Source organism: uncultured Maricaulis sp., assembly GCF_963975345.1.
Lineage (GTDB): Bacteria > Pseudomonadota > Alphaproteobacteria > Caulobacterales > Maricaulaceae > Maricaulis.
The window spans coordinates 1-54,722 of record NZ_CAXBGE010000012.1 but is presented as its reverse complement, the minus strand read 5'-3'; the positions used below and the strand labels follow the sequence as shown (position 1 = coordinate 54,722).

The window sequence follows — 54,722 nt, the reverse complement described above, 5'->3', positions numbered from 1 at the left end:
GGTCGTGGCGTGCGCGAGGATATAATCGGCTGGTGCCGCCAGATAGTATCCACCCGAGGCGGCAACCGAGGCCATCGAGATGATGACCGGCTTGCCGGCCTCGCGGGCCCGCCCGATTGCATTCCAGACCTGGTCTGAAGCAATCGCCGAGCCTCCGGGCGAATCGACCCGGATGAGGATCGCGCGGATCGAGGTGTCGTTGGCTGCGTCGAGAATGGCCTCGGACATGGCGTCGCTACCGATGCCGCCACCGCCGCCCAATGGACTGGCGCTGGCGGTGCCGGTGACGATCGCGCCCTGACCTTCGATCAGGGCGATGGCCGGTCCCCGGCTCGATGGGTTGAGCAGCGAGTGATAGGCTTCAATCGCAAGCAATTGCGATCCGCTGCCGGAGCGGGCCAGTGCCGCCTCGCGCGCATCGATGACATGGCCGAGATGGTCGATCAGGCCGCGTTCCAGGGCATCTTCGGCGGAATGTGGTGCTGTTTCGAACGTGCTGCGCAAGGCTTCCGGCGTGATGTCGCGATCATTGGCAATATCGGCAATTGCCGTATCGAAGATCGAATTCATGTAGGAGAGCGTCGCCTCGCGGTGGGCGTCGGTGAAGCCGGTCTGCGTGTAGACATTGGCGGCATTCTTGAATTCGAAGAATTGTTCGAATTGCGGTTCGGCGTTGAACTGTTCGAACATGCCACCGAGGAAGAGCACTTCCGACGCGAGGCCGGCGGGTGTGAAGCTGGCGGTGTCCTGCAGCCAGATCTCATCCGATCCCGCGACCGCCAAATAGGCAGTGACCGATGTGCCCTCGAATCCCTGAGCGTGGGTAATGACGAATTTTCCGGAGGCGCGGAAATCGGCGATCGCATCGCGAATCTCCTCGGCCATGCCGGGCGAGAGGCCAAATTCATTGGCCCGAATGAAAAGGCCGTGGACAGCTGGATCGAATTCCGCCTGTTCAAGGGTCTGCACAATCTCGACCACAGAGAGCGGTTCGCTGAAGGCGAAGGGGGAGCGGGACGGCGAATCGAGGCGCTCGGCGCGCAGGTCCAGTTCCAGCACCGTGCTGCTACCGGGCAGGGTGGTCGGGGATGTTGACCCTGAAACAGCCGAGGCCAGCATCCCGACGATCAGGAAGGCGGCGAGTATGACGGCCAGGACCGAGCCGACGACGACGCCGAATATCGAACCAAAAAATGTAATCCAGAACTGTTTCATCGAGGGTCCTTCCAAACCGGGTATGCGGTTGACCGGACAATCCGTGCAAGAAGCGGTCCTGTCCAGACCCTTGATAGAGTGCCGCGACGGGACAGGGGTGAGGGATTGGCAGCGCGCACGTCCCCGGGTCGTTGAATGCGATGCACAGCTGTCGCAGGAGGCATGTTGGCAGGGGCGGGGAAGATGGTCGGAGTAGCAAGATTTGAACTTGCGACCCCCGCCTCCCGAAGACGGTGCTCTACCAGGCTGAGCTATACTCCGAACCGAGGCGCGGCTTATATCCAACTCACGCAGGCCGTGCAACGCGGGAAATTCAGCCCAATCCAACCTCCCGCCCTACCTTCCAATCAGGGCATCAGCTCAACGTGGCGGTATGTCGCGGGCCTGTGAGCCCGACCTGCAAATTGGGAGAATGATGGCAATGGTGCGGGACGTGCTGCAAATGCGCCGCGCAGTCACCGCATTGCGCCGTTGCATCCGCTCGCCCGACTCGGTATCTAGCCGGCTCCGTCGCAGATGGCGGACCCGGTTGGGGCGTCGCCAAGTGGTAAGGCACCGGTTTTTGGTATCGGCATTCCCAGGTTCGAATCCTGGCGCCCCAGCCAACCTTTTCAAACTTTCAAAGCAAGCAGCGAATCACGCCCTCAGGGGACGCATGAGCATCGACCAGTGCGGCGATCCGGTCTTTGCGTGTGTGGCTCGCGGATTCCCGCAGGCATCTTGCCAGCTTATTGCCGTAAATTTTTCGTGACCACGCGTTTGCGCGAGGCGGGTCAATCTTCTGCTCCGACGATGCGTTACTGCCTTCAGCAGGCGAATGGCATAAATTATTTAAGCGTTTCACGCGAAAAATGCTGCATTAAGCACTGGATTGGCCGCATTCAAGCCACATTGATGTATTGATCGTAACGTGTGGCTAGTGTTAGCGTCGAACGGACTTCATGGCGCGCGGATGCGTCGAATAGACGGTGGGGCCACCACCGCAATATCTGGGTGGGCTGTAACAAACAGCTGCGGTAACCATCCGTGCAGAATTGAACGCTAAATCGGTTCGTCCGATTGCGGCCAGCGCGCCGTTAGAGTTTAGGGTAGGGGGCCAATCCGGCAGGCTTTTTGTCGGTTTAGCATCGAATTAATGTGGGCGGGGAGCCGTGTTGGCGACCTGCGATTACCATTGTGAGGCGAGAAATGGTGGACTTGAAGAAATTGGTTCGCGCGTCGCTCATGGCGGCGGTTGCGGCGAGCGCCGTCGGGGGGGTTGCCACTGCGCAACTCGCGCCCGTGCTGCAGACAGCACGTCAGGGGACGACCGAAGGTGCGCAAACACAATCGCGCATCGACCAACTGGACGATCAACGCACGGATATCGAACTCGAATATCGTGCCTTGCTCGACCAAATTGAATCTCAGCGGCTGTTCGTTGAACAGCAGCAGGTTTTCATCCGGTCGCAAGAGGCCGAGAAGGGATCTCTGCAAACGCAGATCGATCGCGTCGAAAACATCCAGCGCGACCTGTCGCCGATGATGCGTGAAATGGTCCAGAACCTGGAGCAATTCGTAAATCTTGACCTTCCATTCCGCCTCGACGGCGAAAATGGCCGGCTGCGTCGTATCGAGCGTCTTTATGAGCTGATCGACGATCCGGAAGTGTCTCCGGCTGAACGTTATCGCGTCATCCTGAACGCTTACGACATCGAGGCCTCTTACGGTCGCTCGTTGAACTCTTATGACGAAGAAGTTCTCGAGGATGGCATCCCGGTCAACGTCACCGTGCTCCAGATTGGCCGGATCGCCATGATCCGCAAATATCCTGATGGCCGCATGACGATGCGTCATATCCATTCGTCTGATTGGGTTGCGCTGCCGGGCAGCTATGAAACCAATGTGACCCGCGCAATCCGGATCGCCCAAGAAGTCACCACCCCGTCTGTCTTCCTCGCGCCTCTTCCGGGGCCGGCGGTCGCGCAGTAACGGATTGGAACGGAGAGTTAAGCGATGAAGACCACTTTCAAGATATTCGCCGCCGCCGTTTCGATGGGCGTGGCGCTCACTGCCGGGGGCTTTGCACAAACGCAACCGGCTGGATCAATCAGCGAACTTCTGACTCGTGTGCGTAACGACGCTCGCGAAGCCAGCCAGGAAAACCAGGCTCGCCTGCGTGAATTCCAAAGCAGCACCAATCAGCAGCAAGCGCTGTTGACCCAGGCTCGCGGCGAGATGGCCGCACTGGAACGGCAAGCGGCGACGCTTTCGGCCCAGTTCGAAACCAATCAGGGCTTGATCGACACGCTCGCCGAAACACTTCGCCAGCGCCAAGGTGCGTTTGGTGAGCTGTTCGGTGCTGCCCGTCAGTCGGCCGGCGAATTTGCTGCCATCATCAATGCATCTCTGGTGTCTGCCCAATTCCCGGGCCGCGCCGATGCGCTCGAAGCCCTGGCGACCAGCCGGACGCTTCCGACCCGTGCGGAGCTGGACTTCATCTGGCGCCGGGCGATCGACGAAATGATCGGTCAGCAAAATGTCGTGACGTTCAACTCGCTCGTCACCGGTATTGGCAATGGTCAGCCGGTCCCCGTGACTCGCGTTGGGCCGTTCATTGCCTTCACCAGCTTCAATAATAATCAGCGTTTCGCGCGTTGGAAGGAAAACGACACCACTGCCCAGTGGACCCTGTCGGATCTGCCAACCCAGCCGCCAAGCAATCTGATTGCTGCTGCCTCGACCCTGTTCAATGCCGATCCGGATCAGATTGTCATGGGCGTTGTTGATCCGTCCCGCGGCGCGCTGCTGGACATCTACAAGGACGTTCCGGATCTGAAAGAGCGTATCAATCAGTCCGGCATGGTCGGCTTGGTGATCATTGGCCTGTTGGCAATCTCGGCTTCCTTCGGTCTGTTCCGCATGTTCTCACTGTTGAGCACGCAGGCAGCCGTCAATGGCCAGAAGCGCAAGTCGAAAGCCTCCAAATCCAACCCGCTCGGTCGTGTCATGATGGCTTATGAAGCCGCCAAGGACAAAGACGTCGAGACAATGGAATTGAAGCTCGACGAAGCGATTCTCCAGGAATCGCCGAAGCTCGAATTCGGCCTCAACTTCCTGAAACTGGCGGCTGGTATTGCACCGCTGCTGGGTCTGCTGGGTACCGTGACCGGGATGATCAAGACCTTCACCCAAATCACGCTGTTCGGTACAGGCGATCCGAAAATCATGGCCGGCGGTATTTCCGAAGCGCTCATGACGACGGTGCTGGGCCTTATTGCCGCCATTCCGCTGTTGTTTATTCACAGCTTCGCACAGAGCTTCGCTCGCGGTGTGCAGCAAGTGCTTGAAGAACAGGCTGCTGGCATGGTTGCGCGGCACGCTGAAGAGCGCGCTCAGGGCTGATTGGAGGAAGCGTTATGGATTTCCAGGCCGTAAGCATCGGCCTTCAGGAGTTCCTCGAGCGCGGAGGCCCCGTTCTGGTTGTTATTATGATAACGACCTTTGTAATGTGGGCTTTCATCCTCGAGCGCTTCGCCTACTTCTACTTCGCCTTTGGCGGACAAGAAGGTGCGGCGATGCGGGAGTGGTCAGCACGGACAGACCGACAGTCTTGGTATGCCCATGCGATCCGCGACCAGCTCATCTCGGAGGTTAAGCAGCGTTGCGATCAAAATGTCGAGTTGGTGAAAACCCTCGTCGCGGTCGCCCCGCTCTTTGGATTGTTGGGTACAGTGACCGGCATGGTCTCAGTGTTCGACGTCATGGCGATTTCAGGGTCTTCGGACGCACAGGCCATGTCGGCCGGCGTGTCCCGGGCCACGATCCCGACCATGGCAGGGATGGTGGCATCCCTGTCCGGACTGATTTTCGCGACCCAGATCGAGATTCTGGCCAAGCGCCGCGTTGCGCGCCTGGCTGACAAGCTCGAAATTGGTGAAGGGGTTCAGTCATGAGACGTCGAGCCAAGCACACGGACGACCAGGCCGAGGTCAATATGACCCCGATGCTGGATATCGTCTTTATCCTGCTGATCTTCTTCATCGTGACTGCGACCTTCCTCTCGGAAGAGGGGATCGACATGCGGCCACCGGCGGATACACCGCCACAGGACAACCAGCCGGCATCCCCGCCGATCCTGGTCCAGGTGGACGGAGATAATAATATCTTCGTCAACCAGGTCCGGACCGATGTGGACCGGGTATTGGCGGCCGTGAACCGTTTCCGTTCGGAAGATCCGGGCAGCGCGGTATTGGTCGATGTTGAAGATCAAGCCGACCATGGCGTCATTGTTCAGATCTGGGATGAGATGGGTGCCAATGGCATTCCGGTCTCGCTCCAGCGCAACCACGATAACGGTTAGGTCCGGGGAGGTTCAATATGGCGCGCCGTGTTAGCCGCGTAAGTACCGGAGAAGAAGAAGTCGAACTGAACATGACGCCCATGTTGGATGTCGTTTTCATTCTGCTGATCTTTTTCATCGTGACCTCCGTCTTCATCAAGGAGCCGGGTATTACGGTGGTCCGTCCAGATGCCGTGACCGAGCAGGATGAGAATCCGTCCATGCTCGTCGCAGTGACCGCCAATAACGAGATCTGGGTTAATCGCCGGGTCTATGAGATGGCTGAATTGCGGGGCGTTATCGAGCAGCTTTTGCAAGAGAACCCCAAAGGCCGGGCGATGATCCAGGGTGATGAGGCCGCCGATATCGGTGTTATTCTCGACGTCCAGGATCTGCTCACGGAAATGGGTGTCGACGTCAAAATTTCGACGTTACAGAACTAGGGAGGACAGATTATGGGAAGCATAATTCGCCTCATCGGCGGAATTCCGATTGCCGCCATTGTGACGGTCGCGCTCTTCCTTCTGATGACACGCCTGATCTTTACTGAAGGCGAGCCGCCCAAGGCCGCCGAGGACGATCTGTCGTTCAGCATCAATGATGAAGTTCAGGACATCGCGGCGCGTCGCCGGGATACCACGATCGAAGATGTGCAGCAGGTTGAACCACCACCACCGCCGCCACAAATCGACCGTCAGCGGGCCGAACAGCCTACTGAAGGTTTGGCGACGGTTATGGGTGCCATTCCTGATTTTGCGGCACCGCAATTGAACAGTGACAGCGTCAGCTTCTCGGTCTCTGACCGTGATGCGCAGCCACTGGTCCGGATTGAGCCGCAATACCCAATGCGGGCGGCTGAACGGGGTATCGAAGGAACGTGCTATGCGCGCTTCGACGTCTCACCGGACGGAACGCCAACGAATATCCAGATCACCCGGTGCGACAGTTCTCTGTTCGAACGGGCGGCCCAACGCGCGGTTGAAAGATGGCGCTATAACCCGAAGGTCGAGAATGGTGTGCCGGTAGCACGCCGCGGCGTGGAGACACGCTTCGACTTCCGGCTGTCAGAATAGAAAACACCGCTGAATGCGCGTGGCCCACCACGTTCATTCAGCGGTGACTGCGGGGTCGGGTGCTCGCCATAAAGGCGCCACCCTTGAAGTTTGTGAAAGCCTGTCCAGGGGAGCGGGACGGGTATGAAGGAGCCATCGATGATCCGTTTTAGCGGTTTCGATCTGACTGGGGTAACCCGCAAGCTGGCCATGCTCGCGATTGCCGTGTCGCTGACCGGTGGTGCTTTCGCGACAGCGGATGCCCAAAGGCGCGAGCGCCGTTCTGACGAGCAATCCGAACAGAATGCGGCGGACCGGGTATTTTCTGCGGCGATCGGTGAGATCGTCCAAGAGGCCTTTGCGCAGCAGGAAAGCGAATTGTACAACGACTCGATCACCACGCTGAATCGGGCGCTGGCGACAACAAGTATCAATCCTTATGAGCGCGCCGTATCCCTGCAATTGCGCGGCCGGGCCTATTATGAGACCGATAGGGTGACTCAGGCGATCCAGGACTGGACAGCCGCAATTGATACCGGTGCGATGCTTCCCAGCGAAGTGGTCAGCTATCGCATTAATATCGGCCAGCTCTACATCACGATTGAAGATTACACCCGCGGGATCGCGTCGATGGAGCGTGCCGTTGCCGATGGCGGTACCGAGATCATCAATGCGCCGCTGGCGCGCATGCTGGCACAGGCCTATGGCCAAGCGGAGCGCTATCGTGAGGGGCTGACCTGGGCCAATCGCTTCTGGGCGCTGATCCCTGCGGCTGATCGCCAGCGCGGCGATTACAGCCTGATGCTGTTCTATTACCAGCAGCTGGAAATGGTTCCCCAGCAAATGAGCATCGTCGAAGAGATGGTGCAGCGTTGGCCGACCGAGAAAAGCAACTGGCAGTCCTACGCTTCGCTCTTGGCTCAGGTTGGTCGGGAAGAAGATGCGTTCGAAGCCAACAAGATCATGTATATCAACGGCATGCTCACATTAGGGCGTGAAATCGAAGCGCTGGCTCAGTATTACAGCTATTTCGAATACCCCTATCGCGGCGCTCTGATTCTTGAGCGGGAGATAAATTCGGGAACCGTCGAGCGCACGCAACGCAATCTCAACCTGCTTGCCAATATGTGGCGTCAGGCCCGCGAATGGGAGCGTGCCATTCCGGTTCTACGGCAGGTGGCCCAACTCTCTGGTGCAGGTGATGACTATCTCAAGCTTGCCGAAGCGCTCTATCAGGACCGTCAACTTTCTGAATCCGAAACGGCGTTCGAGGACGCGCTCAATCGGGGCGGAATCGATCGTCCTGGGACGGCTTGGGCATTACTTGGTACGGTGCGCCTCGAGCTTGATCGTCGGCAATCTGCCCTGGCAGCTTTCCGTGAGGCGGCCCGCTATCCGTATTCGCGTTCAACGGCGAATGGTTATACCACATATATCAATGGTTTGATCCGCTCTGAAGGCGACCGTACCCGCATCCGCGAGCGCGTTCGTCAGGACGAGTGCCGGTTTGGGGTCGAGGATCTGAAGGAAACGGCAGTGCTGCTCGGCACCGTCGATGAGACCGGACGGATCGTCGTCAATGTCCCGCAGCGGTGTAGCGACCTCTACAATCAGTATGGCGATCCGATCGCCCGCGTTGCTGCGGCCACGCCGACCGCAGCGCCCGCGGAAACGCCTGACGAGGCCGGTTAAACGGCTTTGCCCTTCCCGCTTTGCGGGTGTGGCTATCGTGAAATGACAAACGCCCCGGCTTCTGGCCGGGGCGTTTTTCTTGGGCAGGACGTGCCGGCACCACCGACCTCTTCCCGAAGCAATTCGAACAGGTCTGAGCGGGCCTGAACGGAGGGGGTGTCCGAAGAATTACCCCGCAATGGCCACAATCCCTCCTTGTTCCGCCGCGCTTTCGCCGCCTCTTCAGAGCAGATTATCGCTGTGGCGCGGGGCTGTGTTGTAGCTCTGCGTCACACTCGCCACCCCGGCGTGCGGCTAACGCCCCGGGGCAGCGGCGGGTCGAGAGACAGACGCTGGCGGGGCCGTGCAGACACTGTCCAAGGGGAGGTTTGTCGGATGACAGCCACTTTTCAGTCTCTAAGAATTTCGCTGATCCTGCCCGTCGCGGCCGTCATCACGGTTGCCCTGTTCCTGATGATGCGGCAACTGATCGATATCGGACCGGTACATCCGGCGGCCGAGGTCGATAGGCCCGATGTCGTCATCAAATTCGAACCGATCGATACCCCGCCAGACCGCACACCGGACATGATCCTCGTTGACCCCGTCGCGCCGCCACCGATCCGGCCGGTGATTGACACGGCAACCAGCTCGCTTGACCCGGGGACTTCAATCTCCACCCTTGTCTTGCCGGCTATCGGTCGTGCCGAAATCAGCGGTGCGGGTAGCATCGTGATCACCGAGCGTAACCCGGTGCCGGTCGTGCGGGTTCAGCCGAGCTATCCGATACGCGCAGCCGAGCGGATGCTGGAAGGCCAGTGCACCATGCTGTTCGACATCACGCCGCAGGGAACGACCACCAATGTGCGGTCGCTGAATTGCTCCAGCTCGCTGTTCGAGAGTGCGTCGGTGAATGCGGTGTCGCGCTGGCGCTATAGCCCGCAGGTCGAAGATGGTGAGCCCGTGATGTTTCGCGGTGCGACGACCCAGTTGGTCTTTCGCCTCGACGAATGACCGCTTTCCGGTCGCTGCGGATGGCCCCGTCCGGCCGGAACCGGCCCGCTGCGAGCTTGCTCGCAGCGGGCCTATTTTATTCCGCAGCGGCAGCTGGCTCGGCCGCGATTGCGTCGACCTCGGCATCGGCGAGGCCGACCGTCATCAGCGCGAAGGCCCAGTTCATGGCAGTCTCACGCAGGCTGTCAAACCGGCCTGAAGCGCCGCCATGGCCGGCGCCCATATTCATTCTGAGCAGTGTTAGACCGTCATCGGTGCGGCGGTCACGCAGGCGTGCGACCCATTTGGTCGGCTCCCAATAGGTGACGCGTGGATCGGTCAGGCCACCCGTGGCCAGCACGTGCGGATAGGCATGTTCGCCGACCTGATCGTAGGGGCTGTAGGCGATCATCGTTTGATAGTCTTCAGCGCTCTCGATCGGATTGCCCCATTCGGGCCATTCCGGTGGGGTGAGCGGCAATTCGGCGTCTGACATGGTGTTGACGACGTCGACAAAGGGCACAGCCGCGATAGCACCGGCAAACAGGTCAGGCTGGAGATTAATCGCAGCGCCGACCAGCAGGCCGCCAGCCGAGCCGCCATAGGCGACGATATGACCGCGGGAGGTATAGCCTTCGCGGGCGAGGGCCTCACCGGCGGCGACGAAATCGGAGAAAGTGTTCTCCTTATTCTCCAGCTTTCCGTCGAGATACCATTGATAGCCCCCGGCCATGCCGCCGCGAATATGGGCGATGGCGTAGACCATGCCGCGATCCACCAGCGAGAGCGGTGTGACTCGGAAGGCGGCCGGGATGGTGATGCCGTAGGAACCATAGCCATACAGCATCAGCGGGGCTGAACCGTCCAATGGTGTGCCAGCACGATAAAGTATGGTGACCGGGATCTGGGCCCCGTCAGCGGCCGGTGCCATAATCCGGCGCACGACATAATCGGCTGGATCATGCCCGGATGGCACTTCCTGGCGCTTACGCAGCACGCGTTCACGGGTGCGCATGTCGTAGTCGTATGTCTCCTCAGGCGTTGAGGGGCTCTCATAGGAGAAGCGGATCATGTTTACGGCGTATTCGTAACCGGCTGAAACGCCGAGCGAATAGGCGTCTTCGGCGAAGTCGATCTGATGTTCGGCACCGGTGGCGTATTCGCGTACGACGATGCGTGGCAGGGCATTTTCACGCTCCATCCGCACTTGCCAATCGCGGAAACCGACCAGGTCGAGCACGAGCACGCCGGGACGGCTCGGGATGACATCGACCCAGTTTTCGCGGCCGGGATTATCGAGCGGAGCCGACATGATCTTGAAGTCGACGGCACCGTCGAGATTGGTGCGGAAATAGAAGCGGTCCGGGGCTTCTGTCAGATAATATTCGACATTGTCTTCGCGCGGCGCGATCAGCACCGGCTCGGCCGTTGGATCATTGGCGTCGATCAGGCGCATCTCGTTGGAGGTGTGGCCGCCGGCATTGATGACGACATAATTCTCGCCATCCGACAGGCCGATCGACAGGAAGAAGCCGGCATCGGGCTCTTCATAGACCAGTTCGCTGGTGCCACCGTCGCGGGGCTGGCGATAGACGCGGACCGAGCGGCCATTATCGTCGCGCCAGATCCAGTAGAGGGTTTCGCTGTCATTGGTCCAGACGAAATCGCCGGTGGATTCGTCAGTCAGGGTTGAGATAATTGCGCCTGTGGCGATGTCCTTGATGCGGACTTCGTAATATTCCGAGCCTCGGATATCGACGGCATAGGCGAGATAGCGATGGTCGGGGCTGTGCTCGACTTCACCGAAATCGAGATAGTCGAAATCGGCCGCTTCGGCATCACCATCGATCAAAATCTCTTCTTCGCCAATGGCTTCACCCGTGGTCGGGTCAACCGGGCGGCGGGCATAGATCGGGTATTGGCCGCCTTCGCGATAGCGGCTGAAATATTCGAAATCGCCATCGCGCTCGGGCACCGAGCTGTCGTCTTCCTTGATGCGGCCGCGGATCTCCTGGAAAATCCGTTCCTGCAAGCCGGCAGTTGGTTCCATCACGTTGTCTAGATAGGCGTTTTCGGCATCGAGCAGGGCGCGGACATCGGGGTCGAGCACTTCCGGCTCACGCATGACCTGCTGCCAGTTCTCATCCTTGATCCACTGGTATTCATCGATCCGGGTGAAGCCGAGTTGTTCAATCTCTACGGGGCGTTGCTCGGCCATCGGCGCTTCGATCGTGCGCGCGCGATCGATCAGGGCAGAGTGGGTTGCGGCAGATGTGGTCTCAGTCGTCATATTGCTCTCCGGGCTGCAGGCGGCGGCGAACAGGGCGGCAAGCCCGGCACCCATTTTAATCACCCGTTGGTTGGCTGTTAGTCGCTTCATAATTGCCCCCTGGCTAGCCATTAGACTGCTGTTAAGTGTCAGTCCTGCCCGGCATCGGCGTGAAAGTCGAGCACGCCGCCATTGGTGCAATAGCGCTGACCGGTCGGCGGCGGTCCGTCAGTGAAGACATGACCCATGTGGGCGCCGCAATTGGCGCAGTGAATCTCAACGCGCGGATAGCGCAGTTTGTAATCCGTGCTGGTCGAGATCGCGTCCGGTTCGGCGGGCTGCCAGAAGGAGGGCCAGCCCGACCCGGACTCGTATTTATGCGCCGAGGCAAAAGCGCGCTCGCCGCAGACGGCGCAGTGAAAGCTTCCGGCGCGTTTCTCGTTATTGAGCGGGTGAGAGAAGGGCGGCTCGGTGCCTTCGGCGAATGCAATCGCCTCGGTAGCGGGGTCGAGGGCGGCGCGCAGGCGCGCAATTTCGCTATCGGTCAGCCTTGGCATGAGCGCTCTCCTCGGATGCGGTGATGGGGGCGACCGGTTGGCCGCGCTTGATGGACCATATAGGCGTTGTGAGGCAGATCAACACCAGCACAACTGCAAGCCCGGCCATCGGGATCAGGGCGGCGATGTGTGGGCCGGTGGCGCCGATCAGGAAACCCATGATGACGGCGCCGGCCGGCATGCCGCCAAACAGGCCGAGCTGATAGACCGACATCACCCGCGCCAGCTTGGCGGGCGGCGCCTGTTCCTGCACGACAGACCGGCTCAGCGAGATCGCGACACCGGCTCCGAGGCCCCAGAAAAACACCAGCACATAGAGCGCCCAGAGCGGCATCGGCAGTGCGAATGCGCCCAAGGCCGCAACGGTGACGCATTGCGCCAGGATGACGGCGCGGCCCGGCCGCTCGATCTGGCGCAGATTCGCCAAAGCGAGATTGGCCGCCAGCGCGCCGAGCCAGAAACACACCATCAAGCTGGCGATCTCCTGGAAGCCGCCGCCATAGGTCTCGCGGATCAACAGGGGAATGAGCACCAGAAAGCCGCCGCCGACGACGAGAAAGCCGATCGCGACCATGATCGCCGTCATCGGCATCAGGACCGGTGAATGGATCACGGCGCGCCAGCCATCGACCAGATCGGCCATCGGGTGGGCGGTGGAGCGGCCACGATTTGAGGCCAGGCGCGGGATGAAGGCCGCCGCCAGCCCGCCCAGGATCAAGCCGGCCCCTTGTAGCGCGAACAGGGCTGCCGGTCCCGTCCAGGCCGCGAAATAGCCGACCCCCATGCCGGCGATCTGGGAGGCGAATTGCACCGTCGAGGTCAATACGATAGCGCGTTGCAGATCGATCCCGCCATGACGCGTCCTGGCGGCGATGCGGACGATCGGGTTGATGGCGCTGTCGCGGGCCGGCATCACGAAGCCACCGGCGACGCCGATCAGCAGCGCAAAGCCGACCATCGTCCAATAGGAGAGCCGGTCCGTGAACAGCAGGCCGGCGAGGGCCAGCGCGCTCAGGCCAGCGAAAATGTAGAAATAGAACAGGATGCCGCGCCGGTCGCGGCGCTCGGCCAACACACCGGCCAGCGGCAGCAGCAACATCATCGGCGCGGTCAGCGCCGCTTGGGCGATGCCGAGCCGCTCGGGGCTTTCGCCAAGGGTGAAGGTGATGACGCCGGGAAACAGGGTCGTCTGCAGCCCGAAACTGAAGAACCAGCAGGCCACCAGCGCCAGATAGGCACCGAAGGGCGGAAGCCGGAACTTCCGGTTGCGGGCGAGGGTATCGAACAGGGGCAAGGGCTCAACATTGATCGAGTTTCGAAGTTCATCACGAATATATCACTGTGATCGTGAGTGAATGTGACTGGCGTCATGGACTGTCTAGCAACATGTTGGCGCCAAGCAAGTTTTCTCGATCCGCAATGGAAAACTCTTCCTCAACGCCTGGAGCGATTGCCATGAAATATTTCCGTATCGGCCTTGGTATTCTTGTCGCCGCCTTCCTGGTCTTTATGGGCGCGCAAAAATTCGGCGCCGCCAATCCGGTCTTTGCCTATATCGCCGCGACCTCGGGGATCGAATTGTTCGAGCCGGTGATCCGTCTGATGGTCGGTGTCGGCGAACTCACCGCCGCAGCGCTGATCCTGCTCGCCACATTCACCGGACGCCTGCGCGGCGTGGGAGCGCTGCTTGCCGCTGGTGTAACGGGCGGCGCGCTCGGCTTCCATCTCTCCCCCTGGCTCGGCATCAACGCCCCGGTCGCCTTCGCACCGGGCGGTGGCTATGAGTTCAGCCCGATGCTGTTCATGATGGCGGTGCCGTTCTTTGTGCTATCGCTGGTGCTGGTCTGGCTGGACCGGGATGCGTTGCGCAAGCTGCTCGGGCGGTGAGATATTAAAGGACACAGCAAAATCTCCACGCCGCGAGCGGCTGGAGGTTTAAGTGGTTCCCCTCGCAAGGGGGGGAGATAGTTAAGTCTGGAAGTAAATGTGTGTGAGAGATATCGATCCCGCACTCGTGGAGCAGGTCGTCGACGTTTCGCAGCGAGAGCGGAAAGCGGATGTACATCATCACCGCTACGCGGATGATTTCGAGCGACGCTTGAAATATTTGAATGGATTGCGCTTCGAGCGAAGCTAGGGAGCGCTGACCGCGCACTCAAGCGGTTTCAAGCTGACAAGCCCCGCTCTTGAACTTCCTTGGCATTGGCCTCGAGCCGCGCTGATTTATCGCCAAGCTTCGATTTTCGCGCCATCTGAACACTCGTCCTTCATGCCATCGGAATGTGCCGAAATATCACCGCATCGCACCATTCTGGAACGTCGCAATAACGTTATTGAGGGATTTATGGCGAATGACATTTCCACACGGGTTTCACGACGCGAATTGACTGAATATCGTCGACTGTCGTGAAGCCGACACCTGAATGGCGCGAAAGGGCTGGGCCGTGTCTGGACCAAAATACTACAACGTCATGACACGAAACCTCTAGATCGACAGCACCGAATGTCGTTTTCTTCGATTAAGGGGAACCAAATGAACGATCACGCCGATATGAAAAAAACAGACTCATTGGAAGTACGATTATCAAAGCGCGAAAAAGACAATTTCTTGGATGCGGCTACACGGCGTAACACGACCGCCAGCTCGGTGATGAGAGCGGCAATCTCTCGATACTCCAGCGGCAGGTTTTATGTTCACTGGGTTTGGTTGCCGCTGGTAGCAGCGACTAGCATTCTGATCGCATTATTTGCGATAACCGTTTTGGGTTTGGGAAACGTGTTCGCATCTCCCGTCGTTGCGGTTGGAGTAGAAAGCACGGCGTGGCGAATTGAGATGATGGTTGTTCCTGCAGCCGATGTTTCGACAACCACCGGATTAGGTAACTCGTTTCAACTTGCCACAATATTGAACGAGGAGACCATTCTCGGACAGCTTTCAACTGACACCGTTGATGCGCTGATGGGTGATGAACAGTCAGTCGACAAGGCAATCTCAATATCTATGCAGGTCGCTGCGACAAGCGAGGTCGGCGTATTTCGGTACCAATTTGATTTTAATGTCATCGATGTCGATGGACGCGTTTTGGAGACCCGATGGACTTATGCAGTAAATGCTAGTGCTGGTGGAGTTTCTCGGATCATCCAAACCCTTGATGGTCGCGGAATTTTCTCCGTTATCATTGTGTCCTAACCGCGAGCGATCGTAATAATCTAAGCCTGTCTCAAGGTGTCGCTAGGTGGTGAGAGCGACATAAAAAACGGGGACACTCACCAATAAATTTGATGATACGCCCGTTAATTCAGGCGCTTAGAAACTTAAATATGGTGAGTGTCCCCGTTTTTGGCAGGGGCGAACCCGCACGGTGGCGCGTTAATTATTCCTGTCCCCTTTTACCGTGCCCTCAAGTTTGCAATTCACCGGCAGCCGGGGCTTTGGCGGCGTCGCCGGGTTGGGTGACGCTTTTGACGGTCAGGCGGTGGACACGGCCGTCGCGCGAGGTCCAGTCGATCGTCTGGCCGGCGGAGAGCCCGATCAGGGCGGCACCGATCGGGGTGAGGATCGAGATCCTGTTGGCTTCGATATCGGCTTCGCCCGGGAAGACCAGGGTGACATGCTTGTCATCGCCCAGATCGCTGGTGAAGCAGAGGCTGGACCCCATGCGGATGATTTTCGACGCGATCTTGCCATCGGCAACGATGCGGGCCCGGTCGAGTTCGACGAGCAGGGGTTCGGCGACATTGGCGGCGCTGTCGGGCAGGGAGTCGGCGAGGCTCCACAATCGTTCATGATCGGAGCGGGTCATCGTGATGGCGGGCTTGAGTTTGCGTTTGGTTGCGGCAGCCATGGGCTGACCTCCTCATAAGAACTGGAGCCGCACGCGTGCCTGGGGCATCGCGACGGTCAAACTGTGAAATCTGGAAACTGTGCCGCGTATCGGGCCGGCTTGTCAGCGATGCGTGAACCGCATTGTGAAACGCCAGCCTATGCGCCCCCGACCGGGGCGCGACGCGACCGGGCCGAGGGTCAGATGCCCGCGATCGGACACACCCGTGAAGAAGTCGAAAGCCGTCGTTGGGTCGCGTTCATGGCTTCAAGCTGTAGCCTGCGCAAGGCCAATGTCAAGCGGATCAGCCTACCCCGTTTTGCTCTCGCAGCAGTGCGCCTGCACGCCGCGCGTACCATTCATTAACAAGACCCGGCCATTCTGTTGGCGCAGATGAAACGGAGCAGACGGGTCGCAATGGCGAATGCCGAGTCATATGAGCTGAATCAGCCGGCGCCCCAGCGTGCGCGCGATGTGTTGGCACGGCGGCTGGCCGATATTGTCGGTCTGCCATCGAGCCGGCTGACGCCCGGTGAGCGCTGGATCGTGGCCGATCTTCTGTATGATATCCTGCGCGCCAGCGATGCCTCAATCCGGCAGCGTTGCGCCCGCCGCTTGGCCGGTCTGATGGAGGCGCCGCCGCGACTATTGCGCGTCCTCGCCTGCGACGAGTTTGAGATCGCCCAGCCCATCCTCGAAGATTGCCGGGCATTGACCGATTTTGACCTGCTCGAAATTGTCCAAACGGGCAGCCTGCAGCACCGGATGGCCGTTGCGCGCCGTGAGGCGATCAGCGAGATCATCTCCGCCGCGCTGGTGGCCAGCAGCGAACCGCCGGTGATCGAATGCGTTTTGAAGAACATGACCACCGCGCTGGCGGCCCCCACGGTCGACCGCTTGGTCGGCGCGGCCCAGGATGAGCTGCGCTATGCGACGCTTCTGATCCGGCGCCCGGAATTGCGCCCGGCCCAGGCTTTCCGCCTGTTCTGGGGCTGCGAACACCGCGAGCGCTTCCAGATCCTCGAACGCTTTGCCGTCGATCGCACGATCCTGATCGATTCGACCGAAGATATTTTCCCGATGGTGTCGGTCGAAGGCTGGGACGATCCGCTGGTCTCACGGGTGCTGCGCTATATTGATCGCCGCCAGCGCAATCGTGAGGCCTCCGACCTGAGCCCTTACGGGTCGCTCGAGGGCGTCATCGATACGTTTTGTCTTGAGGGTGCGCAGCCGGAACTGGTTTCGGAGATCGCGATTCTGGCCGGGATCCACAAACGATTGCTGACCCGGATGCTCGACGACATGGCCGGTGAAGCCCTGGCGATCCTGTGCAAGGCGACGGGGCTGAAATGGCCGGCTTTCGCGGGCTTCTGGACCGGTTTGGGGCGTTCGGCGCAGCATGAAACCGTCGAGCAGGCGCGCAAGGTCTATGACAGCCTGTCGGTCGAAAAAGCACAGACCGTTCTGCGTTATTGGAACCTGTCCGTTGAGGATGGCGACAAGCGCTGAACTGGCCAGCCGCGCTGTGGCTCGCATCGATGACGCTCGCTCGCCCCTGACGCGAAACGCCCCGCTGATCCTCGCCCAACAGGCTATCTGCGATTATCGCTGCGCTTGTCTGGTCAAGCCCTAAATCTCGGGTTAAAAGCCCAAGCAAGCGAGGATGTGTGCGGGGAGTTTCCATGGCTTACGGCGCCGGTTTGACGGTTATTCTGACCCTGCTTTGGCTTACCCTGTCGGGCCAATACACACTGTCGGGCGAGTATCCGCTGGTGATCGGCTTCGGCGTGCTGAGTGTCATCGGCACGGTCGCTCTGGCCTTCCGGATGCGCATTGTTGACCGTGAGACCGTGCCGATCCTGCCGAGCCTGCCGCTGATGATCTATTGGCTGTGGCTGGGCCGCGAAATCCTCAACGCCAATCTGGCTGTCTTGAAACTGGTGATGCGTCCAGAGATCGATGTCGAGCCGCGTCTGGTTCGGGTGCCGGCCGAGCAGCGCTCCGGACTGGGACACGCCGTGTTCGCCAATTCGATCACACTGACGCCCGGTACAGTGACGGTTGATGTCGAGGAGGACGGCTTCCTGGTCCATGCTCTCGACACCAGCTTTACCGATCCGCTCGGTTTCGCAGAAATGGGCGCCCGCTCGGATGTCGCATCCGACGGCAAGCGGAAGGTCTCGTGATGGGCGTGTTCAATTTTGTGATCGCGCTCGGCATGGCCGGTGCGATGGCGATCATGCTGGCGCGCCTGTTTGCCGGGCCGACCCTGTATGACCAGATATTGGCGGCCAATTCCTTCGGCACCAAAACGATTCTTTTCCTGCTGGTTTTCAGTGCGCTGTCCGGGCGGCAGGACGCGATCGATATCGCCATGCTGTATGCCCTGATCAATTTCGTCGCGACAATCGCGATCCTGAAATTCTTCCGCTACCGCTCACTCGATGTGTCCCTGGCCCAGATGTCGATGCGACGTGCCGCTGACGGGGAGGATGCGTGATGACCCTGGCAGAGCTTGTACATCATCTGATGTTTGCCCTGAGTGTCGCCTCGATGTCGGTGGGCCTGATCTTTGTGCTGGCCGGCGCGATCGGCGTTATCCGTCTGCCCGATTTCTACACCCGGATGCATGCGGCCGGTCTGACCGATACGTTGGGCGCCGAATTGGTGATTCTCGGCCTCGTCCTGCAGGCGGGCGACTGGCAGACCATGGCCAAGCTGGGCCTTGTGGCGCTGCTGCTCTTTCTGACCAGCCCGACGGCGACCCATGCCGTGGCCAATGCCGCTCACCGCGCCGGCCTCAAGCCGGACCTGGCGCGTTTCAAGCCGGCGCACCCGCGCGAGCTTGAGCAAGAGGACGGCAAGGCATGAGCGATCTGACGCAATATCTCGACTATGCCCTGATCGCGATGCTGCTTGCGGTCGGTCTCGCCATTGTGAGGCTGCGCAATCTGTTTGCCGTCGTGATGTTGATGGGCGTCTACAGCCTGCTTTCGGCGGCCTGGTTCGTCTCGCTCGACGCGGTCGATGTCGCCTTTACCGAAGCCGCTGTTGGCGCCGGGATCTCAACCGTCCTGCTGCTCGCCGCGATGCTGCTGACCGCTCGTGAGAGCGAGCCGACCAAGCCATCGCGCCATTGGGCCGCGCTCGCTGTCGTGGTCGCAGCAGGGGCAGCCTTGCTCTATGCCGTGCCCGATATGCCCATCTATGGTGATCCTAATTCGCCGGCCAATGCCTATGTCGGGCTCCAATATCTGGAGCGGACACCTGAAGATATCGCCGTGCCGAATGTCGTCACCGCCGTGCTGTCCAGCTATCGCGGCTATGACACGCTCGGCGAGACCAGCGTGATCTTCACCGCTGGCCTGGGTGTGATCCTGCTGCTCGGTTTTGGGACCAAGCGGCGTGACCCGAAAACAAAAACAAAACCAAAAAAGGGGAAGGCGGCGCGATGAATCCTCACCTGATCCTGCGAGTCGTCTCCAAGCTGCTGATCCCGATGATCGTGCTGTTTGGTCTCTACGTGCAATTCCATGGCGATTTCGGTCCGGGCGGCGGGTTTCAGGCCGGTGTCATCGTCGCCGTCGCCGTCATCCTTTACGCATTGATCTTCGGGATCGAAGAGGCGCGCCGCGCCGTGCCACCGGTCGCACTGCGCTTTGGCGCCGCTTTCGGCCTGCTGCTCTATGCCGGTGTCGGCATCGCGGCGATGTTGATGATGGGGGCTGGCGAGCACCTGAACTATCTCGATTACGACGCGCTTCATCCCGACCAGGCTCACCATACCGGTCAGCATTACGGCATCATGCTGATCGAGATTGGCGTGCTGTGCACGGTCGCTTCGGTGATGTTGTCGGTGTTCTACGCCTTTGCCGGGCGGATCCCCGATATTCCGGACGAGGACTGGTAAGATGCTCGATATCCTGCTCGAACGGTTCAATTACATCCCGATCCTTATCCTGATGATGACGGGTCTGTATGTGGTGTTCGCGACCGGCAACCTGGTCAAGCGCATGGTCGGGCTGTCGCTGTTCCAAACCTCGGTCGGCCTGTTTTATATCAATATGGCCAAGGTGTTTGGCGGTCAGCCGCCGATCCTGCCGGAGGGTCATGCTGCCCCTGCCGGTGACCATGCGGCCGCTGCCGCAGGCCATGTCGCCGAGGCGGCGCTGTATTCCAACCCCTTGCCCCATGTGTTGATCCTGACGGCCATCGTCGTCGGTGTCGCGACACTGGCGGTCGGACTGGCTCTGGTGGTGCGCATCCGGGAAGCCTATGGCGTGCTTGAAGACGACGCGTTGAAAGCGGCCGATTATTCGGATGAGACGGGAGCTGCCGGGTAATGGATATTCTGGCCCATCTTCTGCCGGCGGCGATCGCCGCGCATGCGCCTGTGCTGCTGGTTGTGATCCCGCTGATCCTCGCACCGATTGCCGCCCTGATGCCCAATGGCCGGCTGGCTTGGGGCGTTGCCTTGCTCGCCGCGATTGTCGCCGCAGTGCTCGCCCTCGTCCTGCTGGGCGAAGTCTCGTCGGCCGGGGTGGTCAGTTATCATCTCGGTGGCTGGGCGCCGCCGCTGGGTATCGAATATCGCGTCGATGCACTGAATGTCCCGATCCTGGTTCTGGTGGGCCTGATCGGCCTGTTGTGCGCGATCTACGCCTTGCCTTCCGTGGCTGACGAGATCGAACCGTCCAAGCAGCCGATGTTCTATTCGGCTTTCCTGATCTGTTTTACCGGCCTGCTCGGCGTGACCATCACGGGCGATGCCTTCAACGTCTTCGTCTTCATGGAAGTGTCCTCGCTTTCGACCTATGCCCTGGTCGGCATGGGCGGCGGCAAGGATCGGCGGGCGCTGACGGCGTCGTATAACTACCTGATCCTCGGCACGATCGGCGCGACTTTCTTCGTGATCGGCGTTGGCTTCCTCTACATGGCGACCGGCACGCTCAACATGGCTGATATCGCGCGTGTGCTGGCGGAGAATGGCCACACCCGGGTGACCGAGGCGGCCTTTGCCTTCATCGTGGTCGGACTGGGCTTGAAGGCGGCGATGTTCCCGCTGCATGTCTGGCTGCCCAACGCCTATACCTTTGCGCCGAGCTTCTTTTCCGCCTTCCTCGCCTCGACGGCGACGAAAGTGGCCTTCTACGTCCTGATCCGCTTTTTGTTCTCGGTCTTCCATCCGGAAGTCAGCTTCGTGGCGATTGCCTTTACCTGGATATTTGCCGTGCTCGGCACGGTCGGCATGATCGTCGCCTCGGCACAGGCGATCTTCCAGATGGATCCGCGCCGCGTGCTCGCCTACTCCTCGATCGCCCAAGTGGGCTATATGATGCTCGGCCTCGGCATGGGCACGAAAGCGGGCCTGTCGGCTGGCCTGTTGCACCTGATGAACCACGCGATGATGAAGGGTGTCCTGTTCATGGCACTCGGCGCCTTCGCGCTGAAATTCGGTGTTCGCAGTGTTGCCGGCCTGGCCGGTCTGGGACGCACCATGCCGGTCACGGCCAGTGCCTTCACGGTTGGCGGAATGTCGCTGGTTGGCGTGCCGCTGACGGTCGGTTTCACCTCGAAATGGTATCTCATCATCGCGGCGCTCGAAAAGGGCTGGTGGTGGGCCGTCGCGGCGTTGATTTTCTCGTCCCTGCTGGCGCTGGTCTATGTTGGCCGGATGCTGATGGCGATCTGGATGGAAGAGCCGCCGACCCATCACGGCAAGGTCGTGGCGGAGACGATGGCGCCTTGGACGATGACCGTGCCACTGCTGATCCTGGCCTTTGCCAATGTGTATTTCTTCTTCGACTCCGCCCCGCTGGTGAATCTGGCGCAGGCGGCGGCCGAAGCCATGATGGGAGGGCGCTAGCCGATGTGGACTCCCGAACTGGCTCTGGCCCTGGCGCTGGCCATTCCGTCGCTTGGCGGCGTCATGGTCGCTCTGCTTGGCAATCGTCCGAATTTCCGGGAGGGCGCGACCCTCGTCGCCGGCGTGCTGCTGGCGCTCAATGTCGCCTATCTGGTCGAGATCGCGCCGAGCAATCCGACCCTGGTTCTCGCCTCGATCGCACCCGGGCTGGAGCTGACGTTCACGCTCGAGCCGCTGGGGGCGCTGTTCGCCGCCGTGGCGAGCGGGCTTTGGTTAGTCAACTCATTGTATTCCATCGGCTATATGCGCGGAAATAATGAGAAGCATCAGACCCGTTTCTATGTCTATTTCTGCATCGCGATCGCGGCAGCGATGGGCGTGGCCCTGTCGGGCAATTTGCTGACGATGTTCGTCTTCTATGAAGTGCTGACGCTCTCGACCTATCCGCTGGTCACCCATAAGGGCGATGCGGCGGCGCGGCGTGGTGGCCGGATCTATCTGACCCTGCTGCTAGGCACTTCGATCGGTCTGCTTTTGCCGGCGGTGATCGCGACACAATTCCTCGCCGGTTCGACCGATTTCGTCGCCGGTGGCCTGCTGGCGATCAATAATGCGACGCCGCTGATTTCCGGTATTTTGCTGGTGATGTTCGCGTTTGGTATCGGCAAGGCGGCGCTGATGCCGGTGCATGCCTGGCTGCCCAATGCGATGGTTGCACCGACGCCGGTGTCCGCTTTCCTGCACGCGGTCGCCGTCGTCAAGGCGGGTGTGTTCGCCATGCTCAAGATCGGCACTTATATCTTCGGACCGGCCCTGATCGCGATGACACCGACGGCGCTGCCGCTGGCCTGGATCGCCGCAGGCACAATCGTTCTGGCCTCGCTGATCGCGCTGACCAAGGATAATCTCAAGGCGCGGCTGGCCTATTCGACGATCAGCCAGCTGTCCTATGTCACACTGGCCGTGATGCTCGGCTCGCCGCTGGCCATGCTGGGCGGGGCGCTTCAGATCGTGATGCACGCTTGGGGCAAGATCACGCTCTTCATGAGCGCGGGTGCGATCTATACCGCGACCAAGAAGACCAATGTCTCGCAGCTCAACGGGCTTGGCCGTCACATGCCGTGGCTGTTTGGCGCCTATACGATCGGGGCGCTGTCGATCATCGGCCTGCCACCACTGGCCGGGATGTGGCCGAAGCTGTTCCTGCTGCAAGGCACGTTCGAGTCCGGACATATAATCCTGGCGGTGGCGCTGGTTGCATCCTCCATCCTCAATATCGCCTATCTGCTACCGCCTTCGGTCCGCGGCTTTTTCGAACCGCCGGAAGAGGCCAAGCTGAAGAAGCCGGCACCGATGCTGGTGATCCTGCCGCCGGTGATTACAGCCGCTGGCGTCATCGTCCTGTTCTTCCTGATCGGACCCTTGCGGGATTATCTCCTGCCCGTGTTCGAGCCGGTCGCGATTGTCGAGTCAGCGCTATGAGTCTGAAACCCAGCAAAAAAGACGATCCGGTCCATCCGATCGCGCGGCCGTTTTTGTGGCTCGAGTCGAAATGGTTCACCGCCAGCCTGGTTTGGGTGCTCGGCGCCTTGGCCATCGGGCTCGGCGCCATCGATTTCGTCCATCATCGCCATGATTATCTGGAATTCGCGCAAATGCCGGGCTTCTACGCCCTGGCGGGGTTTGGCGCTTTCGTGCTGGCTGTGATGGGGGGCTGGTTCGTGATCCGCCGTTTCCTCGGCCGCGAGGAGAATTATTGGGATGGGGAGGCCGGCGATGAGTGAGCTCTTCACCCATATCTCTCCGGCTTGGCCGATTATTTTTGGCGGCTTGATTGCCGCTATCGTCCCCAACAATAATGTCCGCAAGGTCTTGGCCCTGCTGGCGCCGATCCTGGCCGGCTGGTGCTGGTACTCGCTGGAGTTGGGGACCTATGGCGTCGTGGAGTTTGGCGGTTTCACCCTCGAAACCCTGCGTTATGACGCGATCAGCCGTATTTGGAGCCTGATCTTCATCATCGCCGCCTTCCTCAACGGGCTCTATGGCCTGCACGAGAAAGACCGCGTCACCGATGCGGCCGGGCTGATTTATGCCGGCGGTGCACTGGGTGCGGTCTTTGCCGGCGATCTGATCACGTTGTTCATGTTCTGGGAGCTGACGGCGATCTCTTCAGTTTTCCTGATCTGGAGCGCGCGCAACAAGGCAGCGACCAAGGCCGGCCTACGCTATCTGGCGATTCATGTCCTGTCGGGTGTCTTGTTGCTGGTGGGCGCCATTATCCATGCCGGTGAAACGGGTAGCTGGGCCTTCGATCATATTGGTCTGGATTCGCCGGGCGGCTTCCTGATCTTCATCGCCTTCGGCATCAAATGCGCCTTCCCCTTCCTGCACAACTGGCTGCAGGACGCCTATCCCAAGGCGACGGTGGTTGGCACCGTCATCCTCTCTGCCTTCACCACCAAGATGGCGATTTACGCCTTGTTGCGTGGTTTTTCCGGCGAAGAGAGCCTGATCTATATCGGCGCGATCATGACCGTCTTCCCGGTCTTCTTCGCGGTGGTCGAGAATGATCTGCGCAAGGTGTTGTCCTATTCGGTCAATAACCAGCTGGGCTTCATGGTCGTCGGCATTGGTATTGGTTCGAATCTGGCGCTCAACGGTACCGCCGCGCACGCCTTCGCCGACATCATCTTCAAGGGCCTGTTGTTCATGAGCATGGGGGCCGTGCTGCACCGCGTCGGCACCACCAAGGCATCCGAGCTGGGTGGATTGTTCAAATCCATGCCGCTGACGGCCTTCTTCTGCATCATCGGCGCGATGACGATTTCGGCCTTCCCGCTGTTTTCGGCCTTCGTCACCAAATCCATGATCCTCGCCGCTGTGGCCGAGGACGGGCATTGGGTGGTGTGGATCATGCTGCTGTTTGCGTCCGCCGGTGTGCTCGAGCACTCGGGCATCAAGATCCCGTATTTCGCCTTCTTCGGCCATGATAGTGGCCGGCGTGTCCGCGAAGCGCCGGTCAACATGCTGATGGCGATGGGGCTGGCGGCGCTGATGTGCGTCTATCTCGGCATCAATTACGGCAAGCTCTACGATCTTCTGCCGTTCCAGGATGCGATCTACGCGCCTTATACCTTCGACCATATCGTCGGACAGATGCAGCTCTTGCTGGGCGCGATCTTCGCTTTTGCGCTGCTGATGCGGATCGGGGCCTATCCGTCAGAGAAGCGCTCGGTCAATCTCGACTTCGACTGGGTCTATCGCCGCTTTGGCGACAGTCTCGCCCGTTGGGTGTGGCTGATGCTCGACCGGATGTCGGCGGCGGCAGGCAATGCCTGGGATCGGGCGATGCGCGGAATTGGCGGTCGGCTGTATCAGGTATTCAGTCCTATGGGCACGCTGAGCCGGGATATCCCCAGTGGGATGTTGGCGATTTGGACCAGCGCATTGCTCGCCATCGTGTTGATTATCGCCTATTTTTCTCCCTGATATTTCAGTGGGGTATTGAGAGTTCTGGCCGCGTGACACGTAGGGGTTGCGCGGCCTTTCTTTACCTATCAAATAGGAATATTATCCCCGCCTGGGTGTAGCCCTCCTAAAATGGGTCTGCCGGGACCGCCGCAAGGGCATTCCGGTCTGCCAAGTCCGGGAGTGCAAAATGACACAATCATTATTCCTGGCGCGCGACGATGTTGCCCGCGCCCGATTGGCCCAAAGTGCCGTCGCCTACGCCTTTGGTGTATCGCAGGACGACCTGGAGGCCCCAACCCGCCGCTCGCGCGAGGCGGCCTTCGCTCGCCAGGTGGCAATGTATCTCGCCCATATCGCCTTCGAGCTGTCCTTGACGCGGGTCGCCCAAGCCTTCGGGCGTGATCGCTCGACGGCGGCCCATGCCTGTCACCGCATCGAGGATCAGCGTGATGATCGCGGCTTTGATGCCTCGATGGACGCGCTGGAGGCCTGCCTGCGCGCCGCACCGCAGCCTGGGGATCCCGCCTGATGCCCGCGCCCCTGCCACGCTGGCTGCGCCATCTGTCACGCGCGGGCGCCGTGCTCAAGCCGTGCAGTGATGGCAGCGGCCGGTTCGCGGTCTATCCCGCCGGTGATCGCCGGCGCCGGCCCTTGGCCCGGCTCGACACGGCCCAATTGCGCGAGGCGCTGGCCCGGGGTCTGCTTAGCGAAACCGACGACGGCATCGAGCTTGGTGCCGACGGGCAGGCGGCATTGCAACGCGAGGCGGGCGGTCAGAGTGGAGAGGGCGCCGACTTCGCCGCCCAGCACCGCGAGATGGTCGACACGCAGATTCTCTCCAGAGGCGGGCAAATGCACCGCGTCAAAACCAATCGGCGTGAAGGCACGCTCGGGCCCTGGGCCGCGCAGCTCGATCCGCTTGAACGCGCGGCCGGCGAGCGATTTTGTGTCGATCACGCGCAATCAAGCCTGCACCAGCATACGACGCGCAACTGGTCCCTGACGGCGAGTGGCCGGGCGCAGGGCTGGCGCGGCGGACCGGAGGCGGCGACGCTGGCGGCCATTGCGGCCAAGGACCGGGTGATGAACGCGCTGGCCGCGGTTGGGGCGGGGATGGATCAGCTTTTGATGGCGGTGTGTATTCGCGGTGAGGGTATCGGCGCTGTCGAACGCCGCTTTGGCTGGGCCCAGCGCTCCGGCAAGACGGTGCTGAAACTGGCGCTGCAGCAATTGGCCCGGCACTATGGAATGCGGATTTAGACGCCTGCCGCGCCGCGGATCCGACCGATCATCGAGGTCAGCCCGTTGGAGCGCTGTGGTGAAAGATGCTCTGACAGGCCAATCCGGCCAAGCACATCACGCGCATCGACCGAGAGAATATCCTCGCGGCTACGGTCGGAATAGAGCCGCAACAACAGGGCAGCGAGGCCGCGCACGATGTGGGCATCACTATCGGCGTGAAAAATCAGGCGGTCATCCTCGCCCGGTTCGACCACCAGCCAGACCTGGCTGACGCAGCCCTGGACACGGGTCGCCTCGTTGCGGTCGGCCTCGGGCAAAGGCGGCAAGGCCTTGCCCATATCGATCAGATAGCGATAGCGCTGTTCCCAATCGTCCAGCAGGTCGAACTCTTCGACCAGATCTTCGATTTCAGCTTGAATGGGGGTCTGGGTCATCACAGGCACGAGTTAAGGCGCGCTGCGGAATCGATCAAGGTGTAGATGCGGTCGTCTGACCGTCAGGCTCAGGAGTTCTCGGCTTGGTGTTGCTCGATGGCCGAGCCGATCTTCACCATCGCGAATTCAGCAATCAGCCCACCGAAATGCACTGCTTCGGCTCCGGTTTCACACAGAGCTGTACGCTCGACGCACCAGTCATCGACGGCCAGGTTGGCGTCAATCTGCCGCGCATTATTGGTATCGAAGTGCATATTCAGGGCGTCGCCCGCAAAATCTTGCGGGACGAAGACCGACACAATCGCCAGCCAGAACGCAGCTCGTAAAAAGAACATCATCAACACACCTCACACCTGACTTCCGTCGGGGCGTACCGACATCAGTTGCAGGATTGAGGCTAGGTCAGGTTTTCAGCTATTGCACGCGATTCCGGACATTAGCGGAAACGGCGTGCAAAACTGGAGCAGGGTTTTTGTTTAAAATTTGAACTTGTCCCTGATCGATACACTTTTCATTAAGGTTTGAAGCCCGCTAACCGCCATCGCCCGAATCCGTTCCTGTTGCTGCCGTGACGCCAAGGCAACGGCTGACATCGAGCAGAGCATGTTCAGCGATACAGAAGCTGTCCTCATATTTGAAATGACCGGCCGCGACGCATTGCTGCAGATCGAGACGGGCCCAGGTCAGGCAACGCTCCACGACGGGATCGGAGAGCAGGGCGTCAATCAGCTCGGTCGATTGGCTCGGATCATTGGAGATGGCCTGCAGGGCGGCGACCGAAAGAATGCGCCCGATGCGGTCGCGGTCGGGATCGATCGCGGCTTGGCCAATCGTGAGGGATAATTGCGGCGTGGTGTAAGCACCGATGCGTGCGATCTCGGGGTGATCATAAAGTGCTGAGGCGGGCACGACGCCCTGCAGCCGGGAATCGAGTGAGAGCAGGAAGTCGTCGCTCAGGGGCACGCTCGGGCCGGAACCGGCATGTTGTAGCGCCGAGAGCCGGTCGGTGCGATCCCCGGACCGCGCCAGGGCCCAGCGGGTCGATTGCAGATCATAGGCGGCGGCGCGGTAGCGATCGCTGACTTCACGGATTTCAGCGCTGTCGCGCTCGAGCGCATCGACCACTGAAGCCTCGGCGGTGTCGGCGTGGGTAAAACTGATCGCATAGGTCGGGTCGTAGAGCAGGCCGGACATTGCCGCCTGCGCCCCGTAATAATCGGCCAGTTCACGGACATCGTCGAGATATTCGGGATGCTGGGCGGCAATCAGTGACGTATAGGCGATCCAGGCCCTCACCAGCCGGTCGTGGACATAGAAGGCCGTCAAGCGGTCCATCGCGGAATCAAGGTCTTCGCCGGACCCGATCGGAGCCGAGCGCAGGTCGGCGACTACACCATGATAGGCGGCGTAGTCGCCGGCGGTGCTGCGGAGCGGGTCAGCAGGCGCTACATCAATGGCCTCGAGCTGCAAGACCGGGGGCTGGTCTGCCGCCACATCCTGATCGTCACTGCCGAGCGTCGTCGTTAATGCCAGCGCAGCAAGAATGGATATCAACATCGGGTTTTGCCTCCGTAACCCTGTGAACGGGTAGTGTGCCCCGGACGTGACCCGTCTCCAAGCGGAGAAATACATCGATTGGCGGCAGACTTTCCAAGCCGAAAGCGTAAATGACAAAAGTTTAAGATTCAGTATTTGTTAACATCCGAGGCAAAGATTGCGAGATGAGGTTTGCGCTGAGTCGCAACGGGAAAATATGCAAACGCCAAAACGAGATATTGCTGCTTGGATCGCCCATCGGGCCAGCCCTGTCGCCAATCTGATCTGGATTGGCACGGTCGCTGCCGCCGTCCCTGTGCTGTGGCCCATCCTGGACGGTCCACTCTGGCTCAAAAGCGCGGGCCTGCTGGCCGTCGCCTTTCCGGCGATTGCCGGTCTGGTGCTCAAGCCGAGGCTCGATCGCGCGTTCGAACGCTTCGTGTTGGCGATGCTGTGGACTTCGCTCGCAGCGGCAGTTGCGGTTTCTGGTGGCGGTGTGACCGGTATGGGCGTGCTGGCCTTCCTGCTCGCGCCGGCGATGGCTGCGGCCAACGGTGATCGCGAGGCCATCGTGAAGGCTGGTGCGATGTCCGGGCTTGCCGCTCTGACCATTGCGGGCCTGCAGCTCACCGATTTTATCCAGCCACAGCCAGCGGCGGTGGATTATCATCTTCCCTTCGTGCTCGGTACAGTGCTCGTGATCGCCTACGGATTTGCCTGCGCCGCGATCCGTTCGATCCGCGCCAATGATCTGGCGAGCCGCGAGGCCGAACATGGCCGTGTCCGCAGCCGTGCTTTCGATGCGGCCCCGGCGGCGCTGCTGGCGTGCGATGGCGAGGGCAATATTCTGGCCGTCTCGCAAGGCGTTCGCGAGCTCTCGCCCGGCCTGCCGCGTGACCTGGGTAATCTGCCATTGGCCGATCTGGGCTTTGAAGACGAGGATCGCGCCGAGCTGTTGCATGCCGCCAAACGTGCCGCCGCCCGGCCGCTGAGCGAATTATTGAGCGTGCGTGGTGAGCGCGGCATTGCCGAACGGGTCCGTCTGGATGCGCGTCCGATCACGGGCGGCTCAGTGTCAGTGATCGCCCGGGATCGCACCGTCGAGACCGAGGACGCGCTGCGTGAGGCCGAAGAAGCGCGCGCTGGCGCACTCGAGGAAGCGCGGGCCAAATCGCAATTCCTCGCTTCGGTCAGTCATGAATTGCGCACCCCGCTCAATGCGATCATCGGTTTTTCCGATGTCATGAAGGCGCGCCTGTTTGGTCCGATGCCGGCGCGTTATGCCGAATATGCCGATCTGATCCATGAGAGCGGCCAGCATTTGATGGAATTGATCGGCGACGTGCTCGACATGTCGAAGATCGAGGCCGACAGCTATGATCTGTCGCGCGAGAGTTTTGATATTTCCGAAGTGGTCGGGCTCAGCGTCAAGATGATGCGGCTGCAGGCCGAGGAAGCCGGCCTGAGCCTGACGGTCGAACCAGGTGACCAACCGATCCTGGTCAATGCGGACCGCAAGGCCTTGCGCCAGATCATGCTCAACCTGCTCTCGAATGCCGTCAAATTCACGCCAGAGGGCGGCGCCGTCGTTGTGATGGTGCGGGTCTCCGGTCCGGATCTGGTCCTCGCCGTCGGCGATAGCGGTATCGGCATCGATCCGCAGGAAGCCGCACGGTTGGGCCAACCCTATCGCCAGGCTGCCAGCGCGCGCGAAGTTGATAATCGCGGCACCGGGCTCGGTCTGTCGCTGGTGAGGGCCTTGGCGGGGCTGCATGGGGGCACAATGTCGATTGCCAGTGCCAAGGGCGTCGGCACCACGATCACCGTGACGTTGCCCGTGCTGGAACAGGCCCGGGGCCAGGTCGACACGCTGCGACGGCTCGATGTGCACCAGCAAATCGAACGCGCTCAGGAAGCCTCCCAGTCGCTGGCTGCCGGCGCGGCCTGAGGCGCGACGCCTCAGCTCTCCGGCAGATCAATCTCGGAATCGTCCGGGATTGCCGCGCGCAGGAATGCGATCGCCGCGGCAAAATCACCAATCTCGAAATATTCGGAAGCAATGCGCTCGCCATTGCGGTCCATCAAATCGATATGCGCCGTTTCGCGCGGGTCGAGCGCAGCCAGCTGCTGCACGACAGAAACCGGAAAACGGAACACATGGCCTTGTGCCACGCCGGCGAGGGCGTCTGCCGCTGGTCCGTTCATCTGATCGCTGGCCCAGACAAGCTTGCGCGCATAGTCAGGTGGCGTCCAGCGGGCCCATGATGCGTTGGCGGGACCGGCAAACATGCCGCCCATGGTCGGATCGTACAGCCTTGGTGCGCGCGCGATGTCACGCATCACCAGGATTGCGGAGATATAGTTGCCGCCGCGCGGCAGGGCGACGGTGAAGCGGAGTTCGCCATCGACCGAGCTGATCCCGGTGCGGATACGGCCCGTATCTTCGAGCAGAGCCCAGACTGGCTCGTCGGTGATGATCTGTCGGTCGGCGGTCCAGGAGTAGGTCTCGCCCGGAAAGGCCATGTTGGGAACGCGCAAATAGCCTTCAAAGGCGGTCAGGACGCGGGCGCGCATTGCCAGTGTCTCTTCGGCATCGCAGGCGCGGGCGCCGGCATCATTGGCAAACTCATCGCCATAGGCTTGCAGTTGGGCCGGGCTGATACCGCTGCGCAGTAGCGCCCCGCGCGCTTGCAGTCTTGCGGCTTCGAGGGCGGCGCGCTGGCGGTCGGTGAACAGGGCGCAATGCTGGTCCATCGCCAGCGCTGCCGTGCGTTCACCGAAGATCAGATCGGCATTCTGGGCTTGGGCATTTCCGGCAAGGGCAAACAGGCCCATGGCCATGGCCTGGATGGCACGACGCATCTCAATTCCCCGATCTTCAGAGGATATGAGGCTAGCACGGCAAGTTTTACGACGCGTGAACGCGACGGCGGCGCCAGATGCCACGGATCAACATGATGAAAGCGATGCCGAACAGCATGAAGGCGGCATCGCGGGTGTGGTCGAGGGCGAATTCCTGACCGCGCTCGCGCAGGCTGGGGGCAGAGACGCTGTAGTCCAGTGCCGTGACGCCGCGAACACTCCAGACCGCCGCGCGGCCTTCCAGCGCACGCCAGAGGTCAGAGCGGGCCAAGCTGCGGCTGGCCAATTCGAACGAGGCCATGTTCGGCGAGGTCAGGGCGCCAATCCAGCGGCCTGGCTGGTCGGGGTCGCGGAATAGCGAGGCAACGCCGATACCGGCACCGTCTTCTGCACTCGGAGCAGCGGGCTGGTTGCCGTCCTCGGCATAGGCAGCGGCGGCCAGACGCATCAGTCCGCGTTGGCCGCGATTGCGTTCGGCGGCGCGCATGGCGGCGCTAAATTCGGCCGGCGCATTGCGGTTGAGCGCAGCAATACTGGTGCTGCCCGGTCCGATGATAAGCAGATTATGATTGGCCGGGGCCTGATCATGGGCTTCGCCATACCAAGCATAAAGCCAGGCATCGCCGCTGACGAGCGCGCCGCGCGCGAGCACGGAGAGGGCGCCATAGCGGTCGGCCTGGGTGCGGGTGGTGAATTGTACGGCAGTGCGCGAGCCCTGGTCGGCGCTAAAGGGGAGGCCGGAAGCGGCAAAGGTTCGCAAATCGGCATTGCCGCTGAGCAGGCGCGCATCGCGGACCTGGGCCCGGCCCAGACGCTGGGCGGTAATCGCGTCGGCGGCGACGAAGCTGTGGCCATAACCTTCAAACGAGCGCGCGGCGAACAGGCGGGCGGCGGCGGCGGTCTCATCGATATTGCGGCCGGTGATGATCAAGCGTGGGATATCGCCAGTGACATAGGCGATTTCCGGCCCTTGGCTGCGATCTCCGGAACGCAATATGGCGCGGTCGCTGGCGCTGAGGCGGTCATTATCGGCCATCCGGATCACCAGATCGGCATTGGCTTCATCGCCACCGAACAGCGGTACGCTGCCGGCTCTCAGGGCGACGCCCTGCGCCACCAGGCTTTCCAGCGTTGCCCGCTCGCGGCTGATATCGGTGATCAGGGCGATGCGGCGCGGCGCAGCAAAATCGGCGGCGAGCGCGAGTTCCAGCTCGTCGAGCGTGGCGATCGGGCTGTCCTGCTCCAGCGTCAGGCGCAATTGCGACCGGCGGGCATCGACGATCCAGCCTGTCGTGGCGCTATCGGCACTATAGGAGACTTCCAACACATTTTCGCCGGGATGGATATCGGCGGAGAAAAGAGCAAAGCGGGCTTCCAGCGAACGCGGCTGCGGCCGGATGATGATGGCCTCGCCGCCATTGATCGAGACCTGGATGCGACCGCTGGAGCTACCGCTGGCGGGCCGGGCGGCCAGTTTGAGCCAGGCTTCCGGGCTGTAGGTGTTGGGCGGAAGGTAAAAACGGATGCGGGTTCGAGCCTGGCTGGGCGAGAGGACGAAGGCGTCCATCCCGGTTTCGAGATCGGCGAGCGTGCGCTCCTCGATCCGGCTGGCTTCTGCAGCATTCTGGTCCACAATGGCGTCAGACGGATCGCCCTGATTCCCCTGACCCCACACCTGACCCGTCGCCGACGCACAAAGTGCCATCGCAACTAACGCAACTCTTACTAACATGGAACGCTCCCTCACCCGGTTAACAGGTTATTAAGCAATTCAGCGGCCAGCAATGAAAATGATTCAATTGAAGACGAAATTGTGGGTCGATGCCTTGTTGCGCAGGGCTGAAATAGGCTTGGCGTCCGCCTATGTGATTCGCCATGGAGACGAAGATGCGGGCGCCGTACTGCTTAAGGTCGCAAACCTGACGGGGCAGGCGGCTCTATTTGTCCCGGCACGGGACGAAAATGGGGACCGGATCTGGACCCGCTTTCGCGATGATTGGGTCGCCGAGGCGGAGGTCGATACCTATTGCCGACGCCGCGCCGATGGCGATCCTGACATCTGGGTTGTCGAGATCGAAGACCGGAAAGGGCGCAACTTTTTAACTGAACCGGTGGCGGATTCTTAACGACCCTCGTCCAGGATGGGGTATTGGGTTTATGGAGACTTGCGGGGACCTTCGATGTTGTTCTTGTTCAACGAAGCCGTTTTCGACCTGGGAGACATTGTCTCTGTCCTCAAGGACGGCACGATTCCGCTGCCTGCTGCCCAATTCGAGACCCTGACCACCGGCCATCTGACCTTGCTGCTGCGCGAAGCCCTGTATGTTGATCCCATGATGGCGACCAACAAGCCCGACCGGACCAAACACCTCGCCGCCCTGATCGCCTACCGCGCGCCGGGTGCCAACGCCCTGCTTGGGGTGCGTCCCGACGGGGCTGACGGCCCGGACGATGTCGGGTTGAGATTCGCCAATGTGCCGCTGCTCATTCTGACCTATCTATGGAAACACCAGAATGCGGGAGTTCTGGAACCGGGCACGATCAATGAGGAAGTCTGGAACCGGGTGACGGAAAACTTGCACAGCGCCTACTGATCGCGCTAATTCGGGGCTTGCATCCTCAGCGGGCCAGTTCATGACTTCTCCGACGACTGATGCGCCGGAATGGGCGCGTCGCCGCAGCTTCGCCATTATCTCACATCCCGATGCCGGCAAGACCACGCTGACCGAGACCATGCTGTTGGCCGCTGGCGCGATCCGCATGGCCGGGCAGGTGCGGGCGCGCGGTGAGAACCGTCGCACACGTTCGGACTGGATGAAGATCGAACAGGAGCGCGGTATTTCCGTCTCCGCTTCGGTGATGACGTTTGAACATCGCGGCCTGTTGTTCAATCTGCTCGATACGCCTGGCCACGAAGATTTCTCCGAGGATACCTATCGCACGCTAACCGCTGCCGACAGCGCCATCATGGTGCTCGATGCTGCCAAGGGTGTTGAGCCGCGCACGCTGAAACTGGTCGAGGTATGCCGCCTGCGCGACATTCCGATCGTCACCCTGATCAACAAGATGGACCGCGAAGCGCTCGATCCGATCGATCTGCTGCAGGACATCCAGGACAAGCTGGCGCTCGATGCGGTGCCAATGCAATGGCCCGTCGGTTCGGGCCAGCGTTTCAAGGGCGTGGTCGATCTGAGCACGGATGAATTGGTGCTGTATCAGCGCCCCGGCGTCGAGCATGACCGCGAAGCGGCGTCCGAACGTCTGGCGCTGGATGGTCCCGAGATCCGGGAACTCCTGTCCGAGGCGGAAATCGAGGAGGCCCGAGATGGCGCTGAAGTGGCGCGCGAACTTTGCCCGGCCTTCAATCCGCAGAGTTTTCTGGAAGGGCATATGACACCGGTTTTCTTCGGCTCGGCGCTGCGCGGCTTCGGCGTGCGCGAATTGCTCGACGGGCTGGCCGACAAGATCCCCGGACCCGCTCCGATGAAGGTGCAGATCAATGGCGAGCAGACCTTCGTCCAGCCCGGCGACAAGGAAGTTGCCGGCTTTGTGTTCAAGGTGCAGGCGAATATGGACGCCAATCACCGCGACCGCGTCGCCTTCGTACGCCTGTGTTCGGGCAAGTTCCGCCGCGGCATGAAGTTGAAGACGGAAGCCGGCAAACAGCTGACCGTCTCCTCGCCGATCCTGTTCTTCGCCCAGGACCGCGAGATCGCCGATGAAGCCTTCGCCGGCGATGTGATGGGCGTTCCCAATCACGGCACATTGCGCGTCGGCGACAGCCTGTCCGAGAGTGGCCGGATGCGGTTTTCCGGCATCCCGAATTTCGCGCCGGAAATCCTGCGCCGGGCCCGTTTGGCCGATCCGCTCAAGGCGAAACATCTCAAGAAAGCGCTCGAGAGCTTGGCTGAGGAGGGCGTCACCCAACTGTTCCGCCCTGTACTCGGCGGCGATTTTATCGTCGGCGCGGTCGGGTCGCTGCAGATCGACGTGATGCGTGAACGTGTCGCGGCGGAATATGGGCTCGAGGTCGCTTTCGAGGCGGCTCCCTATGAGACCGCGCGCTGGCTGGGCGGCACTGAAGAAGCACTGGAAGCCTTCGCTGACCGGCACAAATCCGCCATGGCGGTCGATATCGACGGCAATCCGGTCTTTTTGGCGAAGAGCAATTGGGAAGTCTCTTACTCGGAGGAGAAGTTTCCCGAGCTGAAATTCCATCGCGTCAGGGAGCGGGCTTCGTGATGATCATCCAGGCCGATAACGGATTTCTCGCCCAGTCCGGCGAATTATGGGCGCAGGCTGTCACGGTCTGGCAGACCTCCTTCCTTGGCGTCAGCGTTGGGCATGGTGTGAGCGCCACGATCATCATCCTGCTCGGGATTACACTGCGCTCTGTGCTCGCGAGGACACTCCTTGCCGTGCTCAAGCGCATGGCGCTCAAGACGAAAAACGGCATCGATGATGCCGTTATTGAAGCGCTCGCCGGGCCGATGAAGCTTTTGCCAATCATCGTCTCGCTTTTCTTTGCAATTCAAATCCTTGAGGCCGGAACCGGCGGCACCGCCCTGTCCGAGGCCGACCGGATCATCCCCTCTCTGGTCGCGATCGGGATTTTCTGGACTCTGCATAATGCCGTCGATCCCGTCATTCATTTGATGCGAGCGCTGGAAAATGCGTTGACCCCGGTGATGCTCGACTGGCTGTCGAAGGCGATGCGGATCCTGTTCATCATCATCGGCGCAGCGGCTGTGCTGCAGATCTGGGATATCCCGGTTGGTGGCATTATTGCCGGACTTGGCCTGTTCGGCGTCGCGGTCGGATTGGGGGCGCAGGACCTGTTCAAAAATCTGATCGCCGGCCTCCTGATCCTGGCGGAGAAGCGCTTTCTGCCCGGCGACTGGATCAAGGTCGATGGTGTCGTCGAAGGGACGGTCGAGGAGATCAATTTCCGCTCAACCGTGGTGCGCCGCTTCGACAAGGGGCCGGTCTATGTGCCCAATTCAAAATTGTCCGACCAAGCGGTGACGAATTTTTCCCGCATGTCCCATCGCCGCACCTATTGGATTATCGGCGTGCGCTACGACACCACGGTCGAGCAGCTCAAGACCATACGCGACCGCGTGCTGGATTATGTCACCACCCATCCCGATTATGCCCAGGCGCCCGAGGTCTCGACCTTCATGCGCGTCGACAGCTTCGGCCCGTCCTCGATTGATTTCATGCTGTATTGCTTCACCAAGACCACCAATTGGGGCGAATGGCTGGCGCTGAAGGAAGATCTCGCCTTCACGATCAAGCAGATCGTTGAGGAGGCCGGAAGCGGCTTCGCCTTCCCGTCCAGCTCAATCTATCTCGAGCAGGGCGCCGAGCTGTTTTCGCCGCCGACAGCCACTGATCAGAGCTGACGGCGGACCCCGCCTAACTGCTGACCGCCGAGGTGGTTGCGACCGTACTGGCCGCGATCGCGGCCATCATGGCGGCTTGGGCGGCGATCACTGCGGCGAGCGCGCTGGCGCTGCGGGCAGGGTCCTGGCCATAATCGTCGAAAGCGATCAGGCTTGCCAGCCGGGTGCGGCAAAAGCCCATCGATGTCAGATGGTTCGGCATCGTCTTCTCGATCTGGCCAATCTCGGCCAGATCGGCAGGAGACCGGCCGGAGGCGGCCCATTCCATCGTCAGTGAGCGATCACTGCGCCTGCGCAAATAGCGGTCGGCGCGGCGAGCGTCCTCAAGTGCGTTGAAGCGGGCCAAGACCATTTCCGGTGCCTGTTCGAGCAGGACGCACTGCCGGGCGCCCTCGCGGCGATGGTCACGGGCGCGGCGGTCGGACGCGAAAATGGCTTCGGCGTGCTCACGTGCGGCCCTGACCGCGTCAGGACGGGTGCCGGCAAGGACCTGAGCGGCGGCGAAAGTGTCCGTGATCGCATCGTCTGAACGCCACCAAGGTGGCCGCAAGGCCCGTTTCATCTCGAAGAAAGCCCGCACTGTTTGTGGGCCAGCCTCGCCGAGGCTGAGGAGAAGGGCGGCGCGCGATCCGCCGGCATGCAAAGCGCCGGTCTTCGATGCCGCACGCTCGTCGCGCAAGGCTGCGCGGGCGCCCATAAAATGGCTGACCTCGACAGTGTGGGCCGCCAGCATCGCGGCATAGACCCAGCGCATCGCTCCGCTGGGTGCCTGAAAGCCGCCCAGTGCCGATTTCAAAGCCTCATGGCGCGCCTTCGTCGCGGCGACGAGCGAGCCGACATCACCGGACCCATGGGCGTGCACGACGGCCGCGAAGGCGGCAGCCTGACGGTCGGGGCGCGGTGTGCTGGTGCGCAAGGCGTCATTGAGAGCGAAAAACCGGTCGAGGGATTGTGTCATGCGGGCAAGTCCTTTCACTGTAAGGCATCAGCCTAGCACGTGACGGGAATTGCTCCTGCAGGGACAGGCTGCGCCGGCGTCCCGCTCTCAGGCGGCGACATCACGGCGCATGCGCCAAAAGCGCATCGCGCGGGCGGCGTCTTCGACCGTGATGCGGTCATAGAGCAGACCCAGATCCTTGGCGTCGCGGAACGCGTCCTCGGTGGCAGTGCTGCGGAGAACGGCGAGGGTGACGAACAGGGCCTTGTCGAACCCGGCCGAGCGGCAGATCAGGGCCAGCGGGTCGATGCAGTCCTGTTCGATGGCGCGGCGTGCTGCCACCAGGTCAACATTGGTCAGTTCGGCGAAGGCGACTTGGAACTTGGTCATCGCGCGTTCGCGCAGCAAGCGGGCCAGCAGAGCGCCGTCGAGTAACTTGCGGACGGCCATGGCGCGGACGTATTTTCGCGCCTCCTCAAGGTCCTTGTCCTGACTTATACGCTCGCCCAGGCGCGCGTGTGAGGCCGCCAGGGCCTGCTCCACCAGGGCGGGCTCCATGCCTTCGAACCGTTCCAGAATATGGTCGCGCAAATGGTTCTCGACCGTCAACATCAGATCGCCGAGCAGATCGGCTGGCGTGTCCTTGCGTTTGACGATCGGGGCTCGCAGGACTTTGGATTGTTCGGCGCGTTCTGTGACGGTCTCGAAAGTTTTGCGCGATAGCTGGGCACCATCATTGCGGATCAGCACCGCGATTGTCTCGTCATCGCCGCGACGCACGATCGTATCGGACAGGCGTTCGGAAACCAGTTCGCGCCGCGAGATCGCCTTGAGTTGAGGTTGGGCACCCAGTTCGGCAATCGATAGCAGGTCGGCCTCACTCAGCGCGGTCGAGCGCGCGAGGATCGGCGCGGCGACCTCAATCGCATCGCGTGCCAGCTGGAGCAGCATGCCGGCGGGTGCGTGCGGGGCATCGGCGAAACGTTCGGCGAGTTCGGCGCGGGCGCCCTGCGCCGTTTGCTCGGCAAGGGTGCTGAGAACGCAATCGAATTCCTGCGACAACGCGCTTTCGCGCTCCGGAGCTTCGTCGAAAAACATGTCCGTGACTTCGCGCAACAGGGTCCGCCGGCGATCGCTCGACCGCTCCTTGGCCAGGTCGAGGAGGCTGCTCAGCTTGCTGATTACGGCCATGAAGGCATTCCCCAAGGTCTCGTTGGCGGGTGGTCAGAGGCGATCATGCCAGCGGCAGGTAAAAATTTCCTGTCCGAGACTGATCAAATTGCGCCGGGTCGGCGGTGAAACTCAGTGAGGTCCGGGCAATGTCGCTCGCAGCGCGGTAATTTCGCGCGGGCTTGGAGGGCGTTCGGCCGCGGCCTCGATCCGGGTTGCGATATCGCTCGCCAGGCCAGTTACGCGTTGTGGGGCGGGTCTGGGCGTCGGTGTCGAGGCCAGCAGGGCGCAGCGGCTATCGACATCGTCCAGCCCGGCCGGCGTGAAGGCCCAGGACCGGCATTGGCCGTCTTCATCGCAGAGCGCGGCACACATGGCCGGCGTTCCCTGGATCAGGCTGATGCGTTGATATACCGAGCCGGTGCGCGTCCAGCCGGTCAAGACGTCACCGCTCTGCGCCGGTGCTGTGGCGGGGATGCAAAGGGCGAGAAATCCAGCGAAGGCGAGACGGGTCAGCATGACTGGAGTGTGCGGCCGACGGGCTAACAAATGCTTGCTGTCCAGCGGGCCGCGACCCGTGCCGATGTTCGGCTCAGCGACGGCGGGCCGGAAATTTTGCTATCGTCGAGCTTGCTGGCCGGACCGGGTCGAATTTTTCCACGCCGCGCGCTTCGGCGTCCAGATAAGGCGCCACAAGATCGGCCTCCATCGGCTTGCCGAAAATATAACCCTGAATATACCGTGCCTGCATGTCCTTGAGTAGATTGAGTTCGGCTTGGGTTTCGACGCCCTCAACAACACAATCCAGATCGAGAGAGTGACCGAGATTGATGATTGTCCTGACGATCTTGCTCGCCGAGGCGTCCTTCAGCAGGGGAGTGACAAAGGATCGGTCGATTTTGATTTTGCTGACCGGCAGCTGGTGCAGATAGCTGAAACTGGAATGGCCGGAGCCGAAATCATCGAGCGCCAGCTTGCAGCCGAGCGCCGAAATGCGCTCGATCGAGCGGCGCGCTTGGTCGATATCGGTCATCATGACCGTCTCTGTGATCTCGAATTCGATCCGCGCCGGCTCGATCCCGCTCCGCTTTACCAAATCCAGAATTTCGTCGACCGCGACCGGCGACATTAAATCATGACCGGACAGGTTAAACGATACACTCAGTTCGCCGGGCCAAGCCTTGAAGGCGTCCAGTGTTTTGCGAAGCAGAATTTGGGTGATTTTCCGGATCAGTCCGGACGCTTCGGCGGCTTTGATGAAAGAGTCTGGACTGACCGGGCCAAGAACCGAGCTGTTCCAGCGGCCGAGCGCCTCAAACCCGTAGGTGCGGCCCAGCTCCAGATCGTATTGCGGCTGGAAAACGACCCGCAGTTCGGACTCGAGCGGGCAGGCGCGCAGGGCTTGGTCGATCCGCCCGGCGCTGAGCATGTCGGTCTCATGGTGTGAGCCGAATACGACAGCCTCGCCGCGCGTTGTCTGCTTGGCCGAGGTCAGGGCGAAATCGCCGCGTTCCATCAATTGCCGGATCGAGAGGTCGGGGCGGTCGCAGACGACCAGCCCGATCGAGGCGGTAATATTGGCCCGGATGGCATTGATGGCGTAGGGCTCGCTGAGATTTTTACACAGGCTCTGGCCGAAGGACTCGACGCTGGTTGTGAGGCGGTTGCGGCGAACCAGGATGGCAAATTCATCGCCGCCGAGGCGGGCGAGTATGCTCTGACGCGGGGCAATGGCGGTGAGCCGCCGACCGACTTCGCCCAGCAACTGATCGCCAACGGAATGACCATAGGCATCATTGACCGGCTTGAACCCGTCCAGATCGATCAAGGCGAGCACACTTTCCGAATCGGTCGACCGCCGCCTGGCAAGTGCGGTTCCGAAACTGTTGAAAAAGCTAAATCTGTTGGCCAGCCCTGTCAGGTGATCGCGTTCGGCAAGTTCGCGAGTCTGGCGCGTCAGCTCTTCGGCCTTGGCCGCCAAGCTCTCGGCCTTCGCCCGGTGTTGGTCTGACTCCATACGGGCCTGGACGGCGCGAAACACGGTTCCGCGCATCAGGTTTGCCATGCCGGTCGCGGCGATGCCGGCCGCAACGGCGAGGAACAGATACTGGACCAGCATGTCAGGAGCATAGGTGGCGATGAAGCCCATCATCGTTGCGAGCGTGATCGCGACGATGGGAATCATGGTCCGCATGCTGATGCAGGAGGCGGCGAAAGTCGGCATCGCCAGGATGAAGTAGATCAGGTTTTCCGGCTGGAAACGGAAAGACATATGCACGGCAATATTGGTCAGCACGATCGCGCTGGCGGCGATGGTGTACAACTCGATCGACAGCTTGCGGCAGGTGTGACGGCTGGCCCGGTACATTATCCAGCCGGACACCGCTGAGGACCCGATCAGGCCCAGCATGGTGGAATGTTCCCAAAACGGATAGTGGTGCGGTGGAAAGACAATATAGGACAAGCTGAGCAACGTATAATACAATGACATCGCCAGCAGGAATCCCCGCACGACGGGCCGGAAGGCGATCGCCAATTCACGGTCGATATCCCCGGTCACCGTCAAAAGTTTGGCGGACCGACGGTCTGGGTAATGCAACCGTTCAATGGGCATAAAAATTTCCTGCTACTCAAGAGCGTCCAGTGGGCGCAGCTCGTCCTTAAGGTCCGGCTAAAGCTGGGCTTTTTTCCGCTCGGGCTGCGGCGGGATGTCGCCGGGTCTCGTGTGCAGAAAAATCGGCTGCGCTGGGGGTTGGCAATAAAAGCGCAGTGAAAAGAGTGAGTTGTGAGATTTTGGTGCGCCGGGACAACCAGATTGACGTGGCCCGGTTTCGCAATCGGCGGCGCTCATTTTTTATGCGCCGACCGTATTTTCGTGTGTAATACACCGCTTGGCGTGATGCAGCCGCAGCGCCAAGCGGCTCAAATCGACGTTGACTTGCTGCTCTCTGGGGTTAGGAAGCAGGCGGTGACGGGGGCCCCATGACAAGTACAGAAAACGGGATAACGGCGCGGTTGACCGCCTTTGTCGAGAGCGCGGCGTTTCGCAATTCGATCATGGCGGTGATCCTGATCAATGCGCTCGCGCTGGGTCTCGTTACCCTGCCGTTCGATCCGCCCTGGTTTACCGATATCCTGCCGCTGATCGACCAGATCGTGATCGCGATCTTCCTCATTGAGCTGGCGTTGAAGCTGATCGCCTATCGTTTGCGTTTTTTCACCTCCGGCTGGAACTGGTTCGACCTGATCGTGATCCTCGTCTCGGTCGTGCCGATGGCGGGCAGTTTTTCGGTTTTGCGCTCGCTGCGCATTTTGCGCGCTTTCCGCCTGTTCTCGGTGATGCCGCAAATGCGCAAGGTGGTCGAAGCCCTGCTCAACGCAATTCCCGGCATGGGCGCGGTGATCGCGGTGCTCGCCCTGATGTTCTACGTCTCCTCCGTGATGGCGACCAAGCTGTTCGCCGTGACCAATCCGGACCGGTTCGGCACGTTGGGCGATAGCGCGTTTTCGCTGTTCCAGGTGATGACGCTGGAGGGCTGGGCGGCGGATCTCGCTTTGCCGGTGATGGAATTCCATCCCTGGGCTTGGGCGTTTTTCCTTGTCTTCATCGTGCTGACCAGTTTCGCCATCCTCAACCTCTTCATCGCCATCATCGTCGACAGTTTACAGTCAAAACACTTCGACGCGGACGAACAACGTGATGTTGAGGTCGGTGAGGACGTGGTCGAGCTGCAAAGCGAGATCGCGGGCCTGCGCGGTGAGATTGCGGCGCTGACGGCGCTGGTTCAGCGATCCCTGGAAGCGCCGCCGCCGGATGATGCGTCGGCGAGCAGATCGTCGAAAGCGCCCGACAGTTCGGAATAAAACGCCGCCAGCCGCTCTTCACGTTCCGAGCGCGCGCGTGGTGCCGGAGCGCTGAGCGCGTGGACCGGGATGCCTTGATGCACCTGTGTCATGTAGTGCTGCCAGATTGTCGCCGGCAGGCCGCCGCCGGTGACATTGCGCATCGGGCTGTCATCATCATTGCCGACCCAGACGCCGGCGGTGTAGTCGGCGGTGAAACCGATGAACCAGGCGTCGCGGAAGGACTGGCTGGTGCCGGTCTTGCCACCGGCGCGGCGGCCGCCGGCCAGGGCGGCGCGGTGACCGGTGCCGGATATTACCACATCCTGCAGCATCGTGGACATCGAGCGCGCAATCGCCGGGGTGATGACCTGCGGCGCGGCGATGGCGGGGTGCTCATACAAGACCTCGCCGCGTGAATTGGCGATGCTCTCGATGAACCAGGGATCGAAGCGCTGGCCATCGCGCGGAAACACCGAATAGACCGCCGTTAATTCCAGCAAATTGACCTCGGCCGCCCCGAGCGCGATGGCGGGCAGTTCCGGCAGCGGCGAGGCGATGCCAAGCCGGTGACCGGTCTCGACAATATGGGGCAGGCCAACATCATCGGCGACCTGAACCGCGACGGTATTGATCGAGCGGCGCAGTGCTTCCTGCAGCGTCACCAGACCGCGATAGCCGCCGGAGAAATTCTCGGGCTCCCAGCCGTCCAGATCGACCGGCTCGTCCCATACCGCCGATGAGGGGTCGTAGCCCGCTTCGAGCGCTGCCGTGAACACGACCGGTTTGAAGGCCGAGCCGGGCTGGCGCTGGGCCTGGATGGCGCGGTTGAACTGGCTGACCAGATAGTCGCGCCCGCCGGCAAAGGCACGGATCGCCCCATCCGGTGCCAGCAAAACAATCGCCGCCTCGCTGGCATTGACCGCGGCGCCATCGCTATCGAGCACGCCGGCAATAGCGTCGCGGGCCGCCAGGGTCAGCGCCGGATCGATCGTGGTGCGGATCACCAGATCGGGTACATCGTCGGGCAAGAGCCGGGCCGCTTCCAGCACCGCATAATCAAACACATAGCCCCAGGTCACACCGGCCTGCGGATCGAGACTGGCCGGCACCGGCACGCCCGGATTGGCGACCGCCTCGGCGCGTTCTTCCTCGGTGATGAAACCGGCCTCGAGCATCGCGGCCAGCACCTGTTCGGCGCGCGCTTGGGCGGCGACCAGATTGACGGTCGGATCAAGCCGCGACGGCGCCTTGGGCAAGGCCGCCAGCATCGCCGCTTCGGCCAGGGTCAGATCAGTCGCCGGTTTGGAGAAATAGCGATGCGCCGCCGCTTCGACGCCGAAGGCACGGGCGCCGAGATAGATCCGGTTGAGATAGAGCTCGAGGATCTCGGTCTTGGTGAGGTTTTCTTCCAGCGACCAGGCGAGGCGGATTTCCTGCAGCTTGCGCCGCAAGGTCCGCTCCGGGGTCAGGATCAGATTCTTGACCAGCTGCATGGTGATCGTCGAGCCACCCTGCACCGAATGTCCGGCGCGAAGATTGACCGACAGGGCTCGCACCACGCCGCGATAATCGACACCGTCATGCTCGTAAAAGCGTTGATCCTCGATCGCCAGGAAGGCCTGCGGCACGTAAGCTGGCAAGGCATCGAGCGACACGGCGCGCGCATAAAGCGGCCCCCGCACGGCGAGGACATCGCCATGGGTGTCCAGCACGGTCACCGAAGGCTCCAGCCGCACCGACCACAGCTCCGCCGCCGAGCCCGGCGCCGGTGGCAGGTCGTGAAACGCCCAATTCCACACCAATGCCGCCGCGATCAGCATGCCGAGCAGGCTGACAACAGTCACGCTGGCACCGATGATGAGCGTGCGCCGCTGTCGCTGCTGGCGCTCCATCATGTGATCGGCGCGATACGGCTCGTTGAACATGCTATAGCCACCCGAAATCCGGACCCGCCGTAACGCGCAGGTCCGCAGCAAACTCTAGGCCCGCACAAATGGGCCAAATTCAGGCGACAGACATGACACAGCCCTTCTGGAAAACGAAAACATTGTCGCAATTGAGCAAGCCCGAATGGGAGTCGCTCTGCGATGGCTGCGGCAAATGCTGCCTGATCCAGCTCGAAGACGAAGACTCAGGCCTGCGCCTGCACACCGACGTCACCTGCCGCCTGTTCAACGCCGACACCTGCCGCTGCGGCGACTACACCAACCGCAAAGCCCGCGTCCCCGACTGCGTCATCCTCACCCCGAAAAACGTCACCGAATTGGAATGGATGCCCCAAACCTGCGCCTACCGCCTGATCGGCGAAGGCAAGGACCTCTATGACTGGCACCCCCTGGTCTCCGGCGACCCGATGAGCGTCCACAAGGCTGGCATGTCGATCAGGAACCAGGTGATCTCCGAGGATGATGTCGATCCGGAGGACTGGGAAGACCGGATTGTGGAATGGCCGGGTGAGGGGGATGAGGAGGAGTAGGTTCTGCTCTTCTCACTCTCTCATCACCTTTCCAAAATAGTTTCCTCTTCCCCCGGATTTATTCCGGGGCCTGCCGGAGGGGAAATGAGCTTGCACTGGGAACCTCAGCAGGCCCCGGAACAAGTCCGGGGGAAGAGGTGTTGTTGGTGGGGATGGATTTTCTTGCGGGCGTCGCGCTGAGTCGTCGGTTTCCATATCCCAACCAAAACAACGTCCGCCTATCTCCCAAAAACACACAGTATCTTCCCCCGGAGGAGCGCGCAGCGCGACTTCCGGGGTCTGCCATCGTTAGGGAGTCTGGCTGGATTTCCCTCTGGCAGGCCCCGGAATAAATCCGGGGGAAGAGGTGTTGTTGGGGAAGAGGTGTTGTGGAGAAGGCGGGAGCTTTCAGACGCCGAAATCGTGCGCATCGCTCACACCCCATAAGGCGGCGGCAATGGTATCGCTTCATCTTCGGTGATCTGGAACCATAAATCTTTCCAGCCGGGATTGCCGGCTTCGATCAGATTGAATTTCCACTCGCGACGATAACGCTTGAGTTGATGCTCGCGCGCCCAGGCGGCTTCCCAATTGTCCTGGTATTCGAAATAGACCAGCTGTTTGATGTTGTAGCGGCGGGTGTGGCCGGGGATGGCGCCGGTGCGGTGCTGCCAGACGCGCCAGACCAGATTCTTGCTGCGCCCGACATAGAGCGCGCCGCGCGGGCGGCTGGCCATGATGTAAACGGCTTCCGGTGTTTGCATGCGAGAATAGTATCACAGGTTGTGATTTGTTTCACGCTCAACTTTATTGAAATGCGTGATTTCCCCCACTGGGAGAAAATGCACGCCCAACCATCATTACATCTTCCCCCGGATTCATTCCGGGGTCTGCCGGAGAGGAATCGAGCTCGCGCCCTCACCCACAGCAGACCCCGGAATTCGCGCTACGCGCTCCTCCGGGGGAAGATGTTGTGTGGGTTGTGGGGGGTATTGGCCAAGAAACGTCGCCATTTCCCACCCGCCACCGCCGAAACCACCCCAATTGCGGGGATAACCTCCCGCCTATCCACGCCGCCGCGAATAATTTCCCCAATGCCGGCAGGCGCTAACGCCGCCAAACCCACAAACAATCCGACCGGAACAGTCAGCCGCCTAATATTCGGCATGACCCAAGAACCCGAAAAAACCGAGCCAGACGAACCGACGGAAAAGGCCCCACAGAGGCGCCGCGATCTGCCGGACTGGTATCCCTACCTTCTGCTGCGTGAGGGCGGGAAGACGGCGGCGGTGGTTGCGGCGCTGATGGAGGTGTCGGTGTCGCGGGTCAATGCGCGGGCCGGTGAGTGGCGCGCGATGGGCGCGGCCAAACGCGAAAAAATTCGTGAGGCGGCGTTGCGGCGACGACGGCTGGAGGCTGAGACCGAATATCTGATCGGCGATCCGGCCAAGGCGGTCAAACTGGCCAATGCCTATACCGCCCTGCGCCGCGCCGAACGCGAGGAAAGGATTGCACAGATGGAAACCCGAAATGCCGCCACGCCTGGCGAGAACAAGGAGGCGAAGTTGAGCGATGCCGAAGTCGAATTGCTGCGCGCCGATCTTCGACGTCGATACATTCCTGAACTGCCCGCCCGAGCAGAAGGTTCTGATGCTGGAAGCGGCGACGGAAAGTCAGCTGCTCGAACTCGCGAGTGACTTTCACGGCACCGGCACGCCCGCCCAACTCCCGCCGCCCGGCGATTGGCTGATCTGGCTTTTCCTTGGCGGGCGCGGTGCGGGCAAGACACGCGCTGGCGCTGAATGGGTGCGGGCCCAGGTGAAGGCCGGCGTGCGGCGCATCGCGCTCGTGGGGCCGACTTTCAATGATGTGCGCGAGGTGATGATTGACGGGCCTTCGGGGCTGGCGCGGATCGGGCTGGAGAGCGAGCGGCCGCGCTATGAAGTCTCGCGCAAGCGGTTGATCTGGCCCAACGGGGCGGAAGGCTATGCGTTTTCCGCCGAGGATCCGGACGGGCTGCGCGGGCCACAATTCGAGATTGGCTGGGGCGATGAATTTGCCGCCTGGGCTGAACCGCAAAAGACGCTCGATACCCTGCGCATGGGGCTGCGGCTTGGCGATAAGCCGCGCCTGGTGCTGTCGACGACGCCGCGGCCGATCCCGGCGCTCAAGGCCCTGATGAAGGCTGAGGGCGTGGTGGCGACGCATCAACCGACCTCGAGCAATGCCGCCAATCTGGCACCGGGCTTTCTCGCCGCGATGCAGGCGGCCTATGGCGGCTCGGTTCTGGGGCGCCAGGAGATTGAAGGCCTGTTGATCGATGATCCGGCCGGGGCGCTGTGGCGCCGGGCCGATATCGAGGCCGCGATTGTCGTTGCCGCGCCTGAGCTCGACCGCATCATCGTCGCGGTTGATCCACCGGCCACCGGTGGGCCGCGCTCGGATGAGTGCGGCATCGTGGTTGCCGGCGCGGCCGGCGAGGGCGCTTCGCGGCGCGCTTATGTGCTGGCCGACCGCTCTTTTGGTCCCGCCATGCCGGCCGATTGGGCCCGCGTCGTGGCGGAGAGTTTCGAGGCCTTTGCCGCCGATGGCCTGGTCGCCGAGGCCAATCAGGGCGGCGAGATGGTGAGGTCGGTGCTGCAGGCGGCGTCGAGCGGATTGCCGGTGCGGCTGGTTCATGCCAGCCGTGGAAAACATGTCCGCGCCGAGCCGGTCGCGGCGCTCTATGCGGCGGGCCGCGTTTTTCATACCGGCCATTTTGCGGCCCTGGAGGATCAGATGTGTGCCTTCGGTGCGCCTGGCGGCGGACCTGGCAGCCCCGACCGGGTCGATGCGCTGGTCTGGGCCGTGACGGATCTTTTGCTGGAGACGCGGGCGGGGCCGAGGCTGCGGCGGCTTTAGCGTCCAAGCGCTCAAACCAAAAACTCAAATTCAAGAGCTCACCTTCTCCAAAACTATCACCTTCCCCCGGATTCATTCCGGGGTCTGCCGGAGCTTTGAGAAAAATCTCCACCCTCAGGCAGGCCCCGGCACAAGGCCGGGGGAAAAGGGTTGAGTGTTGAGAATTTCAATCCATCCGAAAAGGAGCCCCCCATGTCCAACTGGTTCAGCCGGCTGATGGGCCGCGAGGCGAAGGCGGTCGTGCCGCCAGGGTTGGTGGCCCTTCAGTTTGCCAGCCGAGCGCTGTGGTCGCCGCGCGATATTCCGGCGTTGATGCGTGAGGGGTATGAGCGCAATGCGATCGTGCATCGCTGTGTGCGGTTGATCGCCGAGGCGGCGGCAGCGGTGCCGCTCAAGGCGTCGGACCCCAGGGCGCAAAAACTGATCGATCACCCCAATCCGGACCAGTCCGGACCCGAGTTGTGGGAAAGTTTTCAGGGTTTTCTACAGCTGGCTGGAAATGCCTATCTCGAATTGGCGAGCCTTGAGGGTGAGCCGCGCGAACTGTTCGTTTTGCGCCCGGATCGCCTGCGTGTACTGCCCGGTCCACATGGCTGGCCGCAGGGCTGGGAATATGCAGTCGATGGCCGAAAACGCCTGTTTGAGCGCGACCGGGCCACTGGCCGCTCGCCGGTTTTCCACATCAAGCTGTTTCACCCCGGTGATGATTATTACGGCCTCTCCCCGATCCAGGCGGCGGCGCGCGCGCTCGATCTGCACAATGCCGGCGGTGAATGGGCCAAGGCCTTGCTCGACAATGCGGCGCGGCCGTCGGGCGCGCTGGTCTTCAATGGCGGCGATGGCCGGATGAGCGAGGACCAGTTCGACCGTCTCAAGCACGAGCTCGCCGAGAGCCATGCCGGGCCCGCCAATGCCGGCCGGCCGATGCTGCTCGAAGGCGGGCTCGACTGGAAGCCGATGGCGCTGTCACCGGCGGATATGGATTTCACCCAAGCGCGGCGCGAAGCGGCGCGCGAGATCGCGCTCGCCTTCGGCGTGCCGCCGCTTTTGCTCGGTCTGCCGGGCGACAATACCTACGCCAATTACCGTGAGGCCAATCTGGCCTTCTGGCGCCAGACCGTCTCGCCGCTGAGCCGCAAAATGGCGCGCGCTTTGGCCGTCTGGCTGCGGCCCTGGTTCGGGCCGGACCTCACCATCGAGGCCGATGAGAGCGGCGTGCCCGGACTGAAGGAGCTGGAACAATGAGCGAGATGCGCGACTGGCATCTGCAGCGCCAGGTGACGCTCGGCGTCGTGCTGGCGCTGGTGCTGCAAACCTCCGGCGCCCTGGTCTGGTTCGGCCGCGTCGGCGAACGCCTCGATCAGCTCGAACGCGATAATGCCCGCCAGAGTGCGTTGGCGGAACGCATGGCCGGGCTGGAGGCGGAGATGCGCTTGGCGCGCGAGAGCCTGGTGCGGATTGAGCGGCGGATGGAGGAATAGGGGGGGCTTGCCCTCTCCGTCTCTACGGAAAACCAGAAACCACCTTCCCCCGGATTCATTCCGGGGCCTGCCGGAGCTTTGAGAGAAATCTCCGCCCTCTGGCAGATCCCGGAATTCGCGCTGCGCGCTCCTCCGGGAGAAGGCGCTTTTGTTTGAAAAACATAACGAGGCCCACCATGCCCCAAACCCTGCTGATCGAGGGTCATGCCAGTGTGTTTGATCTCGCTGATCTGGCTGGCGATGTCGTGCGCCGCGGCGCGTTCGCGGCCAGCCTGCGTCATCGCCAAAACGTGCCGATGCTGTTCCAGCACGAGGCCTCCGAGCCGGTCGGTGTCTGGCGTGAGCTGCGTGAGGACCGGCGCGGGCTTTATGTGCGCGGCGAGCTGCTGGCCGAAGGGCCACGCGGGCGCACGGCGCTGTCGCTGGTGCGCTCCGGCGCGATTGATGGCCTGTCGATCGGCTTTCGCACCAAACGCTTTTCCGGCCGCTCCCCGCAGGGGCGCGAGCTGATTGAACTGGATCTGTGGGAGGTCTCGATCGTGACCTTCCCGATGCTGCCGCAGGCCCGTCTGCGGCTTCTTCCCCAACCGGCCATCGCGGCCTGAGACACAAGGATCATCATGACCAAGGAAACCAAGATGAGCCCGGTTACCGGCGAAACCCGGGCCGCGCTCGGCGAAGTGCTCGCTGCCTTCGAGGCCTTCAAACAGGCCAATGACCAGCGCCTCGGCGAGATCGAGGCCAAAGCCTCTGCCGATATTTTGCTCGACGAGAAAGTCGCGCGGATCGACGCGGCGCTGACCGGCCAGAAATCCGTGCTCGACCGGCTTTTGCTCGGCGAAGCACGGCCCGGCCTGTCGGGGACAAACGGCACGGCGGAGGACGCCGCCTGGTCGCGCTATATGCGGCGTGGTGATCTGGCCGGGCTGGCGGAGGCCAAGTCGCTCTCGGCGGGATCCAATGCCGATGGCGGCTATGTCGTCCCGGCCGAGACCGAGGCGCGCATTGACCGGCTCCTGATCGAAGCCTCGCCCATCCGCGCCATCGCTTCGGTGCGCCAGACGTCGGCATCGGTGTTCCGCAAACCGGTCTCGCGCGGCGGTGCCGCATCGGGCTGGGTCGCGGAGACGGCGGCGCGGCCACAGACCGGTGCGCCGAGCCTGGATCTCTTGGATTTCCCCTGCGCCGAGCTTTACGCCATGCCGGCGGCAACGCAGCAATTGCTCGATGATGCGATGGTCGACGTCGATCAATGGCTGGCGGAAGAAGTGCGCGATGTGTTCGCGGTACAGGAGAGCGCGGCGTTTGTATCGGGCGATGGGGCGGACAAGCCCAAAGGGTTTCTCAGCTATACCAAGGCGCTCGATGGTACCGAAGCCTGGGGCGAGATCGGCTATGTGCCGACCGGCACCGATGGCGCATTCGATGCCGGCGATCCGGCCGATGCGCTGATCGATCTGATTTATGCCCCCAAGACCGGCTATCGCGCGGCGGGGCGTTTCGTGATGAACCGGCGCACGGTCTCGGCGGTGCGGCGCTTCAAGGATGCCGACGGCAATTATCTCTGGCAGCCGTCTTTAAGCGAGGGCGGCACCTCGACCCTGCTCGGCTATCCGGTCACCGAGGCGGAAGACATGCCGGACATTGGTTCCGACAGCTACTCGATTGCCTTCGGCGATTTCGCCAAGGGCTATCTCGTGCTCGACCGCCAGGGCGTCGAAGTCTTGCGCGACCCGTATTCGGCCAAGCCCTATGTATTGTTCTACACCACCAAACGTGTTGGCGGCGGGGTGCAGGATTTCGCGGCGATCAAGCTGTTGAAGTTCGGGGTTAGCTAGTCGCGAGGGCGGGACCTTCTCCCGGACTCCATCCGGGAGAAGGTCTCCGGCTTCCTTTGCGGCAACCGGTTGCTTATCAGAGCAGTGAAGGCGATCCAGAAAATGAAAAATATCAAAGCGGGAAGCAGGATTGCCAGTGGAAGATGAAAGGCCGGCGTCAGGATAAAAACAACAATGCCGGTGCCTATCAAGGAGTACAGGAAGCCCAAGACGCGACCGATGCCCGGGCCATGATAACGTCCCCAAAAAACCTGCCAGGCCGGCAGCGCATCTGCCATTTCGATACTGGCGAAACGGGCACTGCCGATCAGGTAGAACCAATGTGCCGTGATCGGGGGCAGATTGAGCCGCTTACGGGTGAAATGCCGGAACACCGGGAGCGAGAGCGCCAGGAGTACAATGCTGAGGGCCATTGGCCCGACAAGGCTGAGCCTGAAATCTGGGTAAAGGCGCATCGCCAAGGTCGTCAGGGTGACCGTCAGCGCGATCGCGCAGAAATGTGCAACGACCTCGGACCAGAATGGCTTGGCCATGTCCTCCGTCATTTCCGCCCGATCTCCCTTTGCACCGCTTCGATCAGCGCCCGCTCGGCCGCCTCGCTGACGGCATCGCCGGCCTCGGTGCCGTGCGTTGCCTCGACGCTGGGCAGATCGAAGAAGACCCGCCGGATATAATTCTCGACCGGCCGCATCCAGACCGCCGTCCCGACCAGGCCGGGGATCAGCCAGACCAGCACGACTGATTTGGCCGCCATCATCGGCGGATCAATCAGGCCGACGGCGGTGAAGCCGTAAAATACCAGCCCATAAGCCAGCGCCATGGCTGGCAGGCCGCACAGGGCGAAGGCCAGGATCCAGGCCTGCAGCGCGTTGAGCCGGCTCGCGGCATTCATCGGGCGTGGCTGTGAAAATCGACATTCATCAATGCGGAGTCCGTCATGTCTCTTTCCCTCGTCACGCCGCCGGCGGCCGAGCCGATCTCGCTCGATCAGGCCAAGGCGCGGTTGCGCATATCCGACAACAGTCAGGATGCGCGTCTGACGCATTTGATACGAAGCGCGCGCCAGCGTGTCGAGGGGGATACGGGGCGTGCCTGTCTCTCCCAGACCTGGCTGGAGCGGCGCGACGCTTGGGATGGCGATGGCCGGCTCTGCGCGTTTGGCACCCAGTTCAAACTTCCCAAACCGCCGCTGATCGCCATCGAAGCGATCACCACCTATGCCGCCGACGACACGCCGACGAGCCATGACCCGGCGGATTTCTTCATCGACACACTGTCCGAGCCGGGCCGTCTGGCGCTGCGTCCCAATGGCCAATTCCCGCAGCCGGGCCGCAGCGTCGGCGGCATCGAGATCCGCTTCACCTGCGGCTATGGCGCGACGGCCGAGGATGTGCCGGCACCGCTGGTGGAAGCGATCGGCCAGCTGGTCGAGGCGATGTTTGAAGGCGGGCTCGATGTCGGAACCCCGGCCTCGGTCAAGGCGCTGCTGACGCCCTGGTGGAGGATATCGCTATGAGCGCGCCCGACGCCGATCTGATCGCAGCGCTGACCGCAGCGATGCTCGCCGACGGCGCCGTGCAGGCCGTGCTCGGCGATCCGGTGCGGCTCCATGCCGAGCGCTCGCATAGCGCCGCTTACCCGCATGCCAGCTGGGGCCGCTCGGAAACCCTGGCGCGCGACGCCGATGACGTCACCCTGATCGAACACCGGGTCAGCCTGGAAATCTGGTGCCGCGATAGCGACGCCCACGCCATCACCGGCCAATTGCGCGAAGCCCTGCGCGGGCTGGATCCGGTCCTGCCCGCCCCCTGGACGCTGGTCCTGCTGGCCCCGGCCTATAGCGATGTCTTCGCGACGCGGGATCGGCGCGTGAAGCGCGGGCTTATTCGGTTGAGGGCGGTTATGGGGCGGGTGGGGTAGTGGCCAAGCGTTGAATGGCGGCTCCTCTCGACACGCGCAACGCCAATACAAGAAATAGCGGGAGGACGAGGAGCGACGTATCGGCGCCATCGCGCACCAAGGCAAACCCACCGGCGCCTGCCAGGCCCAGTATCAGACTACCGGCTCCGAGTCTGATCATTCGCGGTTTCAAGCGCTCATTCGGTCGCCCCCGCAATGCACGTAGAATTTCAAGAAAACCGATGAAGGCTAGCATGCAGAGCGAGGATAACATTGTGACGAGATAGAACCGTTCCCCCCAGCCACCTGGCATCCATGAGAGGGCAGCGAGGGAGGCGCTGATGAGGACCGGCACCATGGCCCAGGCGGCAAATTCCCGCCAGTTGAACGGCGGGCGAGGCGGTTCTTCCACCACGATCTGCGAACCGGCAATGCCCAGTCGCATCGCAGCGATGATCACCACAATTATCGAGGCCATCGCAATCATGCCGAAGGCGGCAAAGTTCAGCAGGATCAACGCACCTAATGAGACCGCGAAGCCGCCAGCCATGATGGCGTAATAGAGCCGCATTCTCGGTTGGGTGCGGTCTTCGGTGCTGCTGGACATGCTCGTCTCCGCCTTGCGCATACGTACGGGTTTACCGGGCGCATTCTCGTTGAAGTTGAGCGGATTGGCCAGATGGAAATTGCCGGGCGCGCTTCCAGCCGCCACCCCCTAACCACACCACATTTTCCCCCGGAGGAGCGTAGCGAATTCCGGGGCTTGCCGGAGGGTGGTGATTTCTCTCACTGCTCCGGCAGGCCCCGGCACAAGGCCGGGGGAAGAGGTGTCAGGGTTTTGTAGGGGGCGCAGGTTCGCGTTCGCGACGTTGAAGCAGACCGTAGGTGCCGCTGGCGCCGAAGGACAAGAGTGCGATCACAATCAACAGGCCGAGGGGCATGTCGGGAAGGTCGAACCGGCCGCTCTGGGTGGCCAGGAAATACAAAGAACCTGCCATGACCACCGCGCCGACAACCAGAATCGAAAACCTGATGGCGAGCGGGATCGGCCTGTGTTCGGACCGCGTTGCCCAGCTGCGTCGAAACTCTCGCACGAGCGAACCGGTCAGATAGCCGACCATCAGATAGATGGAGGCGAACATGAAGAGGTTTGGCCATGGCGCCGGTAGTCTTCGGACGAAGACCGCGCCGGTGGCGATGACCGCGCCGAAACCGGCGGCGACCGCAAGACCGATGAGCGCCTGTTTCCCGGCCACCGGCGGCCGCGCCATCGCCGCGTCGTCGTCCACCACGATCTGCGAACCGGCAATGTCGAGCCGCGCGGCGGCGATGATCACGACAATTGTCGAGGCGACGGCAACAAGCGCAAAGGCCGTCCAGCTCAGCAGGAATAACGCGCCGACCGAGGCCGCGAAGCCGCCGGCCATGATGGCGTAATAGAGCCGCATTCTCGGTTGGGTGCGGTCTTCGGTGCTGC

58 protein-coding genes and 2 tRNA genes (1 of these 60 running past the window's edge) are annotated in these 54,722 nt (G+C 61.7%); 39 read left to right on the top strand and 21 right to left on the bottom strand.

Annotated elements, in window-relative coordinates:
• Nucleotides 1-1,215, bottom strand: partial view of a signal peptide peptidase SppA gene (gene sppA, locus AAC029_RS13140; protein ID WP_339748527.1) — the 5' portion only. Its footprint begins 570 nt before the window's first position; only the first 1,215 of its 1,785 coding nucleotides appear in the window; the start codon lies at nt 1,213-1,215; its stop codon lies beyond the left edge, outside the window.
• Between the two features lie 184 nt (nt 1,216-1,399).
• Nucleotides 1,400-1,476: transfer RNA gene (locus AAC029_RS13135), tRNA-Pro, on the bottom strand.
• Nucleotides 1,477-1,745: 269 nt separating this feature from the next.
• Between AAC029_RS13135 and AAC029_RS13130 the strand changes: the two genes are divergently transcribed.
• The 9 genes from AAC029_RS13130 (at nt 1,746) to AAC029_RS13090 (ending at nt 9,273) form a co-directional block, all read left to right on the top strand.
• Nucleotides 1,746-1,820 (top strand) — tRNA-Gln (locus tag AAC029_RS13130).
• A 583-nt stretch (nt 1,821-2,403) separates the two neighbouring features.
• Nucleotides 2,404-3,186 carry a DUF3450 domain-containing protein gene (locus AAC029_RS13125; protein ID WP_339748525.1) on the top strand — a complete coding sequence of 261 codons (783 nt, stop codon included), beginning with the start codon at nt 2,404-2,406 and terminating at the stop codon, nt 3,184-3,186.
• 24 nt (nt 3,187-3,210) lie between these two features.
• Nucleotides 3,211-4,599, top strand: a complete 1,389-nt coding sequence (locus AAC029_RS13120) for a MotA/TolQ/ExbB proton channel family protein (protein ID WP_339748522.1) — start codon at nt 3,211-3,213, stop codon at nt 4,597-4,599.
• 14 nt (nt 4,600-4,613) lie between these two features.
• Nucleotides 4,614-5,150, top strand: coding sequence for a MotA/TolQ/ExbB proton channel family protein (locus AAC029_RS13115; protein WP_339748520.1), 537 nt, complete (start codon nt 4,614-4,616; stop codon nt 5,148-5,150).
• Nucleotides 5,147-5,557 (top strand): biopolymer transporter ExbD, encoded by a 411-nt coding sequence (locus tag AAC029_RS13110; RefSeq protein WP_339748517.1) that lies wholly within the window; start codon nt 5,147-5,149, stop codon nt 5,555-5,557. Before AAC029_RS13115 ends, AAC029_RS13110 begins: the two co-directional genes overlap by 4 nt.
• A 17-nt stretch (nt 5,558-5,574) precedes the next feature.
• Nucleotides 5,575-5,979, top strand: a complete 405-nt coding sequence (locus AAC029_RS13105; protein ID WP_339748514.1) for a biopolymer transporter ExbD — start codon at nt 5,575-5,577, stop codon at nt 5,977-5,979.
• Nucleotides 5,980-5,991: 12 nt separating this feature from the next.
• Entirely contained in the window at nt 5,992-6,609 is a 618-nt protein-coding gene (locus AAC029_RS13100) for an energy transducer TonB (RefSeq protein ID WP_339748512.1), read from the top strand.
• A gap of 138 nt (nt 6,610-6,747) precedes the next feature.
• The gene (locus AAC029_RS13095; protein WP_339748509.1) at nt 6,748-8,280 is read left to right on the top strand and encodes a tetratricopeptide repeat protein; all 1,533 of its coding nucleotides are present in this window, start codon (nt 6,748-6,750) and stop codon (nt 8,278-8,280) included.
• A 375-nt stretch (nt 8,281-8,655) separates the two neighbouring features.
• The gene (locus AAC029_RS13090) at nt 8,656-9,273 is read left to right on the top strand and encodes an energy transducer TonB (protein WP_339748507.1); all 618 of its coding nucleotides are present in this window, start codon (nt 8,656-8,658) and stop codon (nt 9,271-9,273) included.
• A 76-nt stretch (nt 9,274-9,349) separates the two neighbouring features.
• On the opposite strand, the gene AAC029_RS13085 is transcribed toward AAC029_RS13090, so the two are convergent.
• Genes AAC029_RS13085 through AAC029_RS13075 form a run of 3 tightly spaced genes read right to left on the bottom strand, consistent with a single transcriptional unit; the run spans nt 9,350 to nt 13,372 of the window.
• On the bottom strand, nt 9,350-11,632 hold the full coding sequence (locus AAC029_RS13085; protein ID WP_339748505.1) for a S9 family peptidase: 2,283 nt from the start codon (nt 11,630-11,632) through the stop codon (nt 9,350-9,352).
• 38 nt (nt 11,633-11,670) lie between these two features.
• A complete protein-coding gene (msrB, locus tag AAC029_RS13080; protein ID WP_339748503.1) occupies nt 11,671-12,078 on the bottom strand; it encodes a peptide-methionine (R)-S-oxide reductase MsrB in 408 nt (135 codons plus the stop codon).
• Nucleotides 12,059-13,372, bottom strand: a complete 1,314-nt coding sequence (locus tag AAC029_RS13075; protein WP_339748501.1) for an MFS transporter — start codon at nt 13,370-13,372, stop codon at nt 12,059-12,061. Before AAC029_RS13075 ends, msrB begins: the two co-directional genes overlap by 20 nt.
• Nucleotides 13,373-13,533: 161 nt before the next feature.
• On the opposite strand from AAC029_RS13075, the gene AAC029_RS13070 reads away from it, so the two are divergent.
• Both AAC029_RS13070 and AAC029_RS13065 read left to right on the top strand, forming a co-directional pair.
• Nucleotides 13,534-13,965: a hypothetical protein gene (locus AAC029_RS13070; RefSeq protein ID WP_339748499.1), complete on the top strand. Its 432-nt coding sequence runs from the start codon at nt 13,534-13,536 to the stop codon at nt 13,963-13,965.
• A 646-nt stretch (nt 13,966-14,611) separates the two neighbouring features.
• Nucleotides 14,612-15,268: a hypothetical protein gene (locus AAC029_RS13065; protein ID WP_339748497.1), complete on the top strand. Its 657-nt coding sequence runs from the start codon at nt 14,612-14,614 to the stop codon at nt 15,266-15,268.
• A 211-nt stretch (nt 15,269-15,479) separates the two neighbouring features.
• On the opposite strand, the gene rnk is transcribed toward AAC029_RS13065, so the two are convergent.
• On the bottom strand, nt 15,480-15,923 hold the full coding sequence (rnk, locus tag AAC029_RS13060) for a nucleoside diphosphate kinase regulator (RefSeq protein ID WP_339748494.1): 444 nt from the start codon (nt 15,921-15,923) through the stop codon (nt 15,480-15,482).
• A 396-nt stretch (nt 15,924-16,319) separates the two neighbouring features.
• On the opposite strand from rnk, the gene AAC029_RS13055 reads away from it, so the two are divergent.
• The 13 genes from AAC029_RS13055 to AAC029_RS12995 all read left to right on the top strand — a co-directional run bounded on the left by AAC029_RS13055 (nt 16,320) and on the right by AAC029_RS12995 (nt 26,499).
• Nucleotides 16,320-17,411 (top strand): DUF2336 domain-containing protein, encoded by a 1,092-nt coding sequence (locus AAC029_RS13055; RefSeq protein ID WP_339748492.1) that lies wholly within the window; start codon nt 16,320-16,322, stop codon nt 17,409-17,411.
• Between the two features lie 173 nt (nt 17,412-17,584).
• Nucleotides 17,585-18,088 carry a Na+/H+ antiporter subunit E gene (locus tag AAC029_RS13050; protein WP_339748489.1) on the top strand — a complete coding sequence of 168 codons (504 nt, stop codon included), beginning with the start codon at nt 17,585-17,587 and terminating at the stop codon, nt 18,086-18,088.
• Nucleotides 18,088-18,402 carry a monovalent cation/H+ antiporter complex subunit F gene (locus tag AAC029_RS13045; RefSeq protein ID WP_339748486.1) on the top strand — a complete coding sequence of 105 codons (315 nt, stop codon included), beginning with the start codon at nt 18,088-18,090 and terminating at the stop codon, nt 18,400-18,402. The genes AAC029_RS13050 and AAC029_RS13045 overlap by 1 nt, the downstream gene beginning before the upstream one ends.
• Nucleotides 18,402-18,773 (top strand): monovalent cation/H(+) antiporter subunit G, encoded by a 372-nt coding sequence (gene mnhG, locus AAC029_RS13040; protein WP_339748484.1) that lies wholly within the window; start codon nt 18,402-18,404, stop codon nt 18,771-18,773. The genes AAC029_RS13045 and mnhG overlap by 1 nt, the downstream gene beginning before the upstream one ends.
• Entirely contained in the window at nt 18,770-19,357 is a 588-nt protein-coding gene (locus AAC029_RS13035; RefSeq protein WP_339748482.1) for a DUF4040 domain-containing protein, read from the top strand. The genes mnhG and AAC029_RS13035 overlap by 4 nt, the downstream gene beginning before the upstream one ends.
• Entirely contained in the window at nt 19,354-19,812 is a 459-nt protein-coding gene (locus AAC029_RS13030) for a Na(+)/H(+) antiporter subunit B (protein WP_339748480.1), read from the top strand. The genes AAC029_RS13035 and AAC029_RS13030 overlap by 4 nt, the downstream gene beginning before the upstream one ends.
• 1 nt (nt 19,813) lies before the next feature.
• Nucleotides 19,814-20,245, top strand: a complete 432-nt coding sequence (locus AAC029_RS13025) for a cation:proton antiporter subunit C (protein WP_339748478.1) — start codon at nt 19,814-19,816, stop codon at nt 20,243-20,245.
• Nucleotides 20,245-21,768 (top strand): monovalent cation/H+ antiporter subunit D family protein, encoded by a 1,524-nt coding sequence (locus AAC029_RS13020; protein WP_339748475.1) that lies wholly within the window; start codon nt 20,245-20,247, stop codon nt 21,766-21,768. The genes AAC029_RS13025 and AAC029_RS13020 overlap by 1 nt, the downstream gene beginning before the upstream one ends.
• A gap of 3 nt (nt 21,769-21,771) precedes the next feature.
• Nucleotides 21,772-23,250, top strand: a complete 1,479-nt coding sequence (locus AAC029_RS13015; RefSeq protein ID WP_339748473.1) for a proton-conducting transporter membrane subunit — start codon at nt 21,772-21,774, stop codon at nt 23,248-23,250.
• Nucleotides 23,247-23,552 carry a hypothetical protein gene (locus AAC029_RS13010; protein WP_339748470.1) on the top strand — a complete coding sequence of 102 codons (306 nt, stop codon included), beginning with the start codon at nt 23,247-23,249 and terminating at the stop codon, nt 23,550-23,552. The genes AAC029_RS13015 and AAC029_RS13010 overlap by 4 nt, the downstream gene beginning before the upstream one ends.
• On the top strand, nt 23,545-25,257 hold the full coding sequence (locus AAC029_RS13005; RefSeq protein ID WP_339748467.1) for a Na(+)/H(+) antiporter subunit D: 1,713 nt from the start codon (nt 23,545-23,547) through the stop codon (nt 25,255-25,257). Before AAC029_RS13010 ends, AAC029_RS13005 begins: the two co-directional genes overlap by 8 nt.
• Before the next feature lie 169 nt (nt 25,258-25,426).
• The gene (locus AAC029_RS13000; RefSeq protein ID WP_339748465.1) at nt 25,427-25,768 is read left to right on the top strand and encodes a helix-turn-helix domain-containing protein; all 342 of its coding nucleotides are present in this window, start codon (nt 25,427-25,429) and stop codon (nt 25,766-25,768) included.
• The gene (locus AAC029_RS12995; RefSeq protein WP_339748463.1) at nt 25,768-26,499 is read left to right on the top strand and encodes a DUF6456 domain-containing protein; all 732 of its coding nucleotides are present in this window, start codon (nt 25,768-25,770) and stop codon (nt 26,497-26,499) included. The genes AAC029_RS13000 and AAC029_RS12995 overlap by 1 nt, the downstream gene beginning before the upstream one ends.
• On the opposite strand, the gene AAC029_RS12990 is transcribed toward AAC029_RS12995, so the two are convergent.
• The 3 genes from AAC029_RS12990 to AAC029_RS12980 all read right to left on the bottom strand — a co-directional run bounded on the left by AAC029_RS12990 (nt 26,496) and on the right by AAC029_RS12980 (nt 28,472).
• Nucleotides 26,496-26,915 (bottom strand): SufE family protein, encoded by a 420-nt coding sequence (locus tag AAC029_RS12990; RefSeq protein ID WP_339748461.1) that lies wholly within the window; start codon nt 26,913-26,915, stop codon nt 26,496-26,498. The genes AAC029_RS12995 and AAC029_RS12990 overlap by 4 nt on opposite strands.
• Before the next feature lie 68 nt (nt 26,916-26,983).
• Complete coding sequence (locus AAC029_RS12985; RefSeq protein ID WP_339748459.1) at nt 26,984-27,253, bottom strand: hypothetical protein; 270 nt, start codon at nt 27,251-27,253, stop codon at nt 26,984-26,986.
• Between the two features lie 193 nt (nt 27,254-27,446).
• Nucleotides 27,447-28,472: a hypothetical protein gene (locus tag AAC029_RS12980; RefSeq protein WP_339748457.1), complete on the bottom strand. Its 1,026-nt coding sequence runs from the start codon at nt 28,470-28,472 to the stop codon at nt 27,447-27,449.
• 196 nt (nt 28,473-28,668) lie between these two features.
• On the opposite strand from AAC029_RS12980, the gene AAC029_RS12975 reads away from it, so the two are divergent.
• Nucleotides 28,669-30,399, top strand: a complete 1,731-nt coding sequence (locus tag AAC029_RS12975) for a HAMP domain-containing sensor histidine kinase (RefSeq protein WP_339748455.1) — start codon at nt 28,669-28,671, stop codon at nt 30,397-30,399.
• An 11-nt stretch (nt 30,400-30,410) separates the two neighbouring features.
• Here the strand turns inward: AAC029_RS12975 and AAC029_RS12970 are convergent, their stop codons facing one another.
• Nucleotides 30,411-31,313: a hypothetical protein gene (locus AAC029_RS12970; protein ID WP_339748453.1), complete on the bottom strand. Its 903-nt coding sequence runs from the start codon at nt 31,311-31,313 to the stop codon at nt 30,411-30,413.
• Nucleotides 31,314-31,359: 46 nt separating this feature from the next.
• Entirely contained in the window at nt 31,360-33,045 is a 1,686-nt protein-coding gene (locus AAC029_RS12965; protein WP_339748451.1) for a hypothetical protein, read from the bottom strand.
• A 52-nt stretch (nt 33,046-33,097) separates the two neighbouring features.
• On the opposite strand from AAC029_RS12965, the gene AAC029_RS12960 reads away from it, so the two are divergent.
• Genes AAC029_RS12960 through AAC029_RS12945 form a run of 4 tightly spaced genes read left to right on the top strand, consistent with a single transcriptional unit; the run spans nt 33,098 to nt 36,718 of the window.
• The gene (locus AAC029_RS12960; RefSeq protein ID WP_339748449.1) at nt 33,098-33,439 is read left to right on the top strand and encodes a DUF1491 family protein; all 342 of its coding nucleotides are present in this window, start codon (nt 33,098-33,100) and stop codon (nt 33,437-33,439) included.
• A gap of 54 nt (nt 33,440-33,493) precedes the next feature.
• Complete coding sequence (locus AAC029_RS12955) at nt 33,494-33,907, top strand: hypothetical protein (protein ID WP_339748447.1); 414 nt, start codon at nt 33,494-33,496, stop codon at nt 33,905-33,907.
• Nucleotides 33,908-33,947: 40 nt separating this feature from the next.
• On the top strand, nt 33,948-35,555 hold the full coding sequence (locus tag AAC029_RS12950) for a peptide chain release factor 3 (RefSeq protein ID WP_339748445.1): 1,608 nt from the start codon (nt 33,948-33,950) through the stop codon (nt 35,553-35,555).
• On the top strand, nt 35,555-36,718 hold the full coding sequence (locus AAC029_RS12945) for a mechanosensitive ion channel family protein (protein ID WP_339748735.1): 1,164 nt from the start codon (nt 35,555-35,557) through the stop codon (nt 36,716-36,718). The genes AAC029_RS12950 and AAC029_RS12945 overlap by 1 nt, the downstream gene beginning before the upstream one ends.
• A gap of 13 nt (nt 36,719-36,731) precedes the next feature.
• On the opposite strand, the gene AAC029_RS12940 is transcribed toward AAC029_RS12945, so the two are convergent.
• The 4 genes from AAC029_RS12940 to AAC029_RS12925 all read right to left on the bottom strand — a co-directional run bounded on the left by AAC029_RS12940 (nt 36,732) and on the right by AAC029_RS12925 (nt 41,439).
• The gene (locus AAC029_RS12940; RefSeq protein ID WP_339748443.1) at nt 36,732-37,676 is read right to left on the bottom strand and encodes a hypothetical protein; all 945 of its coding nucleotides are present in this window, start codon (nt 37,674-37,676) and stop codon (nt 36,732-36,734) included.
• 87 nt (nt 37,677-37,763) lie between these two features.
• Nucleotides 37,764-38,846 (bottom strand): DUF2336 domain-containing protein, encoded by a 1,083-nt coding sequence (locus AAC029_RS12935; RefSeq protein WP_339748441.1) that lies wholly within the window; start codon nt 38,844-38,846, stop codon nt 37,764-37,766.
• A gap of 111 nt (nt 38,847-38,957) precedes the next feature.
• Nucleotides 38,958-39,344, bottom strand: a complete 387-nt coding sequence (locus tag AAC029_RS12930) for a PAN domain-containing protein (protein WP_339748439.1) — start codon at nt 39,342-39,344, stop codon at nt 38,958-38,960.
• A gap of 73 nt (nt 39,345-39,417) precedes the next feature.
• On the bottom strand, nt 39,418-41,439 hold the full coding sequence (locus AAC029_RS12925; protein WP_339748437.1) for an EAL domain-containing protein: 2,022 nt from the start codon (nt 41,437-41,439) through the stop codon (nt 39,418-39,420).
• A 368-nt stretch (nt 41,440-41,807) separates the two neighbouring features.
• Here AAC029_RS12925 and AAC029_RS12920 point away from each other — a divergent pair, with 368 nt between their 5' ends.
• Nucleotides 41,808-42,689, top strand: a complete 882-nt coding sequence (locus tag AAC029_RS12920) for an ion transporter (protein WP_339748435.1) — start codon at nt 41,808-41,810, stop codon at nt 42,687-42,689.
• Here the strand turns inward: AAC029_RS12920 and AAC029_RS12915 are convergent.
• Nucleotides 42,611-44,596: a PBP1A family penicillin-binding protein gene (locus tag AAC029_RS12915; RefSeq protein ID WP_339748433.1), complete on the bottom strand. Its 1,986-nt coding sequence runs from the start codon at nt 44,594-44,596 to the stop codon at nt 42,611-42,613. The two genes, AAC029_RS12920 and AAC029_RS12915, sit on opposite strands and share 79 nt — an antisense overlap.
• A gap of 92 nt (nt 44,597-44,688) precedes the next feature.
• On the opposite strand from AAC029_RS12915, the gene AAC029_RS12910 reads away from it, so the two are divergent.
• On the top strand, nt 44,689-45,147 hold the full coding sequence (locus AAC029_RS12910) for a YcgN family cysteine cluster protein (protein ID WP_339748431.1): 459 nt from the start codon (nt 44,689-44,691) through the stop codon (nt 45,145-45,147).
• A gap of 413 nt (nt 45,148-45,560) precedes the next feature.
• Here the strand turns inward: AAC029_RS12910 and AAC029_RS12905 are convergent, their stop codons facing one another.
• Nucleotides 45,561-45,890: a GIY-YIG nuclease family protein gene (locus AAC029_RS12905; protein WP_339748429.1), complete on the bottom strand. Its 330-nt coding sequence runs from the start codon at nt 45,888-45,890 to the stop codon at nt 45,561-45,563.
• Nucleotides 45,891-46,118: 228 nt separating this feature from the next.
• Here AAC029_RS12905 and AAC029_RS12900 point away from each other — a divergent pair, with 228 nt between their 5' ends.
• From AAC029_RS12900 to AAC029_RS12875, 6 genes are all read left to right on the top strand, one after another.
• Entirely contained in the window at nt 46,119-46,823 is a 705-nt protein-coding gene (locus tag AAC029_RS12900; RefSeq protein ID WP_339748427.1) for a hypothetical protein, read from the top strand.
• Complete coding sequence (locus AAC029_RS12895; RefSeq protein WP_339748733.1) at nt 46,777-48,027, top strand: terminase family protein; 1,251 nt, start codon at nt 46,777-46,779, stop codon at nt 48,025-48,027. Before AAC029_RS12900 ends, AAC029_RS12895 begins: the two co-directional genes overlap by 47 nt.
• 192 nt (nt 48,028-48,219) lie before the next feature.
• Nucleotides 48,220-49,272, top strand: a complete 1,053-nt coding sequence (locus tag AAC029_RS12890; RefSeq protein WP_339748425.1) for a phage portal protein — start codon at nt 48,220-48,222, stop codon at nt 49,270-49,272.
• Nucleotides 49,269-49,508 carry a hypothetical protein gene (locus AAC029_RS12885; RefSeq protein WP_339748423.1) on the top strand — a complete coding sequence of 80 codons (240 nt, stop codon included), beginning with the start codon at nt 49,269-49,271 and terminating at the stop codon, nt 49,506-49,508. Before AAC029_RS12890 ends, AAC029_RS12885 begins: the two co-directional genes overlap by 4 nt.
• Before the next feature lie 176 nt (nt 49,509-49,684).
• Nucleotides 49,685-50,113 carry an HK97 family phage prohead protease gene (locus AAC029_RS12880; RefSeq protein ID WP_339748421.1) on the top strand — a complete coding sequence of 143 codons (429 nt, stop codon included), beginning with the start codon at nt 49,685-49,687 and terminating at the stop codon, nt 50,111-50,113.
• A 15-nt stretch (nt 50,114-50,128) separates the two neighbouring features.
• Nucleotides 50,129-51,346: a phage major capsid protein gene (locus tag AAC029_RS12875; protein WP_339748419.1), complete on the top strand. Its 1,218-nt coding sequence runs from the start codon at nt 50,129-50,131 to the stop codon at nt 51,344-51,346.
• On the opposite strand, the gene AAC029_RS12870 is transcribed toward AAC029_RS12875, so the two are convergent.
• Nucleotides 51,343-51,891: a hypothetical protein gene (locus AAC029_RS12870; protein WP_339748417.1), complete on the bottom strand. Its 549-nt coding sequence runs from the start codon at nt 51,889-51,891 to the stop codon at nt 51,343-51,345. The genes AAC029_RS12875 and AAC029_RS12870 overlap by 4 nt on opposite strands.
• Nucleotides 51,888-52,238: a hypothetical protein gene (locus AAC029_RS12865; RefSeq protein ID WP_339748415.1), complete on the bottom strand. Its 351-nt coding sequence runs from the start codon at nt 52,236-52,238 to the stop codon at nt 51,888-51,890. Before AAC029_RS12865 ends, AAC029_RS12870 begins: the two co-directional genes overlap by 4 nt.
• Before the next feature lie 45 nt (nt 52,239-52,283).
• On the opposite strand from AAC029_RS12865, the gene AAC029_RS12860 reads away from it, so the two are divergent.
• Nucleotides 52,284-52,862: a phage head-tail connector protein gene (locus tag AAC029_RS12860; protein WP_339748413.1), complete on the top strand. Its 579-nt coding sequence runs from the start codon at nt 52,284-52,286 to the stop codon at nt 52,860-52,862.
• Nucleotides 52,859-53,266 (top strand): DUF3168 domain-containing protein, encoded by a 408-nt coding sequence (locus AAC029_RS12855; RefSeq protein ID WP_339748411.1) that lies wholly within the window; start codon nt 52,859-52,861, stop codon nt 53,264-53,266. Before AAC029_RS12860 ends, AAC029_RS12855 begins: the two co-directional genes overlap by 4 nt.
• Here the strand turns inward: AAC029_RS12855 and AAC029_RS12850 are convergent.
• Nucleotides 53,247-53,852 (bottom strand): hypothetical protein, encoded by a 606-nt coding sequence (locus AAC029_RS12850; protein ID WP_339748409.1) that lies wholly within the window; start codon nt 53,850-53,852, stop codon nt 53,247-53,249. The genes AAC029_RS12855 and AAC029_RS12850 overlap by 20 nt on opposite strands.
• A 223-nt stretch (nt 53,853-54,075) precedes the next feature.
• On the bottom strand, nt 54,076-54,693 hold the full coding sequence (locus AAC029_RS12845; protein WP_339748407.1) for a hypothetical protein: 618 nt from the start codon (nt 54,691-54,693) through the stop codon (nt 54,076-54,078).
• Nucleotides 54,694-54,722 lie beyond the last annotated feature (29 nt).

Bases quoted from the DNA above. Each gene is read 5' to 3' on its own strand.
- AAC029_RS13065 (WP_339748497.1), top strand. From the start codon at position 14,612: ATGAACGATCACGCCGATATGAAAAAAACAGACTCATTGGAAGTACGA.
- AAC029_RS13070 (WP_339748499.1), top strand. From the start codon at position 13,534: ATGAAATATTTCCGTATCGGCCTTGGTATTCTTGTCGCCGCCTTCCTG.
- AAC029_RS12920 (WP_339748435.1), top strand. From the start codon at position 41,808: ATGACAAGTACAGAAAACGGGATAACGGCGCGGTTGACCGCCTTTGTC.
- AAC029_RS12940 (WP_339748443.1), bottom strand. From the start codon at position 37,676: ATGACACAATCCCTCGACCGGTTTTTCGCTCTCAATGACGCCTTGCGC.
- AAC029_RS12850 (WP_339748409.1), bottom strand. From the start codon at position 53,852: ATGTCCAGCAGCACCGAAGACCGCACCCAACCGAGAATGCGGCTCTAT.
- AAC029_RS13020 (WP_339748475.1), top strand. From the start codon at position 20,245: ATGGATATTCTGGCCCATCTTCTGCCGGCGGCGATCGCCGCGCATGCG.
- AAC029_RS13085 (WP_339748505.1), bottom strand. From the start codon at position 11,632: ATGAAGCGACTAACAGCCAACCAACGGGTGATTAAAATGGGTGCCGGG.
- AAC029_RS12860 (WP_339748413.1), top strand. From the start codon at position 52,284: ATGTCTCTTTCCCTCGTCACGCCGCCGGCGGCCGAGCCGATCTCGCTC.
- AAC029_RS12960 (WP_339748449.1), top strand. From the start codon at position 33,098: ATGAAAATGATTCAATTGAAGACGAAATTGTGGGTCGATGCCTTGTTG.
- AAC029_RS13015 (WP_339748473.1), top strand. From the start codon at position 21,772: ATGTGGACTCCCGAACTGGCTCTGGCCCTGGCGCTGGCCATTCCGTCG.
- AAC029_RS13050 (WP_339748489.1), top strand. From the start codon at position 17,585: ATGGCTTACGGCGCCGGTTTGACGGTTATTCTGACCCTGCTTTGGCTT.
- AAC029_RS12855 (WP_339748411.1), top strand. From the start codon at position 52,859: ATGAGCGCGCCCGACGCCGATCTGATCGCAGCGCTGACCGCAGCGATG.
- AAC029_RS12845 (WP_339748407.1), bottom strand. From the start codon at position 54,693: ATGCGGCTCTATTACGCCATCATGGCCGGCGGCTTCGCGGCCTCGGTC.
- AAC029_RS12995 (WP_339748463.1), top strand. From the start codon at position 25,768: ATGCCCGCGCCCCTGCCACGCTGGCTGCGCCATCTGTCACGCGCGGGC.
- AAC029_RS13055 (WP_339748492.1), top strand. From the start codon at position 16,320: ATGGCGAATGCCGAGTCATATGAGCTGAATCAGCCGGCGCCCCAGCGT.
- AAC029_RS13125 (WP_339748525.1), top strand. From the start codon at position 2,404: ATGGTGGACTTGAAGAAATTGGTTCGCGCGTCGCTCATGGCGGCGGTT.
- AAC029_RS13000 (WP_339748465.1), top strand. From the start codon at position 25,427: ATGACACAATCATTATTCCTGGCGCGCGACGATGTTGCCCGCGCCCGA.
- AAC029_RS12895 (WP_339748733.1), top strand. From the start codon at position 46,777: ATGCTGGAAGCGGCGACGGAAAGTCAGCTGCTCGAACTCGCGAGTGAC.
- AAC029_RS12865 (WP_339748415.1), bottom strand. From the start codon at position 52,238: ATGAATGCCGCGAGCCGGCTCAACGCGCTGCAGGCCTGGATCCTGGCC.
- msrB (WP_339748503.1), bottom strand. From the start codon at position 12,078: ATGCCAAGGCTGACCGATAGCGAAATTGCGCGCCTGCGCGCCGCCCTC.
- AAC029_RS12880 (WP_339748421.1), top strand. From the start codon at position 49,685: ATGCCCCAAACCCTGCTGATCGAGGGTCATGCCAGTGTGTTTGATCTC.
- AAC029_RS13030 (WP_339748480.1), top strand. From the start codon at position 19,354: ATGAATCCTCACCTGATCCTGCGAGTCGTCTCCAAGCTGCTGATCCCG.
- AAC029_RS12970 (WP_339748453.1), bottom strand. From the start codon at position 31,313: ATGCGTCGTGCCATCCAGGCCATGGCCATGGGCCTGTTTGCCCTTGCC.
- AAC029_RS13105 (WP_339748514.1), top strand. From the start codon at position 5,575: ATGGCGCGCCGTGTTAGCCGCGTAAGTACCGGAGAAGAAGAAGTCGAA.
- AAC029_RS12905 (WP_339748429.1), bottom strand. From the start codon at position 45,890: ATGCAAACACCGGAAGCCGTTTACATCATGGCCAGCCGCCCGCGCGGC.
- AAC029_RS12975 (WP_339748455.1), top strand. From the start codon at position 28,669: ATGCAAACGCCAAAACGAGATATTGCTGCTTGGATCGCCCATCGGGCC.
- AAC029_RS13090 (WP_339748507.1), top strand. From the start codon at position 8,656: ATGACAGCCACTTTTCAGTCTCTAAGAATTTCGCTGATCCTGCCCGTC.
- AAC029_RS12950 (WP_339748445.1), top strand. From the start codon at position 33,948: ATGACTTCTCCGACGACTGATGCGCCGGAATGGGCGCGTCGCCGCAGC.
- AAC029_RS12935 (WP_339748441.1), bottom strand. From the start codon at position 38,846: ATGGCCGTAATCAGCAAGCTGAGCAGCCTCCTCGACCTGGCCAAGGAG.
- AAC029_RS12965 (WP_339748451.1), bottom strand. From the start codon at position 33,045: ATGTTAGTAAGAGTTGCGTTAGTTGCGATGGCACTTTGTGCGTCGGCG.
- AAC029_RS13025 (WP_339748478.1), top strand. From the start codon at position 19,814: ATGCTCGATATCCTGCTCGAACGGTTCAATTACATCCCGATCCTTATC.
- AAC029_RS12890 (WP_339748425.1), top strand. From the start codon at position 48,220: ATGTCCAACTGGTTCAGCCGGCTGATGGGCCGCGAGGCGAAGGCGGTC.
- AAC029_RS12990 (WP_339748461.1), bottom strand. From the start codon at position 26,915: ATGACCCAGACCCCCATTCAAGCTGAAATCGAAGATCTGGTCGAAGAG.
- AAC029_RS13100 (WP_339748512.1), top strand. From the start codon at position 5,992: ATGGGAAGCATAATTCGCCTCATCGGCGGAATTCCGATTGCCGCCATT.
- AAC029_RS13035 (WP_339748482.1), top strand. From the start codon at position 18,770: ATGAGCGATCTGACGCAATATCTCGACTATGCCCTGATCGCGATGCTG.
- mnhG (WP_339748484.1), top strand. From the start codon at position 18,402: ATGACCCTGGCAGAGCTTGTACATCATCTGATGTTTGCCCTGAGTGTC.
- AAC029_RS13010 (WP_339748470.1), top strand. From the start codon at position 23,247: ATGAGTCTGAAACCCAGCAAAAAAGACGATCCGGTCCATCCGATCGCG.
- AAC029_RS13095 (WP_339748509.1), top strand. From the start codon at position 6,748: ATGATCCGTTTTAGCGGTTTCGATCTGACTGGGGTAACCCGCAAGCTG.
- AAC029_RS12945 (WP_339748735.1), top strand. From the start codon at position 35,555: ATGATCATCCAGGCCGATAACGGATTTCTCGCCCAGTCCGGCGAATTA.
- AAC029_RS12980 (WP_339748457.1), bottom strand. From the start codon at position 28,472: ATGTTGATATCCATTCTTGCTGCGCTGGCATTAACGACGACGCTCGGC.
- AAC029_RS13045 (WP_339748486.1), top strand. From the start codon at position 18,088: ATGGGCGTGTTCAATTTTGTGATCGCGCTCGGCATGGCCGGTGCGATG.
- AAC029_RS12925 (WP_339748437.1), bottom strand. From the start codon at position 41,439: ATGCCCATTGAACGGTTGCATTACCCAGACCGTCGGTCCGCCAAACTT.
- AAC029_RS12875 (WP_339748419.1), top strand. From the start codon at position 50,129: ATGACCAAGGAAACCAAGATGAGCCCGGTTACCGGCGAAACCCGGGCC.
- rnk (WP_339748494.1), bottom strand. From the start codon at position 15,923: ATGGCTGCCGCAACCAAACGCAAACTCAAGCCCGCCATCACGATGACC.
- AAC029_RS12870 (WP_339748417.1), bottom strand. From the start codon at position 51,891: ATGACGGAGGACATGGCCAAGCCATTCTGGTCCGAGGTCGTTGCACAT.
- AAC029_RS12915 (WP_339748433.1), bottom strand. From the start codon at position 44,596: ATGTTCAACGAGCCGTATCGCGCCGATCACATGATGGAGCGCCAGCAG.
- AAC029_RS13120 (WP_339748522.1), top strand. From the start codon at position 3,211: ATGAAGACCACTTTCAAGATATTCGCCGCCGCCGTTTCGATGGGCGTG.
- AAC029_RS12930 (WP_339748439.1), bottom strand. From the start codon at position 39,344: ATGCTGACCCGTCTCGCCTTCGCTGGATTTCTCGCCCTTTGCATCCCC.
- AAC029_RS13115 (WP_339748520.1), top strand. From the start codon at position 4,614: ATGGATTTCCAGGCCGTAAGCATCGGCCTTCAGGAGTTCCTCGAGCGC.
- AAC029_RS12910 (WP_339748431.1), top strand. From the start codon at position 44,689: ATGACACAGCCCTTCTGGAAAACGAAAACATTGTCGCAATTGAGCAAG.
- AAC029_RS12885 (WP_339748423.1), top strand. From the start codon at position 49,269: ATGAGCGAGATGCGCGACTGGCATCTGCAGCGCCAGGTGACGCTCGGC.
- AAC029_RS13005 (WP_339748467.1), top strand. From the start codon at position 23,545: ATGAGTGAGCTCTTCACCCATATCTCTCCGGCTTGGCCGATTATTTTT.
- AAC029_RS12955 (WP_339748447.1), top strand. From the start codon at position 33,494: ATGTTGTTCTTGTTCAACGAAGCCGTTTTCGACCTGGGAGACATTGTC.
- AAC029_RS13110 (WP_339748517.1), top strand. From the start codon at position 5,147: ATGAGACGTCGAGCCAAGCACACGGACGACCAGGCCGAGGTCAATATG.
- AAC029_RS12985 (WP_339748459.1), bottom strand. From the start codon at position 27,253: ATGATGTTCTTTTTACGAGCTGCGTTCTGGCTGGCGATTGTGTCGGTC.